Here is a 57,671-nt window from a genome sequence, read left to right on the forward strand (position 1 = left end):
ATGTGCAGGCGAAAGCCTGCAGGATTATCCGGAGCAACAAGCCAAGCACATGCATCGCTGCAAGCTTGCTTGCAAGCAGGTTGGGGGAAAAATGGCGGAACAAGAAAAAAGCCCCAATCGGAAGATAAAATAAAGCGGGATGCAAGTTTTGGTTGCCTAGAATGGGAAGGTAGAATATAATTGTTGCAGTGTGATAGAAACAAAAGATATGCACAAGTAGAAAGGGGATGTACAAGTGCAGTTAAGAAGAGATAATGAAACGGATCAGGAGAGAAAATCAGGCCCATATTATGGCATGCCGTCGCAGAAATATGAGAATCAGAATCCATATACAAACCAGAATCCTTATGCATATGAAGATCCGTATGTGGTTCATACAGTGCCACCGGTTCAGCCCGTGCGTGCAAAGCAGACGATTCCGATTGTTACAATCCTGATTATTGTGGCGAATGTGATTGCGGCGATTATGTGTATTGGTATCGAAAACACATTCCAGCTTGCAGGAATTAACTATGAGTACATCACGATAAACCACGAATATCGTCGTTTGATCTCTTATATGTTCATACATGCGGATTTTGAGCATTTGATAGGAAATATGGTGGCGCTCTTTCTGTTTGGTAAACTGGTAGAACAAAGGCTTGGTTCCCTGCGGATGGCAATCATCTATTTTGGTTCCGGCGTTGGAGCAGGATTCCTCTCGATGGAGATTGCACACAAGCTGCATCCGGAGAGTCCACGGTTTGCCGCGGGCGCGTCCGGGGCTGTCTTCGGAATTATATGTGCAGCAGTGTTCCTCCAGATTATGGGACGGAAGAATGCCGAGCGGAAGGATATGATTATCGCTATTGCACTCGTGATTGGATATGCGATTTATTCTGCAGGCGGGAATGTGGATATCTATGGACATATCGGCGGCGCGATTGTTGGCGGTATTTTGGCGTTTGCGTTAAATGTAAAGAAATGGCAGGGCTTCATAGAGAATCAGTTCTGCAAGATCTTGGCGATTATAGCGACCGTGGTGCTCTGCGTGGTCGGAGTCGGAGAAGCACATATTGGCAAGGATCAGTCCTCTCTGATGGATAAGCGGGTAATGTATATCCGGGAACAGCCGGTGGCAGATTATGAGATGAAGAGCTATGGAACGAAAACCTATGGCGAAGCTTTGGATGATTACTGTACGAATACAAAATGGGAATCCTTTACCGCAGAAAGTGGAGAACAGGTCGTACAATTCAATGGAAACGCGTATTATAAGGGAAGCGAGAAGGAAGTGATCATCCAGTTTTTGATCACGGGTGACTGCGAATCGTATGAGCTGTCGTATTTTGCATTCGACGACACTGCGTGCAACTGGCAGCAGGTAGACGCATTTTACAAGACAATATGTAAGTGATTTTATAATTGTGCAACATAGTAGATGTATATGATTGTGCAGATATTACCAATTCTAAAACAGACCGTTGAAGCACGTTGGTACTTAATGAACGGCAAACTTGTTTGGCGTGAATTTAGTACCATTACGTGATGAACCGAGCGAGAGCGTGTCTGTGTAGAATTGGTAATATCTGTACAATACACATACAATTATCAGTTGCACAATTGATAATAAATAATCCGGAGGATAAGACAAAATGAGTGAAATTAAGAAGATAGCGGTACTGACAAGTGGTGGTGATGCACCGGGAATGAATTCCGCGGTTCGTGCGGTTGTGTTCAGCGCGAACAATCTCGGTATCGAGGTCGTTGGAGTCCTGCGCGGCTACGAAGGGCTGATAGACTGGGAGACGATTCCGCTTGGATTAGACGATGTGCGAAACATCAACAATCAAGGTGGTACGATTCTTTTTACAAGCAGGAGCGAACGGTTTTTAGATCAGAAATACAGACACACTGCGGCAAAAAACCTGCGGGCACATGACGTAGATGCAGTTGTTGCAATCGGCGGAGATGGTACACTGCGCGGTGCGATTAAGTTCAAGGACGAGGGCGTGAATATCGTATGTATTCCGGGCACGATCGACCGGGATGTGGCTTGCTCCGAATATACGCTGGGGTTTGATACAGCAGCGAATACTGCGATGGAGGCAATCGATAAGATCCGCGATTCATCGGTATCCCATGGCCGTTGCAGTGTCGTGGAGGTCATGGGCAGAAAGCGTGGTTATATCGCGCTCTGGGCAGGCATGGCGACATCCGCAGATGCTATCGTATTACCGGAGAAATGGGACGGAAACTTCGATTACATTATAAATGCACTGCGTAAACGGCACACCGATGGCAGAAACAGCTATCTGGTTGTCGTGGCAGAAGGTGTAACGGATGCAGGCAAGCTGGCAGATCTGATTCAGAAGGAGACAGGAATTGAGTCGCGTGTATCTGTGCTTGGATATATCCAGCGAGGAGGACAGCCAACGGCAAAGGATCGTATGTATGGTTCGCTGATGGGCGCGTATGCAATTGAGATATTGCGACAGGGCAGAGGTAACCGGATCGTTGCGATCAAAAACGATATTCTGGTTGACTACGATATTGCGGAGGCAATCGACCTGCATAACAACAATCTGGATTCCTTCCAGTACCAGCTCAGTCTGATGCTGGCAGAGTAATGGAGGTATTGGTTGTATTATGAATTCTGCGGAATTCAGTCGGGGTACACCCTTTTTGTAGTTTGAAGATACGGAGGAACGATGAGATAGAGTGGAATCCACAGCTCATTGCGACCTCCGTTATATTTTTTTCAGGGTCAGAGAGCAACAGGCATGCATGATAAATGCGCTGTGCATTTACATAATGGTAGAAGGTATCGCCTGCAAATTGTTTGAAAAGCCGAAGAAAATGATACTTGGAAAATCCCGTCATGGATGCCGCTGTATCAACGCATAGATTTTCTGCGTAATGCTGATGGATGTATTCACATACAGATGAAAATGCTTCGGTATAATGTCTTTTCTTGTCAGGAGATATATCATGGAAGACTGCACTTTCGTCAGACAGTGTGCGCCCAACCAGCAAAAAAAGCTGAACAAGGAAATGAAACACCGCAGTCTCACGGAACCGGTTTTCGCCGAAATACTCTTCTGCACAGGAGGAAATCAGTTGGGCACATGTATCATGAATTTCAGGGAGTGTGTTCCCGTTGATCAGTGTAACTGGAGAGAGTGCTGCCTGAATTGTTGAAAAACAGTCAGATTTAATATAATGGAAGAAATCTGCCAGAAAAATATAACGTTGACCATGACAGGCTGGAATGGAATGAACAGTTCCAGGTGTAATGATCAGGATATCCCGCTCCTTCAGATAATAGTTTGTCCCATTGCAGATGATAGTATAATCGCCTTTGACAGGCATGATGATTTCTGTGGATGCATGCCAATGTGGCTCATATGTTTCGTATTGCGTGTTGTTATATAACAACACAGATTCATAATCGTGAAATTTTATCTGTTCATAAGAACCATCCAGGTTAAGTGCCATGCTAATATTTTGTCTCCATTCTATAATCAATAATTGCTTTTGGATGTTGATGATTTTATTAAATTATAACGAAATAGAAAAAAATATCAAGAAAAATATGAAAAACAGCAAAAATATTCGTAAAAAAATAGCAATAATTGATAACTAAATAGCAATGATTCGGTAGATAGTGAAAAAAGATTACGATAAGATATAGTCAGATCAGGGCATGAGGAAATAATATCTCACTTTGCATGAATAGAACGAGCAGGAGGACAAGATTATGAGAAAGAAACAAGTGTTTAATCCTTTTTTACCTTTGAATGAGTATATCCCGGATGGGGAACCACATGTGTTCGGAGACCGGGTGTATCTGTATGGTTCCCATGATCATGAGGGGGGATATACATTCTGTATGGATGACTATACTGTGTATTCGGCACCGGTAGATGATCTGACAGATTGGAGAAAAGAACGAGTGATATATGAGGCAGATCAGGATCCTGCTTACCCGGAGCTTTGTTATATGTATGCACCGGATGTTGTGCAGGGAAATGATGGAAAATATTACCTGTATTACGCGATGTCCGGCGATTATGGCGTGGGTGGTTATACATGTCCGATCAGCGTGGCTGTATGTGATACGCCAGCGGGAAAATATAAATTTTTAGGGCATGTGCGCAATAAAGATGGAAGTCCGATGATGCGGTATGTATGCTTTGACCCGGCGGTGCTGAATGATGATGGCGTGATAAGACTCTATTATGGTACACAGTATGATTACGAAGAACAGCCAGACTTCCCGGAAAATGATGCCTATGTGAAACAGGAGATGGAGATGTTTGGGCGTACAAGAGAAGAAATCCTGTCATACCCGGACAGCATTATGGGACCTGTGATGCTGGTGCTCGAGGACGATATGCTGACCGTGAAAGAAGAGCCGAAGCATATTATTCCGTATAAGGTGAAAGGAACATCATTCGAGGCACATCCGTTTTTTGAAGCTTCTTCCATGCGAAAAGTTGGAGATAAATATTATTTTGTCTATTCATCAAAGCAGAATCATGAACTTTGTTATGCTGTAAGTGACCAGCCGGATGGTGGATTTACGTTTGGAGGAACGATTGTCTCAAATGGCGATGTCGGGCTGGACGGCAGACCATTGGAAGAGAAACTTAATATGACCGGTACGACACATGGAAGCATTATTGAAATAAATGGTCAGTGGTATGCGTTCTATCACAGACTCACACACAAATCCGACTATAGCAGACAGGCGTGTGCAGAGAAGATAAAGATCGAAGCAGATGGAAGTATTCGGCAGGTGGAGGTTACAAGCTGTGGATTAAATGAGGGACCGCTTGTTGCGGAGGGGAGCTATCCAGCAGTGATTGCCTGCAATCTGACGAATGGAAGTATGCCGCATGGAAATAACAGCATATATAAAGAAGAATTCCCCAATATAACCAATAGTGGAGAAGAACGTTTCATTGGCGAGATTGATCATGGAACGTTGATAGGGTACAAGTATTTTGAATTTAAGAATGTAACCAGAATCGGAATTGTTGGACGAATTGAGACAGAAGAAAATAAGGCGCGATTCGATGCACCAGCCCGGCTCGATGCACGGAGCAGACTGATTCATAAACCAGTAGATATGCCGGTGCCTCAAAATAATTTCTTCGAATTGCGTTTGGAACCAGAAGGATCAGCCTGCGGGAAAATCAACATAACATATGCAGAAGATGAGCATGCATGGGAATGTTTCACCGGGGACGTCCAGATTCCAGATGGTATACATGCGTTGTATCTGGTTTACCACGGAAAAGATAAATTTCAGATGAAAGAACTGAAATTCTTATAGATTGCAATTGAACAGATAAAAAGAAAGCTATGTGTATATGTCTGCGCGACCGCTGATAGTCAGACAATGGAAAACAGAAAATACACATAGCTTTTTATGTACTCTTTTTAGATATGAATGATGTAAATATAAATTATACGGTTGGCAAGGTTGCAAATGACTTTGCAAGTTCGGTACAGAAGATATGGGACAGCTCGTCCAGTGTCACAGGCTGTAACGTAGCCGGATTCAGAATTGGTGCAGGCTTTTTCTTCATGTCCGCACGCACATTGTACCACTGGGTTGGCATCTCGTTTTCTTCAAGATAGATCTTGTATGGGATTTCTTTTGCCATGTTTGTTCTCCTTTTCTTTTTTTGTATTTTCTTTGTTGTAAATAAGCTCTAAAACAAAATATAATTTGTTTTACATTATTTTTATGTGTTTTACAATATTCTCAAGTAAAAACAACAAAAGAAGTGTGAAACTACAGTGAAAATAATGACAGTACGAATAGAAATGTGCTATAATTACACTAATTATGCAATAGAACTTGAGGTGTGAACATTGAGCATAAAGAAAAGAGCCTTCTATTTCTTCTGCGCGTGCTGCCTGCTTTTCAGTCTGGTGGGATGCGGAAAGAAAGAGGATACAACACTGGCGGATGGAATGTTCCTGATGTTGTCATCGACAGTCAAAGGCGAGGCAGTTGAAACATACGAGATGTATACGCTGCATGCGGAGATCAGTGACAATGGAAATGTCCGCATTTATGCGGATGACTTTAATCGTTGGGTGTCGAGTGATCCATGCCCGGAGGAGACGGTTCAGTTATCGGCAGATACAATTCAGCAGATCAAGGATATCATAGATGAGATTGACCTGTATCATATGCGAAGAAATATCGGAAGCCGGGATTTGAAGGACGGAGAATACAAGGAACTGACGTTGTATATGGCGTCGGGCGAGCATGTATCTGGAGGTTTGAATCCATCAAACCGGGAATTCCTGAAGCTATATGATTATGTGGAAGATCAGATTCGGGAGGTGGAATACCGATATCGGACGAAAATCGCCGAGATGCAGAAGAAAGCCATCTCTATGGAACAAAATAAGAATGTGTATATTACGGATTCACAGGAAGAGACAATCGTTGCACAGGACGAGATCAATGATGTTTATGTGACCTGTGGAGCGCAGCATACAAGGTATGAGGAAACGGCTACCGCAGATGCAGAAGAACCAGTCAATTATTATGTAACATTTCTGCTTGCGGATGCAGGGGCGGAAGCGTTGCGGGCGGATACAAAGAGCTGCAACGAGGACAATGCCATGTATTACAAGGTGTATCAGGACAATGCATATGCATTTACGTTCTGTGTACAGGAGCCTGTCATGACAACTGAGATTTATGTATACGAGACAATGGATGCAGAAGAAGCAGTTGCGAAAGCAAAGGAACTACGGGATAGTTTGTATTAAATATAGAAAAAGGTTGGAAGAAAGATGAACAAATTAAAAGCAGTAATTTTGGCAGCAGGAAAAGGAACACGAATGAATTCTGATTTACCGAAAGTCATTCATAAGTGCTTAGGCAGACCGATGGTGCATTATGTGATTCGGGCGTGCAAGGATGCAGGAGCCGGTGAGGTATGCGTGATTGTCGGCTATAAGGGCAGAGAGGTCAAGGATGCGATCTATGATGTCGTAGATTATGTAGAACAGAAAGAACAGCTTGGAACTGGACATGCTGTCAAATGCGCCAAGGATTTTATTGGTACAGAGGGCGATACACTGGTGCTCTGTGGAGACACGCCGTTGATTACTGGAAAGACATTGACAGAACTTGTCGAGAAACATCGCAAGGAAGCAAATGGCGTGACAGTATTGTCTGCAATTCTGGATGATGCAACCGGGTACGGACGTATCATCCGTGATGCAGCAGGCAATTTCGAGAAGATTGTCGAGCACAAGGATGCAACCGAAGAGGAGCGGGCATGCAAGGAAGTAAATTCCGGTATGTATATCTTTAATTCCGAGGCACTTTCTGCAAGTCTGGATCTGCTGAGCAATGATAACGCCGCTGGAGAATATTACCTGACGGATACGATTGCACTGATCAAAAAGATCGGTCTCAAAGTATCGGCACTTCCGCTTACCGGAGATGCCTGCGACGAGATTCGCGGTGTGAATACGATCGATCAGCTCGAAGAAGCAGAACAGATCATGTGTCACCGTGAGGACTAGGAGGCAGACGATGAAAATAATCGTAGGACTGGGAAATCCGACGAAGGAATATGCCGGAACAAGGCATAATGTCGGGTTCTCCGTGATATATAATATCAGTGATGTATATAATATTCCGGTCGAGACGAAGAAGCATAAGGCGCTGATCGGAAAGGGTATCATTGAGGGTGAGAAGGTCATTCTTGCCATGCCACAGACATATATGAATCTGAGTGGCGAGAGTGTGCGGGAACTGATGGACTATTATAAATGTGATCTGTCAGATCTGATCGTCATCTATGATGATATCAGTCTGGATGTCGGAAAGCTACGCATCCGTGCGAAGGGCAGTGCCGGTGGACACAATGGCATCAAGAATATCATTGCGCAGCTTGGCACACAGGAGTTTACACGAATCAAGATCGGTGTCGGAGAAAAGCCGGCGAAGATGGATTTGGCGGATTATGTGCTGGGGCGGTTCTCGAAAGAGGAACAGCCGATTATTCGGGAGAGCGCTGACCGGGCGAGGGAAGCGGTCTGTGAGATGATCACACACGATGTGGCTTCCGCCATGAACAAGTTTAATTAGGGTAAGAAATAATAGAAAAGAGGATCAGAAAATGAAGGCATTGACACTTGCATTTCAGGATGATCCAAGGTTTGCAGAGTTAAAAAAACACCGGGATGAATCAGGCGGTATCCACCATGTATGGGGGATGGATCGCCGGATCACCCCACTTTTGATGGAGGCACTGTCAGACACGAAACGGTTTCGTCTGATCGTGACCTATGAGGAGCGACGCGCGCGGGAGATCGTCGAGGACTATCGGTTTTACAGCCGCCAGACCTTTTATTATCCAGCGAAGGACGCTCTCTTTTATTCCGCAGATATTCACAGTAACAATACCGTGCAGGAGCGTCTGGAGATTTTTAAGAAGATCGCAGAAGGGCGACCATGTACCGTTGTTACGACCATCGAGGGATTGATGGACAAAATACCATCCATCTCGCATATCATAGAAAATATATTGACGATCAAGGTCGGAGATACCTTGCAGCTCGATACATTTTCACGGAAGCTCACAACACTTGGATATGAAAAAACTTCAATCGTAGAGACACCGGGGCAGTTTTCGGTCAGAGGAGGAATCATCGACATCTTCTCCCTGACGGAAGAGTGCCCTTATCGTGTTGAGTTGTGGGGAGATGATATCGACAGTATCCGGAGCTTTGACGTGGAAAGCCAGCGTTCGATGGAACGTGTCGAGGAGTTTGTCATCTATCCATCTACGGAGATGGTGCTCGACGATGTGCGGATCAGCAAGGGGATTGCCAAGCTGGAGAAGGAGCATAAGGCACAGGCGAAGCTTTTGAAGGAACAGTTCCACACGGAGCAATACGCACGGCTGAATAAGATGGTGGAGTCGGTATTAGAGGAGTTAAAGGAGTTTAATTCCACGATGGGATTAGACAGTATGGTGGAATATTTCTACGACGACACGGTGTCGTTTTTGGATTATTTCCCAACAGATACGGATATCTTCATTGACGATCCAGAGCGTGTGAACCAGCGTGCCGGTGCGTATGCGATGCAGTTTGGCATGTCGATGGAAGGGCGTCTGGAGGGCGGTTATGTTCTGCCGACACAGGCAAATGTGCTCTATGATGCCAAGACTGTTGTGGCAAGATTAGTGAACCGTACACCAGTGTTGCTTTCAGAACTGTATAAGAAGCAGCCAGCTTGGAAAGAACAGTATGCATTTCAGATCGATGCAAAGGGGCTTGTCAGCTACAACAACAGCTTCGAGGATCTGATGAAGGATATCGAAAAATATAAGAAGAAGGACTATCGGATTCTGATCCTGTCGCCATCCGCGACACGAGGAAAACGTATCGCCAAGAACTTACAGGATAACGATGTCATGGCGTACTTTACTGAGAACCGGGAACAGCCGCTCAAACCGGGCGAGGTGCGCATCAGTGTCGGACGAATGGAGACGGGGTTTGAGATTCCGGAGTGCCATCTGCTTGTGATCGCAGAGGGCGATATATTTACTTCGAAGGAACTGAAAAAACGGAAGAAGCTGCCGAAATATGCTGGCGAGAAGATTGCCGGATTTTCGGATATTTCCGTTGGCGATTATGTCGTACATCAAAATCATGGTGTCGGAATCTACCGTGGTATCGACAAGGTGGAAACCGATGGACGCATGAAAGACTATATCAGTATCGAGTATGCAAAGGGCAGTAAATTGTTCGTGCCTGTCGAGCAGCTCGACCGCATCGGTAAGCTCTCCGGCAAGGATGGCGCGCGTGTCAAGCTGAACAAGCTTGGCGGTCCAGAGTGGGAAAAGGTGCGTACACGTGTCAAGGGACATGTGGAGGATATCGCAAAGGAACTGATCGAGCTGTATGCGATTCGTTCGAGTACGCAGGGCTACAAATATTCGGAGGATACCGTATGGCAGCGGGAGTTTGAAGAGATGTTCCCATATGAGGAGACATTGGATCAGCAGAAAGCCATTGACGATACCAAACACGACATGGAAAGTGGCAAGATCATGGATCGTCTTGTCTGTGGGGATGTAGGATTTGGAAAGACAGAGGTTGCAATCCGCGCTGCGTTTAAGGCAGTGCAGGATAACCGGCAGGTAGCATATCTGGTACCGACGACGATTCTTGCCGAGCAGCATTACAATACATTCTGTGAGCGTATGAAGAACTATCCGGTCAATATCCGCATGCTGTCCCGGTTTTGTACACCGAAGGAAGTAAAAGAGACGTTGGAGCAGATGAAGTCTGGTATGGTCGATATCGTGATTGGTACACACCGGCTGCTTTCCAAGGATATTGTATTTAAAAATCTGGGACTTTTGATCATTGACGAGGAACAGCGGTTCGGCGTCAAGCACAAGGAACAGATCAAGCAGATGAAGAAAAATGTGGATGTGTTAACTCTCACGGCGACACCAATTCCACGAACCCTGCATATGAGTCTGGTTGGACTGCGCGACATCAGTCTGCTGGAAGAGCCGCCAGTCGACCGGCTGCCGATCCAGACGTATATTATGGAGTACGATCTGGAGTTTGTAAAAGAGGCAATCAACCGGGAGCTTGCGCGAAACGGACAGGTATATTATGTGTATAACCGGGTAGAGACGATCGCGGACATCACGGGACAACTCCGTCAGGTGCTGCCAGATGCAACGATTGAATTTGCACATGGCAAGATGCCGGAGCGGGAGCTTGAAGCGATGATGCGCCGTTTTATCAAGGGTGAGATTGATGTGCTAGTATCGACGACGATCATTGAGACGGGACTGGATATCCCAAATGTCAATACGATCATTATACATGATGCAGACCGGTTCGGTCTGTCACAGCTCTATCAGCTGCGGGGACGTGTTGGACGTTCCAACCGGAGTGCCTACGCATTCCTGCTCTATAAGCGCGATAAGATGATAAAAGAAGTCGCAGAGAAGCGGCTGAAAGCAATCCGGGAGTTTACAGATCTTGGCTCCGGGTATAAGATAGCAATGAAGGATCTGGAGATTCGTGGAGCCGGAAATCTGCTTGGACAGGAGCAGTCGGGAAATATTGAGGCAGTCGGTTATGATCTGTATTGCCAGATGTTGAACGATGCGATCCGGCGTCTGTCTGGTGAGACGGTGCGTGAGGAGTTCGTGACAAACGTAGAACTTCCGCTCAATGCCTATATTCCAGACAGCTATGTGAAGAATGAATATGTGAAGCTGGATTTGTATAAGAGAATCTCAAAATGTGCGAACCGCGAGGATAATGATGCCATCTTAGAGGAGGTGCGTGACCGGTTTGGAGAGCCGCCAAAGCCGTTCTTCCGCTTGCTTGATGTGGCGTATCTGAAAGCAATTGCACATGAGGTTTATATTACGGATATCAAATATGTAGGCGACGAGGTGCGATTTTACATGCTGCCGCAGGCACCTGTGCAGGCGGAACGGGTCAATCCGTTATTGAAGCGGTATAAGAACACATTGCGGCTTACCGCGGGCAAGCAGACATATTTCCGTATCCGTATGTCGAAGCTGATCGAGGAAGAGATGGTATCTTCCTGTGAGAAGGTAATTGAGGATATCCGCACATTGTATAATACGGAGGATGTGAACCATGAAGCATAATAGACGTTGTCGAAAACTAATTGCAATATTGTTGTGTATCTGCCTGATGGTACCGATGATTTCCGGCTGTGGAGAGAAAAAGGAAGAAGAAACAAAGCAGACAAGCAGCGGAACACTGGTGTTTCAGTATGGAAATAATCTGGTAACAAAAGGCGAGGTATATATCTATATAGAAACCGTGCGGGAGCGGTACGAAATGCAGTACGGCAGTGATGTCTGGCAGACGGTGCTTCCGGATGGTGGTGCGGGAACTTCTATGGAGAACCTGACACGGGAGGAAGTTGTAAATGAAATTGTCCGCGTCAAGACGTTGTGTGCGCATGCAGAGGAGCTTGGAATCACACTGGGCGATGACGAGTTGGCAGAGCTAAATCAGAAGGCAGATGATTTCTGCGAGGGACTGACAGATGAACAGTTACAGAACATGGAGATCACGAAGGAAAAGGCCGAGAAAGTGATGCAGGAAAATGCAATCGCGTCGAAAGTGGAGGCAAAGATCTTAGATGACCGGAAGATTGAGATCTCCGATGAAGAAGCGCGGATGACGACTTTCTATGATATGTATTTTGCATGTTATAGTATGGATGAAAATGGCGTGATAACCCCATACACGGATGATCAGAAGAAACAGCAATATGAAAATGCGCTACAGGCGTGCAGCACACTTGCGACGGCAGACTTGAAGGACAACACAGGTGCAGCAATTGAGAAGCTGGCAGAGTACTACCAGCTGGATCAGGCGCAGACGCAGACGATGAGTCCATCGCAGATTCTGGAGACATACGGACAGGATGTGTATGATCTGCTCTACAGCATGGAGAATGGACAGTACAGCACGGTTGTGGAGACTCAGTATGGTTATCATGTATTCCAGATGATTGCTCTGACTGATCAGACGAAGACGAATGAGCAGAAGATCGTGCTTTACAATCAGCAGGTACAGGAAGCTTTATCGGATACGCTTACGAAGTGGCAGGCACAGATCGATCCGATCTTCAAGTACCCGGACAGCGTAGATATGGACGTGTATGATACGATCGTAAATGATACAGTTGGGACAAATTAAATGAAGAAAAAAATTTTTTATTGTACCATAATGTATATTGTTACATATATTTTGATCGTTGGTATTTCTGTGCAGGATTATAACATATTTTCCACAGTTGTAAGGAATCAAACAACGGAAACTGTACGCTATACAATTATTCCGTGGCTGTGGGTGCCAAGGCTGATCAACTGGATGCCTGTGTTGCTTGCGTGTTGTATGGTTTATACAATGATTAAAAATGTAGTTGTTTCAGAGAGTTTTTTGTTTGCAGGAGTCAGCATATGTAAGATGTTAATTCGGTTGTTCCCACAGGCAGATAAAACGACTATTATAATATACCTGCATATTTCATCAGTTGTGATATACCTGATATTGACAGGTAAGATAGAACAACGGGTAAGTGCATGGCGTTGTGTCAGGGATGCATTTGCAAAAAAGACAGTGCGCAGAGCTGTAATAATTTTTGCAATATGTGGGATCGTATGTAATCTTGCATATATATTTGCACCAAAGAAGACGTTTTATGCATATATTCCAGAGGAAACGAGGACGACGGTTGTATGTGAGGATTTGTCTAGTTACTATCCGTATGCAGATTTAACGATAGAGCATGAATATGTAATCAGCGGATTGGCATGGAATCATAAGGATTTTCAAGGTTGCGTGGTGAAAGCAGAAAAGCCGGGAACAGATGTAATCCGTATAAAACAGAGTGGGGATTTGAAAGGAAATGTAGAAGTAGAATATCCAGTGACGGTTGATGAAAAACTAAGATTCCATATCAAACCGAGTGTATCATATTTGTATCATCGGTACTGTGCCAATGTGAATTTTTGTATTGGTATGATATTGTTGCTTGTGGCTGTCTGGAACAGTGGGGATACCTTAACAGAAACTAAGCGACGTGTGAAAATGGCATGCATTCTGTTGACGTTGATAATTTATGGTATGTGTATAGGTGTAGAAGCGGTACAAATAGGTGTTAAATATGTTGCTCTATTTATATTGTTTAGTATATATGTTTTGTTAGATTGTTTTGGAGTGAGAAGCAAAAAAACAAATGGAATATTGGGTGTGGTTTTGATATGCTTATTTTTGTATAGCAGTTATTATGTGGAATTGTTGTTATGGTTATGGTTTGCCTGGCAGGTGTTTTCATATAAAAATAGTCAATCGAGTAGGTGTTAACCTGCTCGATTTTTTGATTAAAAGCAATTATGAAACATGTTCGGCGTATTTTTATAAAAAGTACTTGACAAAATTGTACTACTGTATTATTGTACTATTCAGATAATACAATAATACAAAAAAGGAGGAACAAAGATTGGCGTGGAAGTTCAATAATGAATCCCCGATCTATCTGCAGATCGTCGATGCGATAAAGATGCAGATCGCGCAGGGCACCTTGAAGCCGGGTGATCAGGTACCGGCAGTGCGGGAGCTTGCGGTGACCGCAGGCGTGAATCCGAATACGATGCAGAAAGCACTTTCGGAGTTAGAGCGCGAAGGCGTGCTCTATTCCCAGCGGACGGCAGGGCGATTTGTAGCAGAGCAAAAGACAGGAGGAACGAGCATGCGAGAGGAGCTGAGTCAGAAGCATATACAGGCGTTTGTGGATAGCATGCGAACACTTGGATATGCAGATGGTGAGATTGTAACAGTATTGAAAGGATATTTACACGAGGAGGGAGCACATGAGTAATTTAGTAGAAGTATCCGGCGTGAAGAAAGGATATGGGATTTCGAAAACTGTATTTGAGAACCTGAACCTGGCATTGCCGGAAGGAAAGATTATCGGTCTACTGGGACCGAATGGAAGTGGTAAGACGACACTCATCAAGATGCTGGTTGGTCTGCTGCAGCCAGAGAAAGGAAGTATCCGCATCTGTGGACATGAGGTCGGACCGGAATCAAAGGCGGTTGTTTCATATCTGCCGGAGCGGACGTATTTCAACGAGTACTTAAAGATCCGTCAGCTTGTCAATATGTTCAAGGACTTCTATGCGGATTTCGATGAGACGCGGGCGTATGACATGATGAAGCTCTTAAATATCGACCCGGATATGACCTTGAAGAAGCTGTCGAAAGGTAACAAAGAGAAGGTACAGTTGATTATGGTGATGAGCCGCCGGGCAAGGCTGTATGTCTTAGATGAGCCGATCGCGGGTGTCGATCCGGCTGCCAGAGACTATATCATGCAGACGATTCTTACAAACTACGATGAGAAAGCGACGATCCTGCTGTCCACACATCTGATCTCGGATATCGAGAACATATTGGATGAAGTCATCTTCATCAAAGAGGGAGAGATTATCTGTCAGAAGGATGCGGATGCATTGCGGGCAGAAAAAGGACAGTCAATTGATGAGATATTCAGGGAGGTATTTCGATGCTAGGAAAATGTATAAAAAATGAATTTGTAAACCGTTCCGGATTAGTCGGAATGATATCTGCCGGTGTGATGCTTTTTGCGGTTATCGTGCTCGGACTGGATAAATTATATAACGTGGTTGGTACGACTGCATTTGCCGTATTTGTAAAGCTTGTAGATGTGATGTTTGCTCTGGCAATGTTTGCCGTGATTGTGATGGTCGTACTGCTTCCATGCCTTGATTTCCGGAATCGCTTCTTCAAGGATCAGGGGTATCTTACCCATACCCTGCCGGTAAAGACATCCACACTCATCGGCGCGAGACTTATCTGTGATCTGGTGATGATTGCCTGGATGGTTGCTGTTTATGGGCTTGCTGTCTGCGTCGCAACAGGGAATTTCGAGGTGTTCAGTGATTTCGTAGGGTTTGTACAGCAATTCCTTTCGATGTCCGGGATGATAGTGGATCGGAGTCTGATTGTGTTGGATGGCGTATTGGCACTTCTTATGATGTGGCTCGGTGTGATGTGCAATATCTGGACGATCAACGCCGCCTATGCATTTGGCCATGCATTCACAAAGGGGAAACGCATATGGTCAGTTGTGTTTTTTGCTCTGATCCAGATGATATACGGCATACTTGTTGTTGTGTTTAGTGAGATTCTGTCAAAGCAGGATATTGACTTATTTCTGGAGCAGATCTCATCGACGGCAAAGCAGTATCTGGTTGTGCTTATGACGGTTACGATCATAGAGGTTGTCGGAATTGCAGTGCTGGCTGTGGCTACGACACTTACCTGCAAGCATAAACTGAATCTGGAGTAAAAGAAAGCCGTCCCTCTCTTTTAGTGAAATCCCTCGGAATTTTCATATTCCGGGGGATTTTTGTAAATTAGTGGTAGACAGCTGACACATCATGACATATAATTGGTGCGGGGACAAATGAAAAAAGCACCAAGTATATCGTAGGGGGGATAAATGATGGTGAAATATACGAAACATGCGAAGAAAAATGTCGTGATAAGATTGATTCCGCCCGTGGCGGGAGTTTTATTACTGGCATTTATTTTTTTGCTCACAACTTATATGGCGAAGCAGACGGTCAGTGGCGTGGCAGATGAGACGCTGCTATATGCACGTCAGACCTGTGAACGGTACGACAATTATGTGAGTGATGATAAGACGAAGGATCTGATCAATCTGCAGGAAAAGGCAATCTCGATTGCAATGTATGAGCAGTATGGGGTAACAATTCACAAGGACATTTTGGATGCGTATGTGGTGGATGAGAATCTTACCGGGGTTGTCGTGACAGACAAAGCGGGGAATTGCGTTCTTTCCAGTGGAGAAGATGCACAGATCCTATTTGAGAAGGAACTGAAGAATGATTCTGTATCGCAGATTCTGGAGCATCCGGAAAAATCTTATATGGAGCGGCTGCAGATAGGAGAAAAGGCATATGATTTTGCAGTCGTCGCAAGAGAGGGTGTGACCGGATTGATCCTCTGTTATCATGAGGTGGAACTCCGCCCAATGGGCGTGAATGAAATCTCCCTTGATACAATGCTTTCCGGACATCAGTTTAAGATGGATGGTATGGTAGTTATCACGAATGGTGAAATCGTGTTGAATACAAATGAGAACCATGTGCAGGGGCAATCCGTGGTTGGATGTCCGATTGACATCACAGATGATACGGTATGGAGGGAAGGCAGGATTACAAAATTAAAATATAACGGGAAACGTTGGTACGGAAGGCAGATGCGATATAAGCAGTATAGATTGTATGTGGTATATCCTTCGAGTCAGGTGTTTGCAACACGAACGACGATTCTGGCGTTTAGTACAGCCGTTTATATCTTTTTCCTGCTGGTTCTTACGTTTTTGCGAAACCGGTCGGCACAGAATACGATGCGGGAGATGCAGAAACAGTTTCGGATTATCAATGCGGTCGGAAGTATTTATAAACTGAATCTTCTGATCCACCTGGATACGGGAGAGTGGGAAGCCATCAAAATGCCAGGCGAAGTCGGCGCGGTGCTGCAGAAACAGGCAACTGCAAAAGTTATGCTGGAAAGCTACGTTCAGAATTTCGTGGGACAGGCGTATAGGGGCGCTTATCAAAAGTTTGTCAATCTGTCAGACCTGGATGAGCGTCTGAAGGGAGAATCCTATATTACATTTGTCTCAGAGAATGATTTTGGAATTTGTTCCTGTTCGATTTTGACACCACAATGCTGGGATGCAAAGGGACATGTGACCTCGGTTGTGTTTGCTGTGCGGGATGTGACAGCAGATATTCAGAAAATGAAACAGAAACAAATGGGTGCACTTGCTTAGTGCACCCATTTGTTTTGAAATAGTATCTTATCGTCCCGTGGAACCAAAACCACCGACACCGCGTTCAGTTTCTTCTAATTCGTCAACCACTGCGAAATCACCAACGATATATGGTGTGATGACAAGCTGTGCGATACGCTCCTTTGGCTCAATCGTCTGTGGCTCGTTGCTGTGATTGTGTAGAGCAACCATGAACTCACCGCGGTAATCGGAATCGACAACACCCACTTTATTTGCAGGAGCCAGATGACGTTTGGCAGCCAGTCCGCTTCTGGCATAGACAAGTCCGGCATAACCTTCTGGAATCTCCATGGCAAGTCCGGTATGAACCATCACCGTCTCATGTGGTGCAATCGTAAGTGGTGCATCGATACATGCGTACAAATCGGCACCGGCAGCGTTGGTAGAACCGTAGGTTGGCAGTACTGCGTTTTCGTGTAATTTCTTAACATTTACCTGCATATGGGTAATCATTTGTAAAATTCCTCCTCCAGACAAACTTTGTTTTCTGCAAGCGAACGCTTGACGTTGATGATTCTCTGGTTGGAGGAGCCGCGGAAGCGGAGGGACAAATCTTTCTTATCCATTTCGAATTCCCCGTCGACCAGTATATCGATGTAGCGGAGCAATTCGCGTGTCTCCGACCACATCACCATCATTTTTCCCTGTATATCTTTTTCAAAATCATAGCCTGTGTAGCACCACACATCTTTCTGTGGGTACAGAGACTTAAACCGTCGAAGCAAAGGCAGCAGTCCCTGCTGGTTGACATATTCGAAAGGTTCCCCGCCGAGTAGTGACAGTCCTTTGATATAGTCTGGTTTCAGATAATCCAAGATCTGCTCGATCTCCGCTTCTGTAAATGGTTTTCCGTAGTTGAAATCCCATGTTTCTTCGTTAAAACAGCCCTTGCAGTGATGGGAACAGCCGGACACGAACAGGGAAACCCGCACGCCGAGTCCGTTTGCCACATCAATGCGCTTGATATCCGCATAATTCATATCTATTTTCTAACCTCGACTTTACAGATGTAATACACGTGCCTTGATCTCTTTCGTCTTGCCGACATTCCAGAAATTCTCGCCGAGGTAGCCGCAGGTACGACGTGTCACATTCATCTTGGAGTGATCCTTGTTGCCGCACTGTGGACATTCCCACTCGTTGTCGTCGTTGATCATGATTTCTCCATCGTAATCACAGACATGGCAGTAATCGGATTTCGTGTTGAACTCCGCATACTGAATGTTGTCGTAGATGAAACGCACGATCTCTTCGAGTGCCTCTAAGTTGTGGCGCATGTTTGGAATCTCCACATAAGAGATCGCACCACCAGAGGAAATGGTCTGGAACTGGCTTTCAAAACGGAACTTGCTGAATGCGTCGATCTTCTCGCGGACATCCACATGATAAGAGTTCGTATAATAGCCCTTGTCTGTGACGTCTTCGATCGTGCCGAAACGCTCCTGGTCGATTCTTGCGAAACGATAGCAGAGGCTTTCTGCCGGTGTGCCATACAGACCGAAACCAAGTCCGGTTTCTTCCTTCCATGTATCACAAGCCTTGCGCAGGCGGTTCATAACACGAAGGGCAAATTCCTCACCTTCCGGTTCGGTGTGGCTCTTGCCAGTCATAAGCTTTGTTACCTCGTACAAGCCGATATAACCAAGGGAGATTGTAGAGTATCCATCCTTCAATAATGGATCAATCTTTTCTCCTTTTTTCAGACGGGCAATCGCACCGTACTGCCAGTGTACCGGACTGACATCCGAGGTAACACCAAGCAGTGCATTATGTCTGCACATCAAAGCTTCGTAGCACAGATCCAGGCGCTCGTCGAGCATGCTCCAGAACTTTTCTTCATTGCCCTTTGCCAGAATACCAATCTGTGGAAGGTTTAGGGATACAACACCCTGGTTGAAACGTCCTTCCCATTTATAATTTCCGTTCTCATCCTTCCATGGAGAGAGGAACGAACGGCATCCCATACAGGAGAATACATTGCCTTCGTAGTTTTCACGCATCTTTTTCGCAGAGATGTAATCTGGATAGAGGCGCTTGGCTGAACATTTGACCGCCAGTTTCGTAATATAGTCATATTTTCCGCCCTTTAAGCAGTTGTGCTCATCCAATACATAAATAAGCTTCGGGAATGCAGGTGTCACATACACACCCTTCTCGTTTTTGATGCCCTCGAGACGTTGACGGAGAATCTCCTCCACGATGATTGCATTTTCCTCGATATACTCGTCGTTTGGATCGAGATTCAGGAACAATGTCACGAATGGAGACTGTCCATTGGTTGTCATCAATGTATTGATCTGGTACTGGATTGTCTGGACACCGGAACGAAGCTCGTCCTGCAGGCGGTCCTGTGCCATCTGCTCCAGGATTGCATCGTCAATCTTATCTCCGAATTCCTCAACCAGTTTGTTCTTATATTTGTTGTAGCTCTTGCGCAGATATTTGCCGAGATGACGGATATCTACAGACTGTCCGCCGTACTGGCTGCTGGCAACCGAGGAAATAATCTGTGTCATAACCGTACAGGCTACCTGAAAGCTCTTTGGGCTCTCAATCAATTTTCCGTTCATTACAGTCCCATTATCAAGCATATCGCCGATATTGATCAGACAGCAGTTGAAGATTGGCTGTAAGAAATAATCCGCATCGTGGAAATGCAGTACGCCCTCATCATGTGCCTTAGAAATTTTCTCTGGCAGCAGAACACGACGTGTCAGATCCTTGGATACCTCACCGGCGATCAGGTCACGCTGGGTAGAGGCAACCGTTGCGTTCTTGTTTGAATTTTCTTCCATAACATCTTTGTTACGGTTTTTAATCAGACTTAAAATAGAATCGTCCGTTGTATTTGCCTTACGGACAAGCTCACGGGTATAACGATAAATAATGTAAGTCTTGGCAAGTACAAACTTGCCGTCCGCCATCAGCTTCTGCTCGATGATATCCTGGATATCCTCCACCAGCATACGTGGGCGGTTCTTGCTTTCAATCCCCTGAACAATCTCCTCAATTTTTTCATCGGTTACTTTTTCACCTGGTTCAACCTCAGCATTTGCTTTTTTGATGGCGGTGATGATCTTGCTGCGGTCATAGGTCACTGTATGACCATCTCGTTTGATAACTTTCATAAACCCTCTCCTAAAACTATCTGTCAGTGTATTTCTTTGGTATCCAAATAAAAAACGTGAATACGGTTTCACATTATATCATCTGACTTGTGGTTTGTAAACATGAAAACACTAAATCTAGTATGAAAAAAATGCACAAAAACTAGATGTTGCGATTTTTTGGACTCCTAAAATGTCGAAAAACCGCGTATTCAAGCCATTTTTGTGCCTTATACATGCCGGAAAAAATGTGTATGCCCTGTGATTTCTTTGTGAAATATGAAAATTGCCTTTTCATTTTCCTTAAAATATGGTATAAATGCTAGGGATTTAAGTTTTTAAGTCTTATATTTTTAGGTAGAATCAGAAGGGATATGTATTATGAAGAAGTTTAAAACACTTGGGTATGTACTGAGTCTTGCGCTTGGGATGACAATGCTTACCGGATGTGGAAAGAAGGTAGATGGCGTTGACCAGCAGAGTATGATTGACAAATATGCAGCGTATTGTGACCTGCCAGACTATAAGGGACTGGAATATGAAGAGACAAAATCGACCGTGACAGATGCGGATGTAAAAACAAAGATTGATTCCCTGTTGCAACAGTATGCAACGAAGACACAGGTAAAGGAAGGAACCGTCAAGGAAGGCGATAATGTCAATATTGATTTCGTTGGCAGTATCGATGGCGAGGAATTCGAAGGTGGTAATTCAAATGGTGCCGGTTATGATCTGACACTTGGCAGCGGTGCTATGATTCCGGGCTTTGAGGATGGTATCATAGGACATAAGGTTGGTGAGACGTTCAACATCAAGGCAACGTTCCCGGAGAATTATGGTAAGGATGAGCTGAACGGAAAGGAAGCAGATTTTAAGATTACGATCAACTACATTACAGAGACACAGCTTCCGGAGTACAACGATGCATTTGTTGCTTCTTATACAGATGCAACAACAATTCTGGAATATGAGGATTCCGTCAGAAAAGATCTGGTTGAGCAGTATGACAAGTCGGATAAGAGTGCCAATGAGAGCGCAGTTATGCAGGTGCTTGTAGAGAAGACAACATACAATGAGTATCCTGAGAAGGAAATGCAGGATCTGATCGACAAGAGTATTTCCCAGCAGGAGCAGGCAGCTTCCCAGTATGGTTATTCGCTTGGTGATTATGTAACAGCCAGATATGGCTTCCAGAGCGAGTCAGATTTCCGTGAGTATGTACAGGGACTGGCTGAAGATTATATGAAGGAAAAGATTGCGGTATGTGCAGTTGCAAAGGATGCCGGAATCACGGTTGATAAAGCAGAGGTCGATGACTATAAGAAGACGATCATGGATTATTATGGTTATGATGATGAGTCCAGCCTTGAAGAGAATTATACTTCTGAGGATCTTGTTTATTATGCGCTGGCTCAGAAGGTAGTCGATTACCTGTTAGAGAATGGCAAGGGTGTACAGGCAACCGCCAGTGATGCAACCGTAGAGACACCGGCTGCCACAGACAGCGATGCCTCTGCAACGGACGCAGAATAATTAAAAATGAAAAAGCGTTTCGAATTTATCAAATTTCCTGTTGACATTTGTGGATAGAAATGATATGATACGAAACGCAGTACGCGGAAGTGGCGGAATTGGCAGACGCGCAGGCTTCAGGTGCCTGTGGTAGCAATACCGTGTGGGTTCAAGTCCCATCTTCCGCATCAAAAGGGATAGGCAATCGCCTATCCCTTTTTTGATGCGGAAGATGGCTGCAGAAGAGGTATAGAAAACAGCTTGCCCATATAGGATAAGTTTGGTAAAATAGTAAGTACTATGGGAAAAGCGATATCTTCAAAATTTCACAGGATGCGTGCGGAAGATCTGAAGCGACAGGTGGAACTCAGTAAAAGAAAAGCCGAATTTAAAATTCCACCATTTGTTGTGAAGCAGTTTGACATTGACGAGTTGCACGAAGAGGGACGGTTATGCTATCGGCTCGTGCCCAAACAGGGATTTAATGGGACTTACATTATGTATCTGTATTCCAGTAAGCTGTGTTTCCGGATGAACCCTGCAGAATGGATGTTCCTTGCGAAGACAGCACTTGCGTGTCATGCGGGAATTTTCCTGCCGATGTATCCGCTTGCACCGGAGCATTGTTGCCGGGAAGTTTTTCAGATGCTGGAACCGGCGTATGCGAACTGTACGAAAGGACAGGACGTGGAACGCGTGGTGCTTATGGGCTGTGGCGCTGGCGGTGGTCTGGCATTGTCGCTTGCGATGGCGGCATGGCGGGAAGGCTTGCGCAAACCGGATCAGTTGTATCTGCTGTCGCCGATGATGGATACCGAGTTTTTTGATAAGAGCTTAGAGCAGGAACTGATCGAGAATTCCAAGCATGCAAAGTGGACATTTTATAATGAGCATGTCAAAGAGTTCCTGAACTCCTATTGGGTGCGTGATTATGCGGTAAAGACGGAGTATACCAGTCCATACTATGGAGACATGACCGATATCTGTGACGATGTTGTGCTGTTTTCCGGGGTGCAGGATTTGTATCACTGCTATGCGCGGGAGTTTTATAAGAAAGCGAAGAAGGCTGGCGTGAATATCCGGTTCTTTGAATTTGAAGATGAAGCGGAAGATTTCATGATCTACGATAAGACAAAGGAGTACAAGAAAGCACAGGGCTTTTTGATCGACTGTATCAACGGAACATTTGATACGTCGCTGCGTGCGATCTATCCTTTGAAAATGATGTCAGACTGGTCTAAGAAATATCCAGAATATTTCAAGGATGACTGGGCGTCTAGGTTTATATATGACCACAAATTTGATTTTACCAGACTGAATCCACATATCAGTGAATACCAGAATATCCGCATGGCAGCGGATGCGAGTGCCTGCGATACGCTGGTGCGCCGGTTTACGGAGGAATTCCCTTGTGGAACGGTTGTACATATGGCATGCCGGCTGGACAATATGTTTGGCAGAGTAGATAATGGAAGAATTCAGTGGTATAGCGTAGATTCTCATAATATCATGTCAGTCCGGCGGGCGATGTATGGCGTGCGCGAGCGGGAGAAGACGATTGGACGGCGCCTGATGGATTTTTCGTGGTTAGACGAGATCCGGTGTAAACAGAATCAGGGTGTCATGTTCGTGTGTGACGATGGATTTTCATACTTGAATAAGAATGAGGTGCGCGACCTGATTGCGAAGATACGGGCGTTGTTCCCAGGTTCCCATCTGGTATTCACTGCATCATCCACATTGGCGAATGCGACGGCGAACACATGGAAACATAGTCAGACCGTACAAAAACGGAAAAAACGGAGGTTTTCAGTAAACAATGCTGCGCAGATGTTTGGTGCATGGCGGCCAGATTACCGCATTATCGACGAACAGCCGATTTTTCGATATCTGGAGATACCAAAGAAGCTGGGCTGGGTTACAAAATTAATGTGCCGTTACAATCTGATTGGTTATAACCACAGAATCATACATGTCAAGCTTGGCAGTGAAGAATATAAGATCAATTACAAATATTAAGGCTGTCCGTGCAGAAACCGGACAGCCTTTTTCTTTTTGAAACGGAACATATAGTATGGATGAATTGGGAAAGGAGAAGGAATGTTAGAGGCAGAAAATCTGGTAAAACAGTTTGAAAAGAATGAGAAGAAGCATAAGAAGGTATTATTTTCAGCGGTCGATCATGTAAGTCTGCACATAAAGGAGGGCGAGATCGTCGGGGTATTAGGTCCAAATGGTGCAGGAAAGACGACGCTGCTGCGGATGCTTGGCTGTCTGATGCAGCCGACGGAGGGGGTAGTCCGATATACCGATGGCGACCGGATTATCACTGATCAGACAGAGATCAAACGGCAGATTGGCTATCTGTCGGGCAATACGAAGCTGTATGGCAGACTTTCCACGCGGGAGCTGCTGACGATTGCCGGGAACATCTACGGATTGCCGGAGAATGTGATTCAGGCGCGGATTGAAGAGATTGCACAGATTTTGTCGCTGGAGGATTTTATCGACAACCGGATCGAGAAGTTGTCTACCGGACAGACACAGCGGGCTTCTATTTCCCGGTGCCTGATCCACAGTCCGAAACTCTATATTTTTGATGAGCCAACTCTGGGACTCGATATTGTGAGCAGCAGTGCGATTGTTGATTTCATGCGGGCGGAGAAGGAGCGCGGAAAGGCAGTGCTTTATTCCACACATTACATGGAGGAAGCGGAACTTCTGTGTGACCGGATTTTGATGCTGGCGCATGGACGTGTAATTGCAGAGGGGACTCTGCCGGAGATCTATGCACAGACAGAAACAACGAATCTACGGGATGCATTTAAAAAGCTGATACCTGCAGGAAAGGAGGAAATGTCATGAATTTCAAGGTGATCAAACAACTGTATAAGAAAGAAATATTAGACGTCCTCCGGGATAAAAAGACGATCATTATGATGGTGATCGTGCCACTTTTGATCTATCCGCTGATGTTTGTTGGCGGTATGGTCATGATGTCAAAAGTGACAACACAGATGGATACACAGACATATGAAATTGCGGTTGATTTTATGGATACGAATCCGGAGCTCGTCGAGATGTTTCTGCATCCGGATGATGACACGCTGCATTTCAAACTGTGCGATCTGAATGTCATGGATGCAGATATTTCGATGATCCTGCGGGGAGAAAAGATCAATGCGATCGTATATGAAAATGAAGATGGAACTGGATATAATATCGCGTATCTGTCCTCGGTTACGAATTCCAGCTATGCGGAACAGAAGGTGAGACAGGTGCTCTCAGCGTATTCGGATTCCCTGACGAATCAGAGTCTGGAGGCGGCAGGATTAGACCCGGATACGGTGTTACATCCATTTGAGGTAGAGGACGACGACCGCGCGAGTACTGAGGAGACGACCGGAAGTCTGCTCGGTGTGATCGTGCCATTTATGCTTGTTGTGAGTCTTCTGATGGGAACGATGTACCCGGCGATCGACACGACAGCCGGAGAGCGGGAGCGCGGAACGCTTGAGACGATATTGACGCTGCCGGTCACGAATCAGGAACTGATCTTCAGTAAATTCCTGACCGTTGGAACGATTGGCGTGGCATCTGCTTTGTTAAATGTCCTTTCGATGGGCGGAATTGGTGTATATCTGTACAAACTGGCGGCGCAGACGACCAGTATGGTTTCGAAAATACAGGTGTCAAAATTCGTTCCGGCAATCTTAGTCTGCTGCCTGTGTATTCTTGCTTTTGCAGTTTTGATCAGTGCGCTTTCCATGTGTTTCTGCGTATTTGCAAAGACCTACAAGGAGGCAAATAATTATATTACGCCGCTTATGCTGCTTGTGATGTTTGCATCATTTATTGGGTTTATGCCAAATGTCACACTTACCCGGAATATGGCACTTGTTCCGGTTGCCAATATCTGTCTGCTGATCCGGGATCTGCTGGCGTTTAAGTTCAGTTTTTCATCGATTACGATTGTGCTGTTCAGCAATGTAGCATACGGAATTATTGCAGTGCTTGTGCTTGGAAAGCTCTACAACAGTGAAGCGATTTTGTTTGGCGATGGAACTGGAAATGTGCAGATTTTTGAACGCCGAAGCAATATGATCAAGGGTGGTGTCCCATCGGTTGGAGATGCCTGTCTGGTACTGCCGGTCGTGCTTGTGCTGATGATCTATGCCGGCGGTTTTGCCAGTGCGAAGAGTATGCTTGTTGGATTGCTTGTCACACAGGGCATTGTCGGTGGGGTTCCGCTTCTGACGGCGTGGTATACAAAGAAGGATATGCGAAAGACATTTCGCATCCGGCTTTGTCGTCCGGGATTTCTGTTTGGCGGACTTGTGCTGATGATGGGAACAATTCTGGTAGGTATGCTCCTGACAAGCATCACAAGCATGTTGTTCCCGGAGAGCGCGGAGAGTATGACAGGATCTATGGAAGCGATCTATTCATATGGATATGGAGTCTGTCTGCTGCTAATTGCTCTGCTTCCGGCGGTGTGCGAGGAGCTTTTGTTCCGGGGATTTCTGTTATCTTCGCTGGAGCATACGATGAAGAAACGGGCGGCAATCCTGACGGCTGCGATCGTGTTCGGACTGTATCATATGAATTTGGTGCAGACACCGACGACAGCACTGATTGGTATGGCACTCTGCTATGTGGCAGTACAGTCGGAGAGTTTGCTGCCAGGCATGCTCATGCATTTTTTCAACAATGCATTGTCCGTGACAGCTGGATTTTATCCGAAACAGATTGCACGTATCCTGCCGATTTTTTCAGAGAATGGTGTGCCGGCTCTGGTGTTGATTGTCGGCGGAGTCGGGCTGTGTGTGCTCGGCGTATATATAATAAAACGCTCGAAAAATAAGGCGTTTCCGGTTGAGTCAGATGCCCGTTTGTGATATGATAGGAAGTAGGTTAAGAAAGGTTCACCAATGAGTATGGAACAGCAGAAAAAAAGAGATTATGAGATATACTGGCCACATGTGATACTGGTTGGCGCCATTGCACTCGTGCTTGTCCTGATCGGTGTAGTCATAGGTGTCAATATCGGAAAAAGCAAGAAATATAAGCCGGTTCCTGTGACGGGACAAGGGTATACATGGACATTGCAACCGGGCGCAGAAGCGCAGATGATCTACACGAACTTCTGGCAGTTTGCGAAAGCCAGTTATGTGTTGGTTGGCGATATTCCGAATTGTGAATTTTATAAGATTGTAAAGGAAGTGCCGCGCAACGATTTCCAGACAGATAATTTCTACATGGAGGACGGCGACAGCACGATCATGGCATACCATGCCGGAGATGGCAGCCGGCTGTCTGAACTTGCTGTGGATGTGTCTTCCTATCAGGCAGAACTGGATTGGGATGCGTTGAAGCAGGCAGGCGTTACAATCGCATTTATCCGGGTTGGATACCGGGGCTATGGCTCGGAAGGCAAACTGGTGGCAGATGAGATGTTTCAGACGCATATAGAGGGCGCCAAAGCAGCCGGAATCAAGGTAGGAATTTATTTTTACAGCCAGGCGATCAGCTACGAGGAAGGTGTGGAGGAAGCACAGTTTGCGCTGAATCTGGCATCTGCATATACGCTCGATATGCCGGTTGTGATTGATACAGAGGAGGTCTATGCGGACGGAGCGAGAACCGCTGACCTCTCTAATGATGCACGGACGGATGGTGTTGTCGGATTCTGCGAGACCGTGAAGAGCGCAGGCCACACACCGATGATTTATTCGAACCGGAACTGGTTTGTACAGAAGCTGGATATGACAAGACTGGGAGATTATAAGCTGTGGCTGGCACATTATGCGAATCAGCCGGATTTCCCATATCTGTATTCTGGCTGGCAGTATACAGGAACTGGCACGATCGCAGGAATCGGACAGGAACTGGATTTGAATGTATGGATGGAAGGTAGTGTTTATTAGGAACGGGGAGTGCCTATGTTGAATTGGGATCTGGCATATGATTATGCGGCGATTTATCTGTTGCTTATTATAATCATATGGTATTTTCATGAAAAAAGAATACCGCTTGCGAGTCACCGGACATTTTTAGTGGCACTTGCCGCAGTCTTTGTCTCAACGGGACTGGAGATCGTCAGCACGAAGCTGGCACAAATGTCCGGCACGGAAGGAAATGCTGGATTCTGGGTGACAAGCACCTTGCAGCATCTGGCGCTGAATGCGATTCCACTGCTGTTTGCATACTACGTGCTGCAGATCGTACATATCAATGCAAAGCAGATGCTGCATGCCAAATGGATGCTGGCATTGTGTGGCGTGGTTGATGTGGCTGCACTGGTGACGAATCCATATACCCATTGGGTATACGAGGCGGAAGGCTGGCAGTATACCTATGACTATGGAGTGCTGGTGCTGATCACGGTTGCGATAGCTGCAATTGTGGCAAGCTCGGTCGTGGCATTGCACCGGGTGAATCATACATTGTTTGCCAAGGCAATGGTTGTACTGTTTCATATGCTGCTTGTTGTGTTAGCGGTCTTTTTGCAGTTAAAAACACATGTATTGCTGTTGAATTTTGTGACAGCAACGGTCTGTCTGACGATTTATTATTATCTGCAGAATCCAAATGCGGTCATTGATACGGTGACAAAGCAGTTTAACCGGCGTTTTTTTGGCGAATATCTGCACACCTTTTTTATTAACGAAAAACCATTTGGAATCGTAGTCGTTGCGATGGATGATTTCAAGTTTATCAATAAGACCTATGGCGTTGAAAATGGAGATAATCTGCTTCGGCAGATCGGCGCTTTCATGGAGACGCTTCCATTTGCCAAGACGGTGTTCCGTCTGGGCGCAGACCAGTTCTGTATCGTGTTATACAAGGATCTGGATCAGATTGACGCGGTGGCACAGACGGTACATGAGCGGTTCCGCCATCCGTGGTACAGTGAGAATCAGGCAGGCATTATGATGTCTGCATCCATCTGTTGTGTGAATTGTCCGACAGATGCGTCTGCATATGGACAGCTGGTCGAGGTTATGGATTACTCTATGTCAATGGCGAAGCGGTTGCAGAAGGGTAGAATCACGTATGCAAAGGATTACGATTTAGGCAAGATCAAACAGGACAAAGCGTTTGAAAAGGCGGTCAAGCAGGCACTCGACCGGGATGAGCTGATGGTATATTATCAGCCGATCTTCTCGGTGGAGAAGGGCGTTTATAACTCCGCTGAAGCACTGGTACGCTTGCATGATGAAGAACTTGGCTGGATATCACCGGAGGATTTCATCCCGATCGCGGAGCGGAACGGTATGATTATTGAGATGGGAGAAGTGATTCTGGATAAGGTGTGCCGGTTTATTCATGATTTCAAGCTGGCGCAGACGACGGTAGAGTACATCGAGGTCAATATCAGTCCGGTGCAGCTGATGCAGCAGCATTTTTCAGACCGGGTAAAACAGATCATGGAAAAATACGATGTGCGTCCGAATCAGATTAACATTGAGATTACGGAGACTGCGACCATCAGTATGGCGGATACGGTCAATGCAAATATCATGGATCTCGTACAGTATGGAATTAAATTCTCTCTGGATGATTACGGCTCTGGCTATGCGAATATTGATTATATCAACCATATGCCATTTTCAATCATCAAACTGGATAAGTATATTATCTGGGATGCATTTAAGAGCACGAAAGCTGGAATTACGTTGAAGCATACGATCGGTATGCTGAATGAATTAGAGTTACATATCGTGGCAGAGGGCGTGGAGACCGCGGAGATGCGCGATCACCTTGCCGACATTGGCTGCCATTTTATGCAGGGGTGGTATTACAGTAAGGCTGTATCCGATCAGGATTTCATCCGTTTGATCGAGATGCAGTAGCTTACATGTTCCACAGACCGTAAGCTGGGATATTCAAGGTGTCTCCATCGAGAGACACCTGATTGAAGCTTACTTTCACTGCAATGTTTGTATTTGAATTTTTACTTCGGAATGTCTTAATATTCTGTGCCTTTGAATTCGGGACGAAACGGATATCGACCGGAACCGGGGCATCTTCTCCTTCATAGACAAACGGAACGCGCGCGGTTGCGCCGGATACCCAATAGTACAGATAAGGAATCTTGGAGCTTAACTCCTGGAAGATAAACTGCTCTGCAATCGCACCACATTTTTCTGCCAGGATATCGTTCACATCAATCTCCTCGTTCATAGGAAGTCCATAAGCGGCACGGAGCAGACCGTGATCGATGAAGAACAGCTCAAAGGATTTGTAATCAACATGCTCTTCCAAAGGAAGATTTCCAGATGTCAGACGTGGCAGTTTCCGGGCGATTCCGAGGTTGCATAAAGCCTGTGCTGCTTCAGCGTATTCCCGGCTGCGTGCATTGGAATCGACGGATTTGTACATGAATTTCTTATTCTCACGGGCAAGCTGCTCTGGGATACTCCGGAAGATGCGCTTGCATCGCTGGTAGAGTGCGACCGGGTAAGTCTGTTTCATAAGCTGGACATAGTCTTCCAACAGTGCCTCCTGCATCGGACGGATGATGGACAGATCCCGGTTCTTCAGATACGCATGGACTACGCCCGGCATACCGCCAACTAACAGGTATTCCCGGAGCATAGAGGTGATTGCGCCGATTTCAAGATTGGTAAGCGGCGTGTCCTTATGCTTTGAAATTGCATCTATGAAAGGATGTGCCTTGCTTGCAATCATATATTCTTCAAAGGTCATCGGACGCATGCGGAAGATCTCAAAAACGTCCGGGTGACTGTATTCAAACTCTGTAAATTCCATCGAGGATGCGATCAGACAGATGGTGTAATCTGGATGATTCTTGCGGAAAGCATAGAAAAATTCCGCGCAGTCCGGCACTGCCTGTACCTCGTCAAAGATAAAAATACAATCTGATGCGTCTCCAAACGGAAAACGTTGAGACAGCAGCAGATCCAGATTGGAATCGCCGGCGATGGCATCCTGACAGGCAGAATCTTCTGCCAGATTGATATAGCATTGCTGCTTGAAAAAGGCTGTGGCAAAATCGCGAACCGCCCATGTTTTACCGACACCCTTTGCGCCCTTTACATATAAGATTTTGCGCTTTGTCTGGTCGTACCAGTTAGCAAAGTCGTTGATGATATTCCGATACATCTGTGCATACACCCCTTTGCGTATTATATGAAAATATTTTAGTCAATAATATAGGGAGTGTCAACAAGAATTAGGTTGTTTCTACCAATTAAAAATGCTATAATAAATCGTAATTATTGTATGAGTAGAAGGAGACAGATGCGTGAAAAATAAGTGGAATAAAAATATTCTTCAACTTGGGGTTATGCTTGCACTTGCTGGCTGTGCATGTATTTTGTTTGCAGAAGTCATAAAGCAGTGGAAGTCTATTTTCGGATTTCTTGGGAATGTTGTCTCTGCGATGACACCGATCATTATCGGACTTGTGATCGCATTTATGTTGAATCCAATCATGATCTATATCCGGCGTGGGCTTTCCTTTTTGATCTGTAAGATTAAGAAAGAAGCGGAATACGATAGGGTTTATAAGAAGGTGAAGGTTCCGGCTTTGATTCTGACGGTGCTTTTGTTCCTTGGATTGCTGGTTGGATTGTTGTGGCTGGTAATCCCACGTGTGTATGAGAGTCTGACAGATCTTGTGAACAGCACAGAGGATTATATCAATTCAGCTGAGGCGTGGATCAAAAAAGTATTTGCACAGAATCAGATGATTGAGGATAAGTTGTCACAGGTGCTTGATTATGCAGAAAATAATGTGTTTACGATTCTGAAGGATAAGATCATGCCGAACCTCGACACAATCGTGAAAACGCTTTCTTCCGGCGTGGTTGTCGGAATCAAGGCAGTCATGAATTTCCTGATCGGTCTGATCGTTATGATCTATCTGCTGATGAGCAAGGATGTGCTGCTGGCGCAGTGCAAGAAAGTGATCTATTGTCTGTTCTCCAAGAAGACAGGTAACAAGATCATGGAAGGATGCTCGTATGCAAATGTCGTGTTCGGCGGATTTATCAATGGTAAGATCTTAGATTCCTGTATCATTGGAATCATATGCTTTATATTTACTTCAGCCGTACACATGCGGTATGCGGTGCTGATCAGTGTGGTTGTCGGTGTGACAAATATCATTCCATTCTTCGGACCGTTTATCGGAGCGGTACCGGGTGCGTTGTTAGCACTGATGGATGATCCAATCATGTTCGTGGTATTTATCATCTGGATCATTGTATTGCAGCAGTTTGATGGCAATATCTTAGGACCATTGATCTTAGGCGATGCAACCGGAATCTCCGGTATCTGGGTATTGCTTGCAATCTTAGTGGGTGGTGATCTGTTCGGCGTGGCAGGTATGATCTTAGGTGTTCCGGTATTTGCGTGTCTGTATGCATTTTTCGCAGTACAGCTCCGGGACAAGCTGCGTGCGAAAGATTTATCTTCAGCCACAGGCGATTATATCCGCTTGAAGAAATTCGACGAGGAGACTGGAGAGCCGATTTACCAGGAGCGCCACGATGAGCGAAAGACATTGAGGGAAAGCCGGATGAAGCAGGTGTTCCGCCGCTGGATGGAGAAGATGCATCTGAAAAAGCATGAAAATGCGACGAAGGAAGCAGAGAAAAAAGAAACAGAGAAAGACGAGAAATAAAGGGTTACAAACATAGAGAGACAAGGAGGAGCGAGTATGGCAAAAGGTAGTTATGCAACAAAGCAGATCTTAAACTGGATGGAGTATTTTTCAAAAGAGATGCAGGTAAGTCCGGAGAAGATCAAACTTCTGGATATTTGTGGAAAACAGAAAAATGTAATACCGACCGTGGAAGGACACAAACGTGTGCTGATTTTTGCAGATGAATCCCATGAGGATCTGTTCTATGATTTCTGGGAGGCAGGCTTTGGCGATTATGATATGTGGTATGCGGTTGGCATCGAGGAAGAAGGACAGGTAAAACATGTCAAGATCAAAGAGGTGATCAACCGAAAGATCACAGGCCCGACAGTAATCTTCATTCTGAATGAGAAGACAAGAGAATCGTACCGGATCGGTATGCGCAACGAGATGTTCTCGAAGGGACCGATCAAGTATGTTGGCAAGGAAATCCGTGCCGTCATCATGAGTCTGCTCGGTGTGGATTCGCAGGATACGATCTGTTTAGTTGATGCAGAGAGTATCGCAATCGAGGCAGCTTTTGTGGCAAGTGATGGCGCAATCATCTGTGTGGAGAATGATAAGGGCGCCAAGGATACGATGGAGGATAATGTGAAGCAGTTTGGCGTGCACAACGTCCAGATCATCCCAGACTTATCCGAGGGATCTATGGCGAAGATTCCAACACCAAGACTTTCCTTTATCGTTGCGAACAAGCATCTCGAAGAAGATATTCAGAGACTGCTGAAGAAGAATCCGAAGATGCAGTTTGTCATCTATACATTGGAGTTAAATATCCTGTCTGGCATCAAGCCACTCTTTGATAAGTACGGTATCTCAAATATGGAGGTATTGCAGATCAATGTGGCAAAGACAAACAAAGATAGTATGTTTGTAAATCAACCAGCCCCTTGGCTGATTACCGGAGAGGTGTTATAATGGCAATCGAAAATTTACCGAAGGATCCGATGATGCTCTTAAGCTTTGTGAATACGAGACTGCGTGATGACGGCATCAATCTGGACAGCTTTTGTTTACAATTCCGGACTGCAAGAGAAGATCTCGAGCAAAAACTTGCGGCTGTGGATTATAAATATGATGATAAATTAAACCGTTTCGTATAAGAGGCGGATTTAGTAAAAGGAGACATTATGAGACACAATTTCAAAGTAATCGAGAAAAAATGGCAGAAAAAATGGGAAGATGCCAAGGTGTTTGAAGCACAGGACTTCTCAGACAAGAAGAAATTCTACGGATTAGTAGAGTTCCCTTATCCAAGTGGAGCGGGTATGCATGTAGGACATATCAAGGCTTATTCCAGTGTAGAAGTCGTATCCAGAAAGCGTCGTATGGAGGGTTACAACGTATTGTTCCCAATCGGATTCGATGCATTTGGTCTGCCAACAGAGAACTATGCAATCAAGACAGGTACCCATCCGCGTCAGATCACAGATCAGAATATCGCGCGATTTACCGAGCAGTTGAAGCGGGTTGGATTCTCGTTTGACTGGAGCCGTGTGATCGATACAACCGATGAGAAGTTCTACAAGTGGACACAGTGGATTTTCCTGAAGATGTTCGAGAAGGGACTTGTATTCCGTGATACAGCACTCGTTAACTATTGTCCAAGCTGTAAGGTTGTTCTTTCCAACGAGGACAGTCAGGGAGGTAAGTGTGATATCTGCCACAGCGAGGTTGTACAGAAGTCGAAGACGGTTTGGTATCTGAAGATTACAGAATATGCAGATAAGCTTCTGCAGGGTCTGAAGGATGTCGACTATCCTGCAAATGTAAAGCAGCAGCAGGAAAACTGGATTGGTAAGTCTACTGGTGCATTTGTAAACTTCGATGTCGATGGAACAGATGAGAAGCTTCAGATTTATACAACAAGACCAGATACATTGTTCGGTGTAACTTTCATGGTTATCGCACCGGAGCATCCGCTGATCGATAAATATGCTGACAAGATTACAAATATGGATGCCATCAAGGCATACCGTACGGAATGCCAGAAGAAGACCGAGTTCGAGCGTACACAGCTTGTCAAGGATAAGACAGGTGTGAAGATCGAAGGTCTTATGGGTATCAACCCGATGAACGGCAAGAAGATTCCAATCTTCATTGCTGACTACGTTATGATGGGATATGGTACTGGTGCGATCATGGCAGTACCGGCTCATGACCAGCGTGACTATGATTTTGCAAAGGCATTTGGCATTGATATCATTCAGGTTATCAAGGGTGGCGATATCTCGAAGGAAGCTTATACGGGTGACGGTGAGATGATCAACTCAGAGTTCCTGAATGGATTTACAAATAAGAAGGATTCCATCGCCCGCATGGTTGAGGAAATCAAGAAGATGGGTGTTGGCGAAGCAGGCGTACAGTTCAAGATGAAGGACTGGGCATTCAACCGTCAGAGATATTGGGGTGAGCCAATTCCTCTGGTACATTGTCCATCCTGTGGTGTCGTAGCCGTGCCATATGAGGAGCTTCCTCTGGAGCTTCCAGATGTGAAGAACTTCGAGCCGGGTGAGGACGGTGAGTCTCCACTGGCAAAGATTGATTCCTATGTAAACTGCAAGTGTCCGAAGTGTGGCGGTGATGCAAAGCGTGAGACGGATACTATGCCACAGTGGGCAGGATCATCATGGTATTTCCTGCGTTATATTGATCCAAACAACGATAAGGCATTTGCAGATCGTAAGAAGATCGACTACTGGATGCCGGTTGACTGGTACAACGGTGGTATGGAGCATGTAACTAGACATATGATCTACTCCAGATTCTGGCATCGTTTCCTGTATGACCTCGGCGAGGTAAATACACCGGAGCCATATGCAAAGCGTACGATTCAGGGACTAATCTTAGGACCAGATGGTGATAAGATGAGTAAGTCCAAGGGAAATGTTATCGATCCACTTGACATCGTAGAAGATTACGGCGCAGATACGCTCCGGACATATGTATTGTTCATGGGTGATTATGCAGCCGCAGCTCCTTGGAGTGACAGCTCTGTAAAGGGATGTAAGCGTTTCTTGGAGCGTGTAGCAGGTATGACAGATATGGTATCTGATGATCCTTCCACAGATGCTTTGGAGGTAAGCTTCCACAAGGCAATCAAGAAGGTAAGCAGTGATATCGAGGAAACAAAGTTTAATACAGCAATCGCAACCTTGATGGCACTGACCAATACTGTTTACAGTGCTGGTAAGCTGAGCAAAGAACAGCTTGAGATCTTCATCAAGCTTCTCTGCCCGTTTGCACCACATTTGACAGAAGAAATCTGGGAGTCTCTCGGACATGAAGATTTCTTGTCTGTCAGTGCATGGCCACAGTACGAGGAAGAAAAGACCGTTGATGCAACGATCGAGATCGGTGTACAGGTCAACGGTAAGGTAAGAGGAACGGTTCTTGTCGCAAAGGATGAGGATAAGGATGCCGTACTTGCCCGTGCAAAGGAGATCGTCGCTGATAAGCTGACTGGCAACATCGTAAAAGAAATTTACGTACCGGGTAAGATTGTAAATATTGTATGTAAGTAATATTTGCTGAAGAAATAGAAAGAAAACGGTTGTCTGACAATGGTTTTGTACCGTGTCAGGCAGCCGTTTTTTGTTACAGGAAAAAAGATTTGATCATCTGGAATTTCTGACGCTCCGCCGGGGACATGCTTTCCTCCATTGCTTCGAGAAGCAACGCGGATTCTTCTTTCGTGAAGCTTAAGTTCCGGCGTTTTAATTCCTGATTGATCTGCAGAATCTGCGGCAGCAGCTCCTCGGCGGACTGGTATTTGCTCTGCTCCTTGATTTCGTTGATAATTCGTAATTTGGTTGGATGGATGTTTCGAAGTTTCGGGTTTTGTTCAAACATAGGAGAACCTTTCTATTTATTGGGAATTCAGGATATCCATGACGCTGGAATAAAGATCCTTGTGCCTGCCTGACTGGTTGTTGCAATTATGATCTGGATTTCTACCAATGTCCTGCCGCGGCGCATAGTCCGGTGGCGGAGGTGGTGCACCGCAGCCCGGTTGTGGCGGGAAATCACAGGGATTTCCACAATTATTATTTGGTGGCGGTCCCTGTGATCCAGAATCATTCATCGCCTGCATGACCTGCATCATTTTAAGCATCTGCTGCATGTTCTTGATATTGCCTGCAAAATCGCCCGGCAGGAAACGGCACATGCATTCCATCATTTCTTCGGAACTTTCCGGGTGACAGTCGAACCCGCAGGAGGCAACATAGTCCGGGTGGTCGAAGCATTGCATCAGGGCGCGGATTTCCTGATATTTGATTAAGAGGATCAACGGTTTTTTGTAGGCATAGTCCACAAAAGGAATCATGGCTTCCAAGAAAAACAGGGAGTCGTCATGGATCAGTTGATCGAGCGGATGATTATGCAGCATGGCGGATGCTCTGAAATCTTGTTAGTCTAATATATGTGCGACTCTGTAAAAATATGAGCCGGAGGAAGAGGATGCAACCGCTGTCATACAACAGATAACAAAAACTCCCTTACAAGTGAACTTGCAAGGGAGTCCCGAAGAATTCCTCTATTAACAACCGCAGCCGCAACCGCCGCCATTGTTATTTCCGCAGCAGAAGAGGAGAATCAGGATGATCCAGATACAGTCATTGTCGCAACCGCAACCGTTTCCACCGCAGAATCCTCCGCCGCCACAGCCACCGCACAATAACAACAGGATGATAATCCAGATGCAGGAACAGTTGCTGCCATTTCCGATGTTAAAACCATTTCCACAGCCGCAACCGCACTGTGTAGCTGACAAATCGCTCATGAGATGCCTCCGCTAAAAATTCTTATGGTTTATACTATGCGCCTGCCTGCGAAGTGTTAAAAAAAGTTGAATGGAAGTTCGTTAAATGTTAAGATAGAGAAAATTGACAAAAGGCGACAGGATTCGATGAAGCACAAGAAGTTTGAAATCATAATGATAAAAAATACATTGGCGATGATGCTCCCTATCATGGTCTTATTGCTTGTACTCATTTTTGTGGCGGTGCGTTATTCGCTGTTCCATGCGGTGCAATGTTATGAGCTTACGAAGATTGAGCCGATTGAGGATCAGATTGCGCAGCTATATGCAGATGGCACTACAAGTGTCCGGTACAATGCGGAGAATCTGTATTATACGGGATATAATTATCTGGTGGAAAACAAAATCAAGGGTGCCTATTATTATTGCTTTGAAGATGATCATATGGTGTTTCTGCTTATTAAGACAAAACAGCCACAAAACAGTATTGATAAGCGGACAGTGAAGGGACGTATCGTAAAGGACGAGGTAGTTACAGATCATATCATAGCCGGATTGTCAAAAAATGGAGAGGTTCCGATGAACATTTTAGATGGATTTTATGATTCTTATGTCATCAGTGAACCGGATTTCCCATATGTGTATACGGGGATTGCGTATATTATTGTTGCGGCGTTGTCGATGCTGTATGTCTTTGTGCTGGCATATGTTGTCCGGTTGTGGATGCGGCCATACAAGAATCCGCAGGCAAAGAAGCTGCGTGCCTATGGGCGTAGAAGTGCTGTGATCGAACAGCTCAATACAGAATTACGCGATAAATTATATTTTCATTATCATGGAATCTATGTGACAGATAATTTTCTGGTTGCAACATATTGGTTCCATACGGACGTAATCCGCCTCGATGATGTGCGGTATCTGTCCAAGAATCGGGTGGAGGAAAGGAGTGGTAGAGAATTGTACCGGCTGACCTTGTCAGAACCGGAGACAGATTTGTTTTATGAAATTGATTTTAGAGAAGAAGAGTTGATTGACGCGTGCGTGGATGCGATTCGGGGATAATGATGTAGATGATGGAGGATGGAGCGCATGAATATAGTTTTGGAAATCATTATTTTTAATGTCGTGGTATTTACGATCTGCGGAATCAATATGGCAAAAAAAGGAAGACTTGGATTGATACAAGAGTATCCAAAAGCAATACAGGATCGATGCAGAGAGCTTGGACTGATCGAGGATAGCTCTGGCAAGTTGACGAAAAAGGCAACGATCGGTAAGATTGGATTTTTTATCGGATACATAGTTTTGCAGACGGTATTGGCGTATTATATCGGAGGAGCACGCACGTTTTTCACAGGCTGGCTGCACGGTTATCTCATGTGGGTGGCAGAAATGTGGTTTGATGCACTGGTTGTGGACTGCCTCTGGTTTTGCCATAGCAAGAAAATGGTAATTCCGGGAACCGAGGATATGGTCGATGCCTATCACGATTACTGGCATCACATCAAATATGCGGTGATCGGAATGTTTACGCAGGCGGTGATCGCCCTGCCGGTAGGACTTTTCGTGATGCTGCTGGGAAAGTAATCATATATGGATAAAATAAAGGGTGTACCTGACGATGCAGGTGCACCTTTTTTATGTCAAAAATTATAGAATTAAAAATAATTTTTTACTCTCAAACCCGCATATTTCCTCAGCTTTTCTAAATGTTCCAAACTTACGCTTTACAAATATATGTATGCCATGATACGGTTTTTCAAACATTTTGTGATATAAAATCAAAATCTTTACAATGTGTATATAATGTGTATAATCAAAGGAGAAGAGATGAAACAGAGAGAATTGGTAAGAAAGTTAAAATCAATTGGATTTCGATTTGCAAGACAAATATAAAAAAATGGGGAATATAATATAGTATCCCCGGTAGATGAGGAGATGATTACTATGAAACAGGTGTATCCAGTTATATTTACAAAAATACAGGATGAGAAAAATACGATTTTGATTGAAGTGCCAGACTTGGAAATACTGACAGAAGGATTTGGCATTGTAAATGCAATTGACATGGCGAGAGACGCAATAGGTGTAAAGGGGATATATTATGACGATCAGGGAAAAGAATTGCCGAATCCAAGAGAATTGAAAGATATAGATATATCAAAGGGTACATTTTATGGAGATGGGGAAGGAACAGTCACACTGATAGATGTTGATTTTAATGAATATCGCAGAAAATTAGATAATAAATCTGTACGACGCAATGTGACACTTCCGAATTGGTTAAACCGAGAGGCAGAAAGGGCACATATCAATGTGTCGGGGGTTCTTCAGGAGGCACTTGTGCTAAAACTTGGGATACGAAAATAAACACCTAAAATAGGATTCAGCAGTTTACATTTTCGGGGTTGACACAGTTATTTATTGTGCTAAAATGTTTTTTGATAGGTGCATTTGCTGAATGATGATGCACCTGCAAGAACATAATAAATAGAAAGACGTTGAAGGTGCAACAAGGATTTTCAAGACCTGACAGAGAGACGGGGTCACGGCTGCAAGCCCTGTTCAGTAGAGGAAGATCTCATTTTCACACCGGAGTCGCGGATTTGAACATGCCGTTGTCGTGGTGCAGTGGAAAGTAGGATTCGTCGCGTTATGCACGTTACGCATACAATGAGAGCGACTGTCATAGTCGAATCAGGGTGGTACCGCGGATATTACTTCGTCCCTAGTCAAGGGCGAAGTTTTTTTGTTGCCTTTTATGACTGGTTAGAAACACATATCAGATGATTGCAGTTCCAATATGTGGATTGAGTGATTCGTAATTACCAATTCTAAAGCAGACCGTTGAAGCACGCTGGTACTTAATGAACGACGGATTTATCGTCGTGAATTTAGTACCACTGCGTGATGAACCGAGCGAGAGCGTGTCTGCGTAGAATTGGTAATTATGAATCGCTCGTATGATGTGTTTCTGGTTTGCAATCATCTGAAATTGGTATAACATGGAGGAAAACAGGAAATGAAAGAAAAGTTGCAAAGCATCAAAGAACAGGCACTTTCCAAGATCGCAGAGGCACAGGATATCAACCTCTTGAATGATATCAAGGTGTCGATCCTTGGTAAGAAGGGTGAATTAACCCAGGTATTGAAGAGTATGAAGGATGTGGCTCCGGAGGATCGTCCGAAGGTTGGACAGATGGTAAATGAGACACGTGCAAACATCGAGGCAAAGCTCGAGGAGAAGATGAAGTCCATCAATTCTGCTATGCGTGCAGAGAAGATGAAGCGTGAGACAATCGATGTTACACTTCCGGGTGTGAAGAAGATCGACGGACACAGACATCCAAACCAGATCGCGCTTGAAGATCTGGAGCGTGTATTTATCGGTATGGGATATGAGATCGTATCCGGGCCGGAAATTGAATATGACAAATACAACTTTGAGCTTTTGAATATCCCTGCAAACCATCCGGCAAAGGATGAGCAGGATACATTCTATATCACAAAGGACATTCTGCTTCGTACACAGACATCACCGGTACAGGCAAGAATCATGGAGCAGGGCAAGCTGCCAATCCGTATTCTGTCACCGGGACGTGTATTCCGTTCTGACGAAGTAGATGCAACTCATTCACCATCTTTCCATCAGGTTGAAGGACTGGTTGTTGACAAGGGAATCACAATGGCAGATCTGAAGGGAACACTCGATCAGTTCGCGAAGGAATTCTTCGGTGAGAAGACAAAGACGAAGTTCCGTCCGCACCATTTCCCATTTACAGAGCCTTCTGCAGAGGTAGATATCACATGCTTCAAGTGTGGCGGCAAGGGCTGTCGTGTATGTAAGGGCAGTGGCTGGATTGAGATTCTTGGTTGTGGTATGGTTCACCCACACGTATTGGAAATGTGTGGCATTGATCCGGAAGAGTATTCAGGATTCGCATTTGGTATCGGACTGGAGCGTATCACACTTCTGAAGTACGAGATCGATGATATGCGTCTCTTGTACGAAAACGACACAAGATTTTTGAATCAGTTCTAAGATGGAGGTAAGAAGATGAATACACCGATTTCATGGTTAAAAGTATATGTTCCTGATTTAGACGTGGATGTACAGGAGTTCGTAGACGCGATGACACTGTCCGGTTCCCATGTAGAAGGATACGAGAAGAAAGATAAGAACTTAGAGAAGATAGTAGTTGGTAAGATCGAGAAGATTGAGAAGCACCCGGATGCAGATAAGCTCATTATCTGTCAGGTAAATATCGGTGCTGAGACAATCCAGATCGTAACAGGTGCTCCAAATGTAAAGGAAGGCGACCTTGTACCGGTTGTTTTAGATGGCGGTAAGGTTGCAGGCGGACATGATGGCGAGCCACTCCCGGAGGACGGCATCAAGATCAAGAAGGGCAAGCTTCGTGGTATCGAGAGTAATGGTATGATGTGCTCCATCGAAGAGCTTGGTTCATCCAGAGATCTGTACCCGGAAGCACCAGAGTATGGTATTTACATTTTCGGGGAAGAGTCGGGTGTAAAGCCGGGCGATGACGCGATTGCAGCACTTGGTCTGCATGATTCTGTTGTAGAGTATGAGATCACATCGAACCGTGTTGATTGTTTCTCTATGATCGGTATGGCAAGAGAGGCTGCTGCAACCTTTGACAAGGAATTCCATGAGCCGGAAATCAAGGTACAGGGCAGTGGCGGAGATGTCAATGATTACATTACCGTGGATGTACAGGCCCCGGATCTGTGCCCGCGTTATACAGCCAGAGTTGTTACAGATTTGAAGATCGGTCCTTCCCCAAAATGGATGCGTGAGAGACTGGCTTCCCAGGGAATCCGTTCCATCAACAATCTGGTTGATATCACAAACTATGTTATGGAAGAGTACGGTCAGCCAATGCACGCGTATGACTTAGATACGATCGCAGGCAAGAAAATCGTTGTAAAACGTGCCAATGACGGTGATACATTTGTGACACTCGACGGACAGGAACGTAAGATGGACAACGATGTTCTGATGATCTGTGACGGCGAGAAGGAAATCGGTATCGCCGGTATCATGGGTGGCGAAAATTCCATGGTTACGGATGACATCAAGACATTGCTGTTCGAGGCAGCCTGCTTCGACGGTACGAATATCCGTCTCACAACAAAGCGAATCGGTCTTGCGACAGATGCAGCTGCAAAATTCGTGAAGGGACTTGATCCAAATTTGGCAGAACAGGCAATCAATCGTGCCTGCCAGTTGATCGAGGAGCTTGGCTGTGGTAAGGTCGTGGACGGTATGGTGGATGTATATCCAAACCCGGTCAAGGAGGTTGTACTTCCGTTTGAGCCGGAGAAGATGAACAAGCTGCTCGGAACAGACATTTCTTCTGATGTTATGCTTTCCATCTTCAAGAAGCTGGAGCTTCGTTATGACGAGAAGACAAATATGCTGACAATCCCTACTTTCCGTCAGGATCTGAAATGTATGGCAGATCTTGCAGAGGAAGTAGCACGTTTCTATGGCTATGCAAATATTCCGACGACTCTGCCACACGGCGAGTCCACTGCAGGTAAGAAGAGCTATGCAGAGCGTGTAAATGATATCGTAAGAAATATTGTCGAGGGCGATGGTTTCTCTGGAGCTATGCATTATTCGTTCGAGAGTCCGAAGGTATTTGACAAGCTGCTCATCCCACAGGATTCCGTATATAGAAAGGCAATCCAGATCATGAACCCACTTGGCGAGGACTTCTCTATCATGAGAACGCTTCCGTTAAATGGTATGCTGACATCCCTTTCTACAAACTATAACCGTAGAAATAAACATGCGAGACTGTATGAGCTTGCAAATGTATATCTGCCGAAGGCACTTCCATTGACAGAGCTTCCGGATGAGCGTATGATGCTGACACTTGGTATGTTCGGCGAGGGCGATTTCTTCGATCTGAAGGGTGTGATTGAAGAGCTGACAGAGAAGCTTGGATTTGCAAAGGAGATCAACTACGAGCCAACATCTGAGCATCCATTCTTACATCCGGGACGTCAGGCAAATATCACGAAAGGCAAGCTTTCGGTTGGTTATCTCGGACAGCTTCATCCAGAGGTTGTTGAAAACTATGGCATGAAGAAGGAAGTCTATGTCGCAGTTCTGGATATGCAGACAGTTACAATGCTTACGACATTTGACAGAAAGTACGAAGGTATCGCGAAGTTCCCAAGCGTTACACGAGATCTGGCACTGGTTGTAGATAAGAGTGTATTTGTTGGCGAAATCGAGAAGGTCATCAAGAAGTGTGGAGGCAAGATGTTAGAGAGCTACAAGCTGTTCGACGTTTACGAGGGCGCACAGGTGGCACCGGGTAAGAAGTCTGTTGCATACTCTCTCGTATTCCGTGACAAGACAAAGACTTTGACGGATGCGGATGTTAATCCAGTCGTAGAGAAGCTTCTTGCAGAGCTTTCGAAGATGGGCATCGAGATCCGTGCATAATAGCATAGTTCTGCGTGCAGAATTTTATGGAGCAGATAAATATGAACGAAATGAAATTAAGTGATTTTAATTATGAATTGCCACAGGAGCTGATCGCACAGGATCCGCTCCTGAAGCGAAGCGATTCCCGGCTTATGGTGTTGAACCGTGCGACTGGAGGAATCGAACACCGACATTTCTCGGATGTGATCGAATACTTAAATCCGGGTGATTGTCTGGTTATCAATGATACAAAGGTCATTCCAGCCAGACTGATTGGCGTCAAGGAAGATACAGGGGCATCCATTGAGGTGCTGCTGTTGAAGCGCCACGATGATAAGGTCTGGGAGACGCTGGTAAAGCCGGGGAAAAAGGCACGTGTAGGTGCGCGTATTTCCTTTGGTGAAGGCAAATTGGTCGGCGAGGTCATCGACATTGTTGAAGAGGGCAATCGTCTGATCCGTTTTGAATACGAAGGAATCTTTGAGGAAGTGTTGGATGAGCTTGGACAGATGCCGCTTCCACCGTATATTACACACCGTCTGGAGGACAAGGATCGTTATCAGACGGTCTATGCAACACATACCGGTTCGGCAGCAGCACCGACGGCAGGCTTGCATTTTACGAAGGAACTTCTGGCGCAGATCAAAGAGAAGGGCATCAAGATTGCAAGAGTGACCTTGCATGTCGGACTTGGTACGTTCCGTCCGGTGAAGGTGGAGAATATTTTAGAACATCATATGCATAGTGAGTTCTATGTGATTGATGAGGAAGCTGCCAATACGATCAATGAGACGAAGGCAAATGGTGGCAAGATCGTATCGGTTGGTACCACGAGCACGCGTACGCTCGAGACGGTTGCAGATGAGAACGGACATGTGCGTGCCTGCAGTGGATGGACGGATATCTTTATCTATCCGGGATATAAATTCAAGGTGGTTGACCGCCTGATTACGAATTTCCACTTGCCGGAATCCACATTGTTGATGCTGGTTTCTGCATTGTATGACCGCGAGAAGATTCTTGAAGCATATAAGATTGCGGTGGAGGAGAAGTACAGATTCTTCTCATTTGGAGATGCTATGTTGATTTTATAAAATTGGAGAATGGCGTTGATAAGAAAATAGAATACGATATATGATGGTATAATCGTATAAAGATTAACAAAGAAATGGAGGAAAAAGTTATGAGTCGTTTGAAGCAGGCAGTGAAGATGCTACGGTATAACTTTTCCTCCATTGCTTTTTTTGAGATAGTTTACCGGGTATTGTCATTGGCAATTCTGACACCGGCAATGTATGGACTGCTGAATGTGTCAATGGATATCGCAGGCGTTTCGTATCTGTCATCCGGAACGATCTACCGGTATATGCGGTCGCCGATTACCTATGTGGCATTCCTGCTGATTTTGATTCTGATCGCATTTTTCCTACTGATTAATCTGTCGGGAATTATTTACAGTATGGAAGCGTCGGTGCGGCGCGAGAAGCTGAATCCGATGGATATTTTGCTGCATGGAATCGGAAATGCCTGCCGGAGTCTGACACCGAAGAATCTGCTCACACTTGGTTATGTATTGTTTGTTCTGCCATTCACATATTCGCTGACATTGTCAGGCACGTTGCTCGGCTTGAAGCTGCCGGAATTTTTGACACATTTTCTGAAGAATTATAAGTTCGGAGTGATGGGGGGGCTTGCCATCTACCTTGTGCTCTGCCTGACCTTCTTCAAAGAAATTTTTACGCTCAACTATTTTGTCCTGTATAAGGTCAATTATAAGCAGGCACGCCGTATGAGTAAACAGGCGATGAAACGGCATGTATTACTTATGATGATCGGTGTCATTTCATTAAATCTGGCGATTGCCGTCATTGCGGTGCTGCTGGAAGGTGCATTTGCAGCGGGAATCTCGAAGGTTGTACTTAACCTGATTCCGAACAAAACGGTTGTGACAGTGATTGATACAATCTTCCGTGTCGCGACGGTGATTCTTTATGTGTTGATTGTCATAGTTGCAACGCCGCTGATTCATGCATATATCTGCGCACATTTCTATGAACGTGAAGGCGATATGGATTATGAGGAGTTCAAGAAACTCCATGTAAATAAGATTCAGGAGCGGGAGGAGAAGATTCTTCTGAGCCGTTCACGGAAGAAGCAGCGTACATTTTTGGCTTCTATTGTTGCGTTCGGTCTGATCCTGAATGGCTGTTATGTGTATCTGTCAACCAACAATTACATGTCCTTTCGTATTGCATATCCGACGAATGCATCGGTAACAGCGCATCGCGGGGATGCCGGAAATGCACCGGAGAATACAATGCCTGCATTTGAAAAGGCAGTGGAAGCAGGTGCGGATATTATTGAGTTGGATGTACGACAGACGGCGGATGGCGTGTATGTAATCATGCATGATGAAAGTCTGAACCGGACCGCGAATGTCAAGCGTAAGGTCGGTGAAGTGGATTATGATTATATCAGCAAGCTGGATGTCGGAAGCTCCTATGACCGGTCGTATGATGGCACGCGGATTCCGACGTTGGAGGAAGTGCTGATTTTTGCCAAGGAAAATGATGTATTCTTGAATATTGAGTTAAAACCGGCAGATACTGATCAGAATTATGTGCAGGGCATTGTGGATCTGTTGCATGAATATGATTTTGTGGATCAGTGCATGCTTGGCTCGCAGAGCGTCGCGGCGTTACGCGAGGCAAAGGAACTGGATCCGGATATCTCAACGCTCTATATTATGACGATGGCATTTGGCGATTTTGCAGGCATGCAGGGAATCGATGGATTCAGCATCAAACATACGTATATTAGTAACAACATGGTAAGTCGGATTCACGCAAAGGGAAAGAAGATTTATGCATGGACGGTAAACAATGAGTCGGACATCAAGGATCTGTTGCTACTGGATGTGGATGGAATCATCACGGATGATCCTGCCAATACAAAGGAAGTTATATCCAACGCAAATGATTCCATCATTGAAGATTGGATGAAACGGTTGATCTATAAATACTAGATTGAATGTAAAAACAGATTGATTGGAAATGAAAAGGCTGCCAGATGTGGCAGCCTTTTTTGCTATGGTGACGTGAAAAATGCAGTGATCAGATCAGCTAAAGCAGTGTAGTCATCCTTGTGCATCAGCTCGCTTGCAGAGTGCATGGCAAGAACCGGAATACCGATATCACACGCGCGCATTGGCAGGTAGGAGGATACGATCGGACCAAGCGTCTGCCCGCCCGGCATGCCGGAACGGTTGACGGTGCGCTGCAGGGCAATTCCATTTGTGTTGCACAGGTCAATGATGCAGGCACCAGCTTCACTGTCACATACATAACGTTGACTGGCACTTGATTTCAGGACAGCACCTTTTCCGAGCAGAACTGTATTGGTAATGTCGGATTTCTCGTTGTAATTTGGATGTGTGGCATGTGCGACGTCTACGGACAGATAAAATCCATCTTCAATCAGTGAAAGCTGGCTGCCTGCAGCCAGGCGTTTTACGATATCGGAGAGTAATGTGCTGTCAGCTCCCTGCTTGGAGCGGCTTCCGATTTCTTCATTATCAAAAAGTGCGCCGATGCAGAGTGTATTGGAAGGCTCTGCACTTGCCAGTCCTTCCAGGATGGCACAGACCGAAGAGATATTGTCGATACGCGGACTTGTCACAAATGCATCATTCATACCGACGGTCGTTGGTGCATCGCAGATGTACAGGTACAGATCGAAGTCTAAAATATCATCTGGAGAGATGTTTAGTTTTTCTGCCACATAAGAAAGCAGAAAATGGGAATCTGCTGCGGGCGCGACCATATCTACAATCGGAATCAGTTCCTTCTGTACATCCAGTTCTTCTTCTTTGCCGCCACGTTTCAGATGCGGAGCAAGGTTCGGGATGATAGCAACCGGTTTTTGGGAATCGAATAGACGGACTTCCGGGTGGAAGCTTGTGTCGCCCTTGAGGATAACTTTTCCTGCGAGTCCGAGCGGACGGTCAAACCATGTTTCCTTGATAAGTCCACCGTATGGTTCCACGTTTATTTGCAGATATCCCAGCTTTTTTAATTCCGGGTTCGGCTTTACCTTGAGCATCGGGAAATCCGTATGGGCGCAGGCGATGCGCACCTGTGTGCTCTGTGCGCCTTTGACGAACGGAATCACGATCGAAGAAAATGGGGCAAGGTAGTATCTGCCAGCGGCGAGCTCGGTGAGATTTTCCCGGTCGGATATCTGTGTGAAGTTATGCGCATCTAAATATTCTTTAGCAAGGGCGGCAACATGGAATTGGGTTTTGCCGTTCTGTAAGAAACGCAATAAAGTTTTCATGTGATGATCTCCTTTCGAAATCGTGTGGTTCATTTATGTAGTATAGAGAGTTCCTAGTGAGATTGCAAGGCTGGGAGGAAACTTTTGTTGGCGAAATGGGCGTAGAGAGGAAATTTCTGGGAAGAAAACCCACGCGGTGGGCGTGGGGAGCAGCAGAGAGCAGGAAAAGCCCAAGTATAGCTTGTGCATATGGAATAAGGAACGTATAATGGATGTAGTATTATATATGCAACATAAGATAAAACAGATTAGTGAAGAACATGCAATGAACATGGATAAGAACATGCAGTGAATATGGAGAGAAACAAGCAGTGAAAAAGATTATAATAACGCTGAAATATATGGTAGCTAGTTTGCTCATCGCGCTTTCGTTCGCGGGATGTGTAGCCGGGCAACCCGCCGCGGATGATTCGACCACGGCTGCCATAGAAGCGCAGGATATAACGGAGAATCCTGACGCGCGAGATAAAGACTCGCAGCCAGATGCACAATCGGAGAATGGGCTTCCGCGTGCAATCCAGACGGGAAATCCAGTTTCGCTTGCTGACATTCCGGCTTACGACGGAACGTCGTATATCCAGCTTGAGAATAATATGCCGGATTTTACAGAGGAAGAAAAGAAGAGTACGGAAGCGTTTGAACGATATAGTGATCTGGATTCGCTTGGACGCTGCGGGCAGGCGTATGCGAATATCTGCCCGGAATTACAGCCGACGGAAGAACGGGGCACAATCGGAAATGTTCGTCCAAGCGGCTGGCACACGGTGAAGTATAATGATCTGATCGACGGGAATTATCTCTACAATCGCTGCCATCTGATTGCGTACTGTCTTGCCGGTGAAAATGCAAATGAGAAGAACCTGATTACCGGGACAAGATACCTGAATGTGGATGGGATGCTTCCATTTGAGGAAAAGGTAGATGCATATGTAAAAGAGACTGGAAATCATGTGCTGTACCGGGTGACACCGATTTTTGAAGGGGATAATCTGGTTGCTTCCGGCGTGGAGATGGAAGGATGGTCTGTCGAGGATGAGGGAGCTGGAATTTGTTTTTATGTGTACTGCTATAATGTACAGCCGGGAATTGGGATCAACTATGCGGATGGAACAAGCTGGGAATCTGAAATACAGGAACAAACACCGAATTCAGAACTAATGGGGGACAATAAAAATGAAACGGCACAGACCTATATTTTGAACACAAACACGAAGAAGATTCATCGTCCGACTTGTTCGAGTGTCAGCCAGATGAAGGAGAAAAACAAGCAGACCTATGAGGGAACGGTGGAGGAGTTAGAAAACATGGGATATACCCCGTGTAAGAAATGTAATCCGTGATTGTAATCCGGCTTCCTATATGTGCATCGAGGCAAAATAACACGTAAATTAATATGCAAACAATCCGCGGATGTGTGTAAAACAATCCATAAATCGGTTGTTGCTGGAAATGAGCCGTGTTATAATGATGTAGATTTTTATGGCGAGACGTTCAGACTTGAAAATGAAAACAAAAACTGTGTACAGATACAGGATTTGAAAAGACTTAAATATGCGTATTACATAATATTAGACATGCAGAAAGAGAGAAGGTTATGAAATTATCAAGAGTTCATGGACTCTCCGGCGAAGTGACAGTACCAGGAGACAAGTCCATTTCCCACAGAAGTATTATGCTTGGCTCGATTGCGAAGGGCAACACGGAGGTAGAGGGATTCCTGCAAGGGGCTGACTGCCTGTCGTCGATTGCCTGCTTTCGTAAGATGGGTGTCGAGATCGAGAATAACGGAGACAAAGTATTGGTACATGGTCGTGGCCTGAGAGGCTTGAAAGCACCGGATTCGATTCTGGATGTTGGAAACAGCGGAACGACAACACGTCTGATGTCGGGAATCCTTGCGGCACAGCCATTTGTATCAACGGTCAATGGCGATGCGTCGATTCAGAAACGTCCGATGAAGCGGATTATCACGCCGCTTTCCCAGATGGGTGCAGATATTCGGAGCTTACGCGGAAATGACTGTACACCACTTGAGATTCATGGAACGAATTTGCATGGCATACATTATGATTCGCCGGTGGCTTCGGCACAGGTCAAATCAGCGATTCTGCTTGCAGGACTTTATGCGGATGGCGAGACATCTGTGACAGAACCAGAAGTAAGTCGGAACCATACGGAGCTGATGTTTGAAGAATTCGGCGTGGATATCCGTACAGAAGGAAAGAGCGTGTATGTAAAACCAGCAGACGAGCTGTATGCAAAGAAAGTAATTGTGCCTGGTGACATATCTTCGGCAACATATTTTCTGGTAGCGGCTGCGATTACACCGAACAGCTGTGTAACGGTGAAAAATGTAGGCATCAATCCGACACGAGATGGTATCCTGCGTGTGCTTTCGGATATGGGAGCGGATGTGACAGTTGAGAAGACATCTGGCGAGATCGGAGAGCCGACTGCTGATGTGACAGTTCGCACCTCGGATCTGAAAGGCTGTGTTGTTGGCGGAGAAGTGATTCCAACTCTGATTGACGAGATCCCGGCGATTGCGATTCTTGCCTGCTTTGCAGATGGTGAGACAATCATCAAAGATGCGGCAGAATTGAAGGTAAAAGAATCCAACCGGATTGATGTGATGGTGGATAATCTGAAGAAGATGGGCGCAGATATCGAGGCGACCGAAGATGGTATGATCATCCGCGGTGGCAGACCGCTTCACGGCGCAGTGATCGACAGCCATTTGGATCACCGGGTTGCGATGAGCTTTGCGGTTGCTGCAATGAATGCAGAGGGCGAGACAGAAATCACCGGCGCTGAATGCGTGGATATTTCGTACCCGGGATTTTATGAAGACATGCGCAAGCTGGTGAAACTGTAGACCGGACAGCAAAATAGACAGATAGATCAAGTGTGCAAAGCCAATACATAACATGGATTTACGCTTTACAACTAAAATAAAAAGTTCGATGAAACATGAATCGTCTCATCGAACTTTTTGTTTGTTATGGCAACGAGGAAAATGCACGCATTTATGCGGTGCACTTTGACGACCGCTAATCAGAGCAAGATGCCGATTGCAGCATCCATACTATTTCCCGGATTCTCAGCAATTACTCCGCGTCAGCATCTTCAGCCTTTGCTTCTTCTACAGGCTCCTCAGCAGCTGCTTCCTCTGACTTCTCGGAATCATCTGGATTAATCGTCACGTAATCACGGTTTGCATCTTCCATCTCAAGATCGAGATCATCTGCAAACAGATCATCCTCTTCGATATCATCCTCGTTATCAAAGATCTTTGGCATTTTGTCCTTGATTGTTGTCTTTACTTTGTTGATCTTTTCATCAACGTTGTTATCCTGATATACCTTAGATTCTCTGATCTTGTCCTTGAACGCATAGCACAGACCACCAACTGCGGCTGCGGCAACTGAAAATTTTACGACACCTTTAAAAAACTTACCCATGTCTGAATCTCCTTTTCCATAATTATCTATATTTTACCACGATTATATAAAGACTATTCTAATACATGCAATAATAAAAAGCAAATGAAAATCTGTGGTTCACAGAAAGTTTAGAATTATTTCTTTGCCTTGCACTGTGGGATATGGTAGACTAGATTGTAGTAAAAAGACCGGAGGGTAATATAAAATGAAGAATTTAAAAGAATCCGAGAAGAATTTCCTTACCTGTGCGATTTTGATTGCGCTTGTTGGAATAGCATTGGTTTTCTTAGACCAAACTACATTAGGAATCCTGAGCATCATTGCGGCAGGCGTGTTTGTAGCAATCTTTTTCAAGATGGTAATCACGAGAAAAAAAGAGGAAAAAGAGGAAGAAAAAGGGCATGATGACAGTAAATGAGAATCGAAAGCAGTTTGAACAGTGGACGCTGGATTATCAGAACCAAAAGGAACGGGCGGACCGGTTATTCAGCCGGATTTCCACGTTTCGTATCCTGACATTTTTAATCGGTGCGGCGGGCTTGATCATTGGAATTACTGAAAAAGAAAAATCATATGCGACGCTTCTGGTGATCGCCGGTGTGTTGTTCCTGATCGGCTTTGTAGCACTTGTGAAATGGCATAGTGTTGTAGCGGAACGACAGGAGATGCTTACAGAAAAATGGGAGGTCTGCCGGCGGTATTGCAATCGTTTTACCGATGGATGGCGGAAGTTTGAAGAGAAAGGAACTGTGTATCTGCGCGAGGACGATTGTGTTGCCGCAGATATTGATCTGCTTGGAGAGAATTCTCTGTATCAGATGATTTCTGTCTGTCATACAGAGAAGGGAAAACAGACATTTGCAGACCATCTCACAACGCGGTATATCGAGGAAGCGGAGCGGGAGCAGCGACATGCTGCAATCAAAGAGCTTTCGGGGAAACCGGAATTTGCCGTAGAGTTTGAGACAGCCGGACGCAGGATGGAAGCGGAAAAAGAAAAGTTTGACGCGGAAGCGTTTGAAGATTTCTGCGGGGACGTGGCACAGGGCAAGCTCCCGGCATTTGCACATGTATTGCGTTTTTTGTTGCCGGTTTGTGAGATTGCGAGTCTGGTATTGTTCCTGACTGGCACGATTTCCTATGGATATCCACTTGCTGGATTTCTGGCATTGCTTGTCATTTCGTGGCTGACCAAGTTCATGACGGACGGTATCATTCAGCCGGTTTATTATGCAAGTACCGTGAGCGGAGAATACGAAGTGATGCTCTCCTTGGTCGCAGAACAGGCATTTCAGAGCGAAGTCCTTGCCAGGATGCAGCAGCGCGCAGGCGGGGCGACCGGAGCGGTCCGGGCATATCATAAGCTAAAAGCAATCAGCCAGGCATATAATATTTCCTTCAATCCATTGGTACACCAGATCTTATGTGGACTTCTTTTGTGGGACTATCAGCTTGCAGCGGTTGTTTCCCGGTGGAAGAAAACATATGGAACGCAGGTTGCTGGATGCTCGGATATGATTGCGGAGCTGGAAGATCTGATGAGCTTTTCTGTGCTGGGAATGGTACGGGAGACTGGAGAAGGGCAGATTGATTATACGGAGACAGAGGTGCATCTGGAGGGAACGAATCTGTATCACCCATTGCTGTTGCCAGATCAGGCACAGGGCAACGATGTAACACTTGGCTCTGGTATCACGATTATCACGGGATCAAATATGTCTGGAAAGACAACCTTTTTAAGAACGGTTGCCATCAATCTGGTACTTGCTTATCTTGGTGCACCAGTCTGTGCAGAAACATTGAAGGCATCTTATATGCGCATCTTTACATCTATGCGGGTAAAGGACGATGTGGCGCATGGTATCTCCACTTTCTATGCGGAGATTCTACGCATCAAGGAGATGGCTGTCTACCGCAAAGAGGAAAAACCAATGCTCTGTCTGATCGATGAGATCTTCAAGGGAACCAATTCCGCAGACCGTATCGTCGGTGCGAAGGAGGTTATCACGAAGCTCGCAGGCAGCCGTTGCATGACGGTTGTTTCTACACATGATTTTGAGCTTTGCAGCATTACAGATAAGAACCAGACACCGGCGGTAAACTATCATTTTCAGGAATATTATGAGGGAGATGAGCTGCGGTTTGACTATAAGATCCGCGATGGCAGATGTACAACGACAAATGCGCGGGCAATCCTTCGGATGGCAGGCTTTGAGGTCTGATGATTTGTGAAATATTGTACAATTTTGATAAAAAATAGGTTTCCATTTGTCGAAAACGCTTTGTCAATTATGCACAATGCCAATTATGAATTATTGACAAATCGAAGGTTGACTTTGCCTCGTATTTTGTTATAAAATCGAAGTAGTGAAATTTAATTACAAGGGGGTATATGGCAATGGCATTACCAGCAAATATTACCGCAGAATCAGACAGCAATGTCCTTACAATTGCGGCATCAAATAACAAAGGACTGTTGATTCGTTTCCTGAATGAGCAGGTAGAAGATGGATTTTATGCATTGGTTATTGACTATTTAAAGGATAGTAATTTTGACCTCAAGAATATGATGGTTGATGACGATGTAAAGACACAGTGTACAAAGCTTTACGAGTTGGGTGAGTTCGTAGACACCAACATCAAGGCGACAGGACGTTATGAGATTGAAGAGTGGATTGAACCATTATTCAAGTTTGTATATGGCGATATCGATCCGTTGGATGTGGATGCTCCAATCAGCACATCCGGTATTTATCGTTACAGCATCTGGCTGATCTATCTGTATCAGAGAGAGTGCTTCGGTGATGCGATGCGTCTGATCGGTGAGCGTATTGCACCATTGCTGATCAATCTGAGCTATCAGATTTTAGAGGATGATGACAGACCGAAGAACTTTGATAAGGCAATTATGGGTTATCTCGATCTGATCAACGTTATCATGGAGATGGGACTTCCGGCGGACAATGCAAATTCGGATGCATATATGAACAATCTGGAAGTATTGTTTGATTATGTAGTAGAAGACCCACATGTAGGAAATGATTATAAGATTCAGTTCTCAATCGGACTGTTCAACGCATATATTCACAACAAGGAATACAACAAGGCATTTGAGTTTTATGGATTGAATGCAGAGTATATTCCAATCGACAATATGTCAGTCTATGAGAGCTTCAAGGAATTGATCCGCAACACGAATTCGGCAGCCGATACAACAGTGCTGAGCAGAAGTGTGATCAATGCAATCTCTAAGCAGGAGATCTATAACAAGCGTATTGATACACTGATCGCAGAGGTATCTTCCTTTGTAAGAAAGGTATATCTCTATATCGAGAACGAGCCAAATATGAAGAAAAATCTGCAGATTCTTGGCGCAGGTGCTTCCTTAAGTGACAAGCACAATATCTTCGAAGGCTTGTACGAGTATAACCTGGTGTTCTATGAGTGTGGAATCAAGGATCTGGTAAATCAGGACAATTCCAACAAGTCATGGGAAGAAAAGTACGAGATTCTCGATTTACTCTATACAACGTTGAATGTTATCTTTGATGGCTACAATGTATATGAGATCTCAAACAAGATTGAGCATCAGTATGTAGAGCTTACATGGATTGGAAATTATGTTAACGCGAATCCTTCTCTGCTCAAGCTGTTCTTCAGTGTAAAGGAGAAGATTAAGGCGTTTAAGGTTCGTAAGAATTCTATCCTTGAGAAGTCTAAGACAAACTACGAGATCAAGCAGATGATTGATGATCGCCAGAAGGCACTCGTATTTATGACAGCAGAGGATATGATCTGCAACGGTTTGAACAGTGGTAGAATCAATATTATTAATAATAACTATGATCCAAAGGTAGCTGAAAAGCAGTTGATTAAGACCTACGCAGAGATTGTAGTTCCTGCAAAGTACAAGAAGGCAGAGGCACCACAGTCTGGCGGTAAGTTCTTTGGTAAGAATTCTGGACCTGCGATGGATCCAGATCTGCAGAAGCTGTTGTCTGACACAAAGATAGAGGAGATGCTCCTGAAGTCTGAGTGGCTGTGGAACCAGTATGAGGACAAGGGAAATGATCAGCAGACACCAGAGGAAGCTACATACAGTGTTGTATGCCTGATCAAGGTAGTAGAAAAGCTCCTTGACAGAAAGGGTGGAAGCTCTTCTCGTTCAGAATCCTCTCCGAACAAGAAGGTTATCATCACAAAGACTGGTAAGGTTATCGAGTTATCTGATGAGGGTGCACAGACACAGAACAATAATACAACACTTCAGCCAACCGTGATCGAGAACCTGAACAACATCATCGTGACATTGAAGGACAAGTCCGATGCAAATGTAAAGTATGTACAGGCGTATGTAAATGACTGGTTGAATTCCGTTGTAGATGCAAAGCTGGATAAGAACTCTATGCTGCAGTTATATGAAGCAGAAGAGCTTCGTAACAAGACATTGACGGTGATCAAGAAGCTTCGTGCAGATCTTTTATAATCAGACCACAAAAAACCTTTATTATAAAGTGGGAGGTATCTTACGGATACCTCCTAATTTTATTCTGAATACCTGCAAAGAACAGGAGTCAATCGAAACATGGCAGAGAAGAGACAACGAATCAATGTGAATATTTATCGTGCCAGCCACAACGCGGAGGAAAGTCAGTATATATTCGACGTGGAGGAGGAACTGAAAAAGCTTCCGAAAAGTCCGGGTGTCTATATCATGCACAGCAAGAATGATGATATCCTTTATGTGGGAAAGGCAGTGAGTCTGCACAGCCGGGTGCGGCAGTATTTTCAGACCGGACATGGACACGGAGGATCTGCAAAGATTGCCAAAATGGTGTCGCAGATCGCGTATTTTGAATATATCGTGACAAGCTCTGAGATGGAAGCACTTGTGCTGGAATGCAATCTGATCAAAGAGTACCGCCCGAAGTATAACACGATGATGACGGATGACAAAGGTTATCCGTATATCCGCGTGACGGTGGAGGAAGCTTTCCCACGGTTTTTATACAGCCATTCTATGAAGCGGGATCATTCCAAATATTTCGGACCATACACCAATGCACGGGCAGTCAAGGATATCCTGGAATTGATCAATAAGCTCTATCATCTGCGTACATGCAACCGCAGACTGCCGCAGGATATCGGCAAGGATCGCCCATGCCTGTATTACCAGATCGGGCAGTGTAAGGCACCTTGCAATGGGAAGATCAGTCAGGAGGATTACGGCAGACAGGTGCAGGCGGCGTTGTCGTTCCTGAATGGAAATTACAAGGAGATATTGACGGAACTTCAGGAGCAGATGCGGGCGCAGGCGGAAGAAATGGAGTTTGAGAAAGCGGCTGAGACGCGGGATCTGATCGAGAGTATCCGGCATATCGAGGATAAGCAGCAGATGAATAAGGCGTCTGGTGAAGATCGGGATGTTATCGCGTGTGCATCGAACGACAAGGATATTGTCGTGACCGTATTCTTCGTGCGGGATGGTAAACTGCTTGGACGGGAAAATCATCATATGAATGGCAACAGCAAGGAACGGTTGTCAGAGGTGCTGGCGGCATTTATCAAGCAGTTTTATTCGGGGACACCGTATCTGCCGAGAGAGATTCTGGTTCCGGAAGTGCCGGAGGAACAGCAAATCTTAGAGGCGTATTTGAGTGAACGGCGCGAATCGAAGGTGCAGATTGTTGTGCCGCAGAAGGGAGACAAGAAAAAGATCTTGGATCTGGCGGCAGAAAATGCGAGATTGGTACTAGCGCAGGATATGGAACGTGTGAAGCGGCAGGAGAAGCGGACAATCGGAGCGGCAAATGAGATTGCGGAGCTTCTTGGAATTCCGTCGGCGAACCGGATGGAGGCGTTTGATATCTCCAATATCTCTGGCGTATTGTCAGTGGCGTCGATGGTTGT

General features: G+C 45.3%; 46 protein-coding genes, 1 tRNA gene, 1 pseudogene and 1 other annotated feature (1 of these 49 running past the window's edge). Of the genes and pseudogenes, 37 read left to right on the forward strand and 11 right to left on the reverse strand.

All coding sequences use genetic code 11. From position 1 onward, the window contains the following. The first annotated feature begins 235 nt into the window (after nt 1–235). The gene (locus AAAT93_RS01785; protein ID WP_021986245.1) at nt 236–1,396 is read left to right on the forward strand and encodes a rhomboid family intramembrane serine protease; all 1,161 of its coding nucleotides are present in this window, start codon (nt 236–238) and stop codon (nt 1,394–1,396) included. Between the two features lie 238 nt (nt 1,397–1,634). After that, a complete protein-coding gene (locus tag AAAT93_RS01790; RefSeq protein WP_021986244.1) occupies nt 1,635–2,609 on the forward strand; it encodes an ATP-dependent 6-phosphofructokinase in 975 nt (324 codons plus the stop codon). Here AAAT93_RS01790 and AAAT93_RS01795 read toward each other — a convergent pair. Continuing rightward, a complete protein-coding gene (locus AAAT93_RS01795; RefSeq protein ID WP_021986243.1) occupies nt 2,587–3,477 on the reverse strand; it encodes an AraC family transcriptional regulator in 891 nt (296 codons plus the stop codon). The two genes, AAAT93_RS01790 and AAAT93_RS01795, sit on opposite strands and share 23 nt — an antisense overlap. A gap of 262 nt (nt 3,478–3,739) precedes the next feature. Here AAAT93_RS01795 and AAAT93_RS01800 point away from each other — a divergent pair, with 262 nt between their 5' ends. Continuing rightward, entirely contained in the window at nt 3,740–5,320 is a 1,581-nt protein-coding gene (locus AAAT93_RS01800; RefSeq protein ID WP_227573546.1) for a family 43 glycosylhydrolase, read from the forward strand. Between the two features lie 160 nt (nt 5,321–5,480). Here AAAT93_RS01800 and AAAT93_RS01805 read toward each other — a convergent pair. Further along, nucleotides 5,481–5,654: pseudogene (locus tag AAAT93_RS01805) on the reverse strand (TrpB-like pyridoxal phosphate-dependent enzyme); the annotation flags it as partial. Nucleotides 5,655–5,865: 211 nt separating this feature from the next. On the opposite strand from AAAT93_RS01805, the gene AAAT93_RS01810 reads away from it, so the two are divergent. The 10 genes from AAAT93_RS01810 (at nt 5,866) to AAAT93_RS01855 (ending at nt 17,440) form a co-directional block, all read left to right on the forward strand. After that, nucleotides 5,866–6,780: a hypothetical protein gene (locus AAAT93_RS01810; RefSeq protein ID WP_227573547.1), complete on the forward strand. Its 915-nt coding sequence runs from the start codon at nt 5,866–5,868 to the stop codon at nt 6,778–6,780. Nucleotides 6,781–6,804: 24 nt separating this feature from the next. Continuing rightward, entirely contained in the window at nt 6,805–7,545 is a 741-nt protein-coding gene (locus tag AAAT93_RS01815) for a sugar phosphate nucleotidyltransferase (RefSeq protein ID WP_021986239.1), read from the forward strand. Nucleotides 7,546–7,555: 10 nt separating this feature from the next. After that, entirely contained in the window at nt 7,556–8,113 is a 558-nt protein-coding gene (gene pth, locus AAAT93_RS01820; protein WP_118546234.1) for an aminoacyl-tRNA hydrolase, read from the forward strand. Nucleotides 8,114–8,144: 31 nt separating this feature from the next. After that, entirely contained in the window at nt 8,145–11,681 is a 3,537-nt protein-coding gene (gene mfd, locus AAAT93_RS01825) for a transcription-repair coupling factor (protein WP_182428829.1), read from the forward strand. Next, entirely contained in the window at nt 11,671–12,747 is a 1,077-nt protein-coding gene (locus tag AAAT93_RS01830) for a peptidyl-prolyl cis-trans isomerase (protein WP_196020412.1), read from the forward strand. The genes mfd and AAAT93_RS01830 overlap by 11 nt, the downstream gene beginning before the upstream one ends. After that, nucleotides 12,748–13,917 carry a hypothetical protein gene (locus AAAT93_RS01835; RefSeq protein ID WP_227573548.1) on the forward strand — a complete coding sequence of 390 codons (1,170 nt, stop codon included), beginning with the start codon at nt 12,748–12,750 and terminating at the stop codon, nt 13,915–13,917. Between the two features lie 136 nt (nt 13,918–14,053). Then, complete coding sequence (locus AAAT93_RS01840) at nt 14,054–14,431, forward strand: GntR family transcriptional regulator (RefSeq protein ID WP_021986230.1); 378 nt, start codon at nt 14,054–14,056, stop codon at nt 14,429–14,431. Then, nucleotides 14,424–15,125 carry an ABC transporter ATP-binding protein gene (locus tag AAAT93_RS01845; RefSeq protein ID WP_117780102.1) on the forward strand — a complete coding sequence of 234 codons (702 nt, stop codon included), beginning with the start codon at nt 14,424–14,426 and terminating at the stop codon, nt 15,123–15,125. The genes AAAT93_RS01840 and AAAT93_RS01845 overlap by 8 nt, the downstream gene beginning before the upstream one ends. Next, on the forward strand, nt 15,119–15,925 hold the full coding sequence (locus AAAT93_RS01850; RefSeq protein ID WP_021986228.1) for a hypothetical protein: 807 nt from the start codon (nt 15,119–15,121) through the stop codon (nt 15,923–15,925). The genes AAAT93_RS01845 and AAAT93_RS01850 overlap by 7 nt, the downstream gene beginning before the upstream one ends. 153 nt (nt 15,926–16,078) lie before the next feature. After that, entirely contained in the window at nt 16,079–17,440 is a 1,362-nt protein-coding gene (locus tag AAAT93_RS01855) for a hypothetical protein (protein ID WP_021986227.1), read from the forward strand. 27 nt (nt 17,441–17,467) lie between these two features. Here AAAT93_RS01855 and dut read toward each other — a convergent pair whose 3' ends face one another. From dut to nrdD, 3 genes are read right to left on the reverse strand one after another with little or no spacing between them, the layout of a single operon-like run. Beyond that, on the reverse strand, nt 17,468–17,914 hold the full coding sequence (dut, locus tag AAAT93_RS01860; protein ID WP_021986226.1) for a dUTP diphosphatase: 447 nt from the start codon (nt 17,912–17,914) through the stop codon (nt 17,468–17,470). Next, on the reverse strand, nt 17,911–18,441 hold the full coding sequence (nrdG, locus tag AAAT93_RS01865) for an anaerobic ribonucleoside-triphosphate reductase activating protein (protein WP_021986225.1): 531 nt from the start codon (nt 18,439–18,441) through the stop codon (nt 17,911–17,913). The genes dut and nrdG overlap by 4 nt, the downstream gene beginning before the upstream one ends. Nucleotides 18,442–18,462: 21 nt before the next feature. Further along, the gene (nrdD, locus tag AAAT93_RS01870; protein ID WP_021986224.1) at nt 18,463–20,589 is read right to left on the reverse strand and encodes an anaerobic ribonucleoside-triphosphate reductase; all 2,127 of its coding nucleotides are present in this window, start codon (nt 20,587–20,589) and stop codon (nt 18,463–18,465) included. A gap of 360 nt (nt 20,590–20,949) precedes the next feature. Here nrdD and tig point away from each other — a divergent pair, with 360 nt between their 5' ends. The 7 genes from tig (at nt 20,950) to AAAT93_RS01905 (ending at nt 29,936) form a co-directional block, all read left to right on the forward strand. Then, complete coding sequence (gene tig, locus AAAT93_RS01875; RefSeq protein WP_227573549.1) at nt 20,950–22,101, forward strand: trigger factor; 1,152 nt, start codon at nt 20,950–20,952, stop codon at nt 22,099–22,101. 83 nt (nt 22,102–22,184) lie between these two features. Further along, nucleotides 22,185–22,268: transfer RNA gene (locus tag AAAT93_RS01880), tRNA-Leu, on the forward strand. A 112-nt stretch (nt 22,269–22,380) separates the two neighbouring features. Beyond that, nucleotides 22,381–24,099 carry an alpha/beta hydrolase fold domain-containing protein gene (locus AAAT93_RS01885; RefSeq protein ID WP_227573550.1) on the forward strand — a complete coding sequence of 573 codons (1,719 nt, stop codon included), beginning with the start codon at nt 22,381–22,383 and terminating at the stop codon, nt 24,097–24,099. A gap of 81 nt (nt 24,100–24,180) precedes the next feature. Continuing rightward, nucleotides 24,181–24,945, forward strand: a complete 765-nt coding sequence (locus AAAT93_RS01890; protein ID WP_118374003.1) for an ABC transporter ATP-binding protein — start codon at nt 24,181–24,183, stop codon at nt 24,943–24,945. Beyond that, a complete protein-coding gene (locus AAAT93_RS01895) occupies nt 24,942–26,978 on the forward strand; it encodes an ABC transporter permease subunit/CPBP intramembrane protease (RefSeq protein ID WP_118374002.1) in 2,037 nt (678 codons plus the stop codon). Before AAAT93_RS01890 ends, AAAT93_RS01895 begins: the two co-directional genes overlap by 4 nt. 39 nt (nt 26,979–27,017) lie before the next feature. Continuing rightward, on the forward strand, nt 27,018–28,007 hold the full coding sequence (locus tag AAAT93_RS01900) for a glycoside hydrolase family 25 protein (protein ID WP_227573551.1): 990 nt from the start codon (nt 27,018–27,020) through the stop codon (nt 28,005–28,007). Nucleotides 28,008–28,022: 15 nt separating this feature from the next. Continuing rightward, a complete protein-coding gene (locus tag AAAT93_RS01905) occupies nt 28,023–29,936 on the forward strand; it encodes an EAL domain-containing protein (RefSeq protein ID WP_227573552.1) in 1,914 nt (637 codons plus the stop codon). Nucleotide 29,937: 1 nt separating this feature from the next. Here AAAT93_RS01905 and AAAT93_RS01910 read toward each other — a convergent pair whose 3' ends face one another. Then, the gene (locus AAAT93_RS01910; RefSeq protein WP_118546212.1) at nt 29,938–31,209 is read right to left on the reverse strand and encodes an ATP-binding protein; all 1,272 of its coding nucleotides are present in this window, start codon (nt 31,207–31,209) and stop codon (nt 29,938–29,940) included. Nucleotides 31,210–31,351: 142 nt separating this feature from the next. Between AAAT93_RS01910 and AAAT93_RS01915 the strand changes: the two genes are divergently transcribed. The 4 genes from AAAT93_RS01915 to leuS are packed head-to-tail and all read left to right on the forward strand — an operon-like array spanning nt 31,352 to nt 36,279. Further along, nucleotides 31,352–32,734: an AI-2E family transporter gene (locus AAAT93_RS01915; RefSeq protein ID WP_118373999.1), complete on the forward strand. Its 1,383-nt coding sequence runs from the start codon at nt 31,352–31,354 to the stop codon at nt 32,732–32,734. Nucleotides 32,735–32,770: 36 nt separating this feature from the next. Further along, the gene (locus AAAT93_RS01920; RefSeq protein ID WP_021986215.1) at nt 32,771–33,673 is read left to right on the forward strand and encodes a hypothetical protein; all 903 of its coding nucleotides are present in this window, start codon (nt 32,771–32,773) and stop codon (nt 33,671–33,673) included. Next, nucleotides 33,673–33,858, forward strand: a complete 186-nt coding sequence (locus AAAT93_RS01925; protein ID WP_021986214.1) for a DUF4250 domain-containing protein — start codon at nt 33,673–33,675, stop codon at nt 33,856–33,858. The genes AAAT93_RS01920 and AAAT93_RS01925 overlap by 1 nt, the downstream gene beginning before the upstream one ends. Nucleotides 33,859–33,885: 27 nt before the next feature. Further along, nucleotides 33,886–36,279, forward strand: a complete 2,394-nt coding sequence (leuS, locus tag AAAT93_RS01930; RefSeq protein WP_021986213.1) for a leucine--tRNA ligase — start codon at nt 33,886–33,888, stop codon at nt 36,277–36,279. Between the two features lie 73 nt (nt 36,280–36,352). On the opposite strand, the gene AAAT93_RS01935 is transcribed toward leuS, so the two are convergent. The 3 genes from AAAT93_RS01935 to AAAT93_RS01945 all read right to left on the reverse strand — a co-directional run bounded on the left by AAAT93_RS01935 (nt 36,353) and on the right by AAAT93_RS01945 (nt 37,538). After that, a complete protein-coding gene (locus tag AAAT93_RS01935) occupies nt 36,353–36,607 on the reverse strand; it encodes a hypothetical protein (protein WP_021986212.1) in 255 nt (84 codons plus the stop codon). Between the two features lie 16 nt (nt 36,608–36,623). Further along, a complete protein-coding gene (locus AAAT93_RS01940; protein ID WP_118734484.1) occupies nt 36,624–37,145 on the reverse strand; it encodes a hypothetical protein in 522 nt (173 codons plus the stop codon). A gap of 150 nt (nt 37,146–37,295) precedes the next feature. Next, on the reverse strand, nt 37,296–37,538 hold the full coding sequence (locus tag AAAT93_RS01945; protein ID WP_021986210.1) for a hypothetical protein: 243 nt from the start codon (nt 37,536–37,538) through the stop codon (nt 37,296–37,298). Nucleotides 37,539–37,664: 126 nt separating this feature from the next. Here AAAT93_RS01945 and AAAT93_RS01950 point away from each other — a divergent pair, with 126 nt between their 5' ends. The 7 genes from AAAT93_RS01950 to AAAT93_RS01980 all read left to right on the forward strand — a co-directional run bounded on the left by AAAT93_RS01950 (nt 37,665) and on the right by AAAT93_RS01980 (nt 47,008). Then, a complete protein-coding gene (locus AAAT93_RS01950; RefSeq protein ID WP_195541064.1) occupies nt 37,665–38,579 on the forward strand; it encodes a hypothetical protein in 915 nt (304 codons plus the stop codon). A 27-nt stretch (nt 38,580–38,606) separates the two neighbouring features. After that, nucleotides 38,607–39,104: a hypothetical protein gene (locus AAAT93_RS01955; RefSeq protein WP_227573553.1), complete on the forward strand. Its 498-nt coding sequence runs from the start codon at nt 38,607–38,609 to the stop codon at nt 39,102–39,104. 360 nt (nt 39,105–39,464) lie between these two features. After that, nucleotides 39,465–39,887, forward strand: a complete 423-nt coding sequence (locus AAAT93_RS01960) for a type II toxin-antitoxin system HicB family antitoxin (RefSeq protein ID WP_021986207.1) — start codon at nt 39,465–39,467, stop codon at nt 39,885–39,887. 122 nt (nt 39,888–40,009) lie between these two features. Continuing rightward, nucleotides 40,010–40,250: a binding site (T-box leader), on the forward strand. Nucleotides 40,251–40,539: 289 nt separating this feature from the next. After that, nucleotides 40,540–41,559: a phenylalanine--tRNA ligase subunit alpha gene (gene pheS, locus AAAT93_RS01965; RefSeq protein ID WP_021986206.1), complete on the forward strand. Its 1,020-nt coding sequence runs from the start codon at nt 40,540–40,542 to the stop codon at nt 41,557–41,559. Nucleotides 41,560–41,574: 15 nt separating this feature from the next. Continuing rightward, nucleotides 41,575–44,001: a phenylalanine--tRNA ligase subunit beta gene (gene pheT, locus AAAT93_RS01970; protein ID WP_021986205.1), complete on the forward strand. Its 2,427-nt coding sequence runs from the start codon at nt 41,575–41,577 to the stop codon at nt 43,999–44,001. A gap of 50 nt (nt 44,002–44,051) precedes the next feature. Next, complete coding sequence (gene queA / locus AAAT93_RS01975; RefSeq protein ID WP_118546298.1) at nt 44,052–45,077, forward strand: tRNA preQ1(34) S-adenosylmethionine ribosyltransferase-isomerase QueA; 1,026 nt, start codon at nt 44,052–44,054, stop codon at nt 45,075–45,077. Nucleotides 45,078–45,166: 89 nt separating this feature from the next. After that, nucleotides 45,167–47,008 carry a glycerophosphodiester phosphodiesterase family protein gene (locus AAAT93_RS01980; protein ID WP_021986203.1) on the forward strand — a complete coding sequence of 614 codons (1,842 nt, stop codon included), beginning with the start codon at nt 45,167–45,169 and terminating at the stop codon, nt 47,006–47,008. Nucleotides 47,009–47,070: 62 nt separating this feature from the next. Here the strand turns inward: AAAT93_RS01980 and AAAT93_RS01985 are convergent, their stop codons facing one another. Continuing rightward, nucleotides 47,071–48,318: a M18 family aminopeptidase gene (locus AAAT93_RS01985; RefSeq protein ID WP_255669834.1), complete on the reverse strand. Its 1,248-nt coding sequence runs from the start codon at nt 48,316–48,318 to the stop codon at nt 47,071–47,073. A 311-nt stretch (nt 48,319–48,629) separates the two neighbouring features. On the opposite strand from AAAT93_RS01985, the gene AAAT93_RS01990 reads away from it, so the two are divergent. Beyond that, entirely contained in the window at nt 48,630–49,658 is a 1,029-nt protein-coding gene (locus AAAT93_RS01990; RefSeq protein WP_227573555.1) for a DNA/RNA non-specific endonuclease, read from the forward strand. Nucleotides 49,659–49,912: 254 nt separating this feature from the next. Then, nucleotides 49,913–51,193: a 3-phosphoshikimate 1-carboxyvinyltransferase gene (aroA, locus tag AAAT93_RS01995; RefSeq protein WP_021986200.1), complete on the forward strand. Its 1,281-nt coding sequence runs from the start codon at nt 49,913–49,915 to the stop codon at nt 51,191–51,193. A 232-nt stretch (nt 51,194–51,425) separates the two neighbouring features. Here the strand turns inward: aroA and AAAT93_RS02000 are convergent, their stop codons facing one another. After that, entirely contained in the window at nt 51,426–51,779 is a 354-nt protein-coding gene (locus tag AAAT93_RS02000) for a hypothetical protein (protein ID WP_021986199.1), read from the reverse strand. A gap of 187 nt (nt 51,780–51,966) precedes the next feature. Between AAAT93_RS02000 and AAAT93_RS02005 the strand changes: the two genes are divergently transcribed. The 4 genes from AAAT93_RS02005 to uvrC all read left to right on the forward strand — a co-directional run. After that, entirely contained in the window at nt 51,967–52,179 is a 213-nt protein-coding gene (locus AAAT93_RS02005) for a hypothetical protein (RefSeq protein ID WP_021986198.1), read from the forward strand. Beyond that, nucleotides 52,163–53,983, forward strand: coding sequence for a MutS-related protein (locus tag AAAT93_RS02010; RefSeq protein WP_227573556.1), 1,821 nt, complete (start codon nt 52,163–52,165; stop codon nt 53,981–53,983). Before AAAT93_RS02005 ends, AAAT93_RS02010 begins: the two co-directional genes overlap by 17 nt. 176 nt (nt 53,984–54,159) lie before the next feature. Beyond that, on the forward strand, nt 54,160–56,247 hold the full coding sequence (locus AAAT93_RS02015) for a hypothetical protein (protein ID WP_021986196.1): 2,088 nt from the start codon (nt 54,160–54,162) through the stop codon (nt 56,245–56,247). 171 nt (nt 56,248–56,418) lie between these two features. Further along, a protein-coding gene (gene uvrC / locus AAAT93_RS02020; protein ID WP_227573562.1) for an excinuclease ABC subunit UvrC crosses the window boundary here: on the forward strand, nt 56,419–57,671 show its 5' portion. It continues 565 nt past the right edge of the window; 1,253 of the gene's 1,818 nt are visible here — the first part of the coding sequence; it begins with the start codon at nt 56,419–56,421; its stop codon lies beyond the right edge, outside the window.

The organism is Coprococcus hominis (ex Arizal et al. 2022), from assembly GCF_040094675.1.
GTDB classification, from domain to species: Bacteria; Bacillota; Clostridia; order Lachnospirales; family Lachnospiraceae; genus Coprococcus_C; species Coprococcus_C hominis.

Excerpts from the sequence above, each read along its gene's own strand:
- AAAT93_RS01790 (WP_021986244.1), top strand. The coding sequence starts at position 1,635 with ATGAGTGAAATTAAGAAGATAGCGGTACTGACAAGTGGTGGTGATGCA.
- AAAT93_RS01795 (WP_021986243.1), bottom strand. The coding sequence starts at position 3,477 with ATGGCACTTAACCTGGATGGTTCTTATGAACAGATAAAATTTCACGAT.
- AAAT93_RS01800 (WP_227573546.1), top strand. The coding sequence starts at position 3,740 with ATGAGAAAGAAACAAGTGTTTAATCCTTTTTTACCTTTGAATGAGTAT.
- AAAT93_RS01815 (WP_021986239.1), top strand. The coding sequence starts at position 6,805 with ATGAACAAATTAAAAGCAGTAATTTTGGCAGCAGGAAAAGGAACACGA.
- pth (WP_118546234.1), top strand. The coding sequence starts at position 7,556 with ATGAAAATAATCGTAGGACTGGGAAATCCGACGAAGGAATATGCCGGA.
- mfd (WP_182428829.1), top strand. The coding sequence starts at position 8,145 with ATGAAGGCATTGACACTTGCATTTCAGGATGATCCAAGGTTTGCAGAG.
- AAAT93_RS01830 (WP_196020412.1), top strand. The coding sequence starts at position 11,671 with ATGAAGCATAATAGACGTTGTCGAAAACTAATTGCAATATTGTTGTGT.
- AAAT93_RS01835 (WP_227573548.1), top strand. The coding sequence starts at position 12,748 with ATGAAGAAAAAAATTTTTTATTGTACCATAATGTATATTGTTACATAT.
- AAAT93_RS01845 (WP_117780102.1), top strand. The coding sequence starts at position 14,424 with ATGAGTAATTTAGTAGAAGTATCCGGCGTGAAGAAAGGATATGGGATT.
- AAAT93_RS01850 (WP_021986228.1), top strand. The coding sequence starts at position 15,119 with ATGCTAGGAAAATGTATAAAAAATGAATTTGTAAACCGTTCCGGATTA.
- AAAT93_RS01855 (WP_021986227.1), top strand. The coding sequence starts at position 16,079 with ATGATGGTGAAATATACGAAACATGCGAAGAAAAATGTCGTGATAAGA.
- dut (WP_021986226.1), bottom strand. The coding sequence starts at position 17,914 with ATGATTACCCATATGCAGGTAAATGTTAAGAAATTACACGAAAACGCA.
- nrdG (WP_021986225.1), bottom strand. The coding sequence starts at position 18,441 with ATGAATTATGCGGATATCAAGCGCATTGATGTGGCAAACGGACTCGGC.
- nrdD (WP_021986224.1), bottom strand. The coding sequence starts at position 20,589 with ATGAAAGTTATCAAACGAGATGGTCATACAGTGACCTATGACCGCAGC.
- tig (WP_227573549.1), top strand. The coding sequence starts at position 20,950 with ATGAAGAAGTTTAAAACACTTGGGTATGTACTGAGTCTTGCGCTTGGG.
- AAAT93_RS01885 (WP_227573550.1), top strand. The coding sequence starts at position 22,381 with ATGGGAAAAGCGATATCTTCAAAATTTCACAGGATGCGTGCGGAAGAT.
- AAAT93_RS01890 (WP_118374003.1), top strand. The coding sequence starts at position 24,181 with ATGTTAGAGGCAGAAAATCTGGTAAAACAGTTTGAAAAGAATGAGAAG.
- AAAT93_RS01895 (WP_118374002.1), top strand. The coding sequence starts at position 24,942 with ATGAATTTCAAGGTGATCAAACAACTGTATAAGAAAGAAATATTAGAC.
- AAAT93_RS01900 (WP_227573551.1), top strand. The coding sequence starts at position 27,018 with ATGGAACAGCAGAAAAAAAGAGATTATGAGATATACTGGCCACATGTG.
- AAAT93_RS01905 (WP_227573552.1), top strand. The coding sequence starts at position 28,023 with ATGTTGAATTGGGATCTGGCATATGATTATGCGGCGATTTATCTGTTG.
- AAAT93_RS01910 (WP_118546212.1), bottom strand. The coding sequence starts at position 31,209 with ATGTATCGGAATATCATCAACGACTTTGCTAACTGGTACGACCAGACA.
- AAAT93_RS01920 (WP_021986215.1), top strand. The coding sequence starts at position 32,771 with ATGGCAAAAGGTAGTTATGCAACAAAGCAGATCTTAAACTGGATGGAG.
- AAAT93_RS01925 (WP_021986214.1), top strand. The coding sequence starts at position 33,673 with ATGGCAATCGAAAATTTACCGAAGGATCCGATGATGCTCTTAAGCTTT.
- leuS (WP_021986213.1), top strand. The coding sequence starts at position 33,886 with ATGAGACACAATTTCAAAGTAATCGAGAAAAAATGGCAGAAAAAATGG.
- AAAT93_RS01935 (WP_021986212.1), bottom strand. The coding sequence starts at position 36,607 with ATGTTTGAACAAAACCCGAAACTTCGAAACATCCATCCAACCAAATTA.
- AAAT93_RS01940 (WP_118734484.1), bottom strand. The coding sequence starts at position 37,145 with ATGCTGCATAATCATCCGCTCGATCAACTGATCCATGACGACTCCCTG.
- AAAT93_RS01945 (WP_021986210.1), bottom strand. The coding sequence starts at position 37,538 with ATGAGCGATTTGTCAGCTACACAGTGCGGTTGCGGCTGTGGAAATGGT.
- AAAT93_RS01950 (WP_195541064.1), top strand. The coding sequence starts at position 37,665 with ATGAAGCACAAGAAGTTTGAAATCATAATGATAAAAAATACATTGGCG.
- AAAT93_RS01955 (WP_227573553.1), top strand. The coding sequence starts at position 38,607 with ATGAATATAGTTTTGGAAATCATTATTTTTAATGTCGTGGTATTTACG.
- AAAT93_RS01960 (WP_021986207.1), top strand. The coding sequence starts at position 39,465 with ATGAAACAGGTGTATCCAGTTATATTTACAAAAATACAGGATGAGAAA.
- pheS (WP_021986206.1), top strand. The coding sequence starts at position 40,540 with ATGAAAGAAAAGTTGCAAAGCATCAAAGAACAGGCACTTTCCAAGATC.
- pheT (WP_021986205.1), top strand. The coding sequence starts at position 41,575 with ATGAATACACCGATTTCATGGTTAAAAGTATATGTTCCTGATTTAGAC.
- queA (WP_118546298.1), top strand. The coding sequence starts at position 44,052 with ATGAAATTAAGTGATTTTAATTATGAATTGCCACAGGAGCTGATCGCA.
- AAAT93_RS01980 (WP_021986203.1), top strand. The coding sequence starts at position 45,167 with ATGAGTCGTTTGAAGCAGGCAGTGAAGATGCTACGGTATAACTTTTCC.
- AAAT93_RS01985 (WP_255669834.1), bottom strand. The coding sequence starts at position 48,318 with ATGAAAACTTTATTGCGTTTCTTACAGAACGGCAAAACCCAATTCCAT.
- aroA (WP_021986200.1), top strand. The coding sequence starts at position 49,913 with ATGAAATTATCAAGAGTTCATGGACTCTCCGGCGAAGTGACAGTACCA.
- AAAT93_RS02000 (WP_021986199.1), bottom strand. The coding sequence starts at position 51,779 with ATGGGTAAGTTTTTTAAAGGTGTCGTAAAATTTTCAGTTGCCGCAGCC.
- AAAT93_RS02005 (WP_021986198.1), top strand. The coding sequence starts at position 51,967 with ATGAAGAATTTAAAAGAATCCGAGAAGAATTTCCTTACCTGTGCGATT.
- AAAT93_RS02010 (WP_227573556.1), top strand. The coding sequence starts at position 52,163 with ATGATGACAGTAAATGAGAATCGAAAGCAGTTTGAACAGTGGACGCTG.
- AAAT93_RS02015 (WP_021986196.1), top strand. The coding sequence starts at position 54,160 with ATGGCATTACCAGCAAATATTACCGCAGAATCAGACAGCAATGTCCTT.